This is a genomic window from Bacillus sp. 204(2023) (assembly GCF_037027505.1).
In the GTDB taxonomy this organism is placed as follows: Bacteria; Bacillota; Bacilli; order Bacillales; family Bacillaceae; genus Bacillus; species Bacillus subtilis.
The window spans coordinates 55,150-103,288 of sequence record NZ_JAXCHE010000011.1; the positions used below are offsets into that span (position 1 = coordinate 55,150).

General features: G+C 43.8%; 49 protein-coding genes (1 of these 49 cut by a window edge). 31 read left to right on the forward strand and 18 right to left on the reverse strand.

Annotated elements, in window-relative coordinates; all coding sequences use genetic code 11:
* A protein-coding gene (locus tag WA279_RS18685; RefSeq protein WP_336156293.1) for an SDR family oxidoreductase crosses the window boundary here: on the forward strand, positions 1-488 show its 3' portion. The gene continues 268 nt to the left of window position 1, outside the view; the window shows 488 of its 756 coding nt (coding positions 269-756); its start codon lies beyond the left edge, outside the window; its stop codon occupies positions 486-488.
* A 158-nt stretch (positions 489-646) separates the two neighbouring features.
* Here the strand turns inward: WA279_RS18685 and WA279_RS18690 are convergent, their stop codons facing one another.
* Positions 647-994, reverse strand: coding sequence for an Ig-like domain-containing protein (locus WA279_RS18690; RefSeq protein WP_003232839.1), 348 nt, complete (start codon positions 992-994; stop codon positions 647-649).
* 561 nt (positions 995-1,555) lie between these two features.
* Here WA279_RS18690 and manR point away from each other — a divergent pair.
* The 4 genes from manR to WA279_RS18710 all read left to right on the forward strand — a co-directional run bounded on the left by manR (position 1,556) and on the right by WA279_RS18710 (position 7,215).
* Positions 1,556-3,502: a mannose transport/utilization transcriptional regulator ManR gene (manR, locus tag WA279_RS18695; protein WP_336156296.1), complete on the forward strand. Its 1,947-nt coding sequence runs from the start codon at positions 1,556-1,558 to the stop codon at positions 3,500-3,502.
* Between the two features lie 147 nt (positions 3,503-3,649).
* On the forward strand, positions 3,650-5,602 hold the full coding sequence (gene manP, locus WA279_RS18700; protein WP_336156298.1) for a PTS mannose transporter subunit IIABC: 1,953 nt from the start codon (positions 3,650-3,652) through the stop codon (positions 5,600-5,602).
* Positions 5,603-5,616: 14 nt separating this feature from the next.
* Complete coding sequence (gene manA, locus WA279_RS18705; RefSeq protein WP_336156300.1) at positions 5,617-6,564, forward strand: mannose-6-phosphate isomerase, class I; 948 nt, start codon at positions 5,617-5,619, stop codon at positions 6,562-6,564.
* A 168-nt stretch (positions 6,565-6,732) separates the two neighbouring features.
* Positions 6,733-7,215: a YjdF family protein gene (locus tag WA279_RS18710; protein WP_251187135.1), complete on the forward strand. Its 483-nt coding sequence runs from the start codon at positions 6,733-6,735 to the stop codon at positions 7,213-7,215.
* Between the two features lie 45 nt (positions 7,216-7,260).
* On the opposite strand, the gene WA279_RS18715 is transcribed toward WA279_RS18710, so the two are convergent.
* A complete protein-coding gene (locus WA279_RS18715) occupies positions 7,261-7,767 on the reverse strand; it encodes a GNAT family N-acetyltransferase (RefSeq protein WP_160244022.1) in 507 nt (168 codons plus the stop codon).
* 219 nt (positions 7,768-7,986) lie between these two features.
* On the reverse strand, positions 7,987-8,382 hold the full coding sequence (locus tag WA279_RS18720; protein ID WP_009967031.1) for a hypothetical protein: 396 nt from the start codon (positions 8,380-8,382) through the stop codon (positions 7,987-7,989).
* Between the two features lie 228 nt (positions 8,383-8,610).
* Between WA279_RS18720 and ybaK the strand changes: the two genes are divergently transcribed.
* A complete protein-coding gene (gene ybaK / locus WA279_RS18725) occupies positions 8,611-9,090 on the forward strand; it encodes a Cys-tRNA(Pro) deacylase (RefSeq protein WP_336156302.1) in 480 nt (159 codons plus the stop codon).
* Positions 9,091-9,130: 40 nt separating this feature from the next.
* Here the strand turns inward: ybaK and WA279_RS18730 are convergent, their stop codons facing one another.
* From WA279_RS18730 to cotT, 4 genes are all read right to left on the reverse strand, one after another.
* Complete coding sequence (locus WA279_RS18730; protein WP_003232825.1) at positions 9,131-9,325, reverse strand: DUF4177 domain-containing protein; 195 nt, start codon at positions 9,323-9,325, stop codon at positions 9,131-9,133.
* Between the two features lie 165 nt (positions 9,326-9,490).
* Entirely contained in the window at positions 9,491-9,820 is a 330-nt protein-coding gene (locus WA279_RS18735) for a YjdJ family protein (protein ID WP_336156303.1), read from the reverse strand.
* 555 nt (positions 9,821-10,375) lie between these two features.
* Positions 10,376-11,377, reverse strand: coding sequence for a heme o synthase (gene cyoE, locus WA279_RS18740; protein ID WP_251187136.1), 1,002 nt, complete (start codon positions 11,375-11,377; stop codon positions 10,376-10,378).
* Positions 11,378-11,487: 110 nt separating this feature from the next.
* Positions 11,488-11,733, reverse strand: a complete 246-nt coding sequence (gene cotT / locus WA279_RS18745; RefSeq protein ID WP_125121312.1) for a spore coat protein CotT — start codon at positions 11,731-11,733, stop codon at positions 11,488-11,490.
* Between the two features lie 254 nt (positions 11,734-11,987).
* Here cotT and pdaC point away from each other — a divergent pair, with 254 nt between their 5' ends.
* Positions 11,988-13,391, forward strand: coding sequence for a peptidoglycan-N-acetylmuramic acid deacetylase PdaC (gene pdaC / locus WA279_RS18750; protein WP_336156308.1), 1,404 nt, complete (start codon positions 11,988-11,990; stop codon positions 13,389-13,391).
* A 38-nt stretch (positions 13,392-13,429) separates the two neighbouring features.
* Here pdaC and WA279_RS18755 read toward each other — a convergent pair whose 3' ends face one another.
* Positions 13,430-13,903, reverse strand: coding sequence for a YjfA family protein (locus WA279_RS18755; RefSeq protein ID WP_336156310.1), 474 nt, complete (start codon positions 13,901-13,903; stop codon positions 13,430-13,432).
* Between the two features lie 126 nt (positions 13,904-14,029).
* The gene (locus WA279_RS18760) at positions 14,030-14,197 is read right to left on the reverse strand and encodes a YjfB family protein (protein ID WP_014476499.1); all 168 of its coding nucleotides are present in this window, start codon (positions 14,195-14,197) and stop codon (positions 14,030-14,032) included.
* Between the two features lie 126 nt (positions 14,198-14,323).
* On the opposite strand from WA279_RS18760, the gene WA279_RS18765 reads away from it, so the two are divergent.
* Positions 14,324-15,223: a DUF2268 domain-containing protein gene (locus WA279_RS18765; RefSeq protein WP_336156312.1), complete on the forward strand. Its 900-nt coding sequence runs from the start codon at positions 14,324-14,326 to the stop codon at positions 15,221-15,223.
* Positions 15,224-15,231: 8 nt separating this feature from the next.
* Here WA279_RS18765 and WA279_RS18770 read toward each other — a convergent pair whose 3' ends face one another.
* Positions 15,232-15,630: a ribosomal maturation YjgA family protein gene (locus tag WA279_RS18770; protein WP_336156314.1), complete on the reverse strand. Its 399-nt coding sequence runs from the start codon at positions 15,628-15,630 to the stop codon at positions 15,232-15,234.
* A 100-nt stretch (positions 15,631-15,730) separates the two neighbouring features.
* Entirely contained in the window at positions 15,731-16,306 is a 576-nt protein-coding gene (locus tag WA279_RS18775) for a YjgB family protein (RefSeq protein WP_336156315.1), read from the reverse strand.
* Between the two features lie 145 nt (positions 16,307-16,451).
* Here WA279_RS18775 and fdhF point away from each other — a divergent pair, with 145 nt between their 5' ends.
* The 4 genes from fdhF to WA279_RS18795 all read left to right on the forward strand — a co-directional run bounded on the left by fdhF (position 16,452) and on the right by WA279_RS18795 (position 21,506).
* A complete protein-coding gene (fdhF, locus tag WA279_RS18780; protein ID WP_336156316.1) occupies positions 16,452-19,409 on the forward strand; it encodes a formate dehydrogenase subunit alpha in 2,958 nt (985 codons plus the stop codon).
* Positions 19,402-19,962, forward strand: coding sequence for a DUF1641 domain-containing protein (locus WA279_RS18785; protein WP_003232799.1), 561 nt, complete (start codon positions 19,402-19,404; stop codon positions 19,960-19,962). Before fdhF ends, WA279_RS18785 begins: the two co-directional genes overlap by 8 nt.
* Positions 19,963-20,159: 197 nt before the next feature.
* The gene (locus WA279_RS18790; RefSeq protein WP_003244850.1) at positions 20,160-20,801 is read left to right on the forward strand and encodes a DUF4352 domain-containing protein; all 642 of its coding nucleotides are present in this window, start codon (positions 20,160-20,162) and stop codon (positions 20,799-20,801) included.
* 78 nt (positions 20,802-20,879) lie between these two features.
* Positions 20,880-21,506: an NUDIX hydrolase gene (locus tag WA279_RS18795; RefSeq protein ID WP_336156317.1), complete on the forward strand. Its 627-nt coding sequence runs from the start codon at positions 20,880-20,882 to the stop codon at positions 21,504-21,506.
* 30 nt (positions 21,507-21,536) lie between these two features.
* Here WA279_RS18795 and WA279_RS18800 read toward each other — a convergent pair whose 3' ends face one another.
* Complete coding sequence (locus WA279_RS18800; protein ID WP_003232791.1) at positions 21,537-21,815, reverse strand: hypothetical protein; 279 nt, start codon at positions 21,813-21,815, stop codon at positions 21,537-21,539.
* Positions 21,816-22,203: 388 nt separating this feature from the next.
* Between WA279_RS18800 and yjiB the strand changes: the two genes are divergently transcribed.
* Together yjiB and WA279_RS18810 are read left to right on the forward strand one after the other, a co-directional pair.
* Positions 22,204-23,394: a monooxygenase YjiB gene (gene yjiB / locus WA279_RS18805; RefSeq protein WP_336156319.1), complete on the forward strand. Its 1,191-nt coding sequence runs from the start codon at positions 22,204-22,206 to the stop codon at positions 23,392-23,394.
* 22 nt (positions 23,395-23,416) lie between these two features.
* Positions 23,417-24,595 carry a glycosyltransferase gene (locus WA279_RS18810; protein WP_336156320.1) on the forward strand — a complete coding sequence of 393 codons (1,179 nt, stop codon included), beginning with the start codon at positions 23,417-23,419 and terminating at the stop codon, positions 24,593-24,595.
* A 40-nt stretch (positions 24,596-24,635) separates the two neighbouring features.
* On the opposite strand, the gene WA279_RS18815 is transcribed toward WA279_RS18810, so the two are convergent.
* Entirely contained in the window at positions 24,636-24,824 is a 189-nt protein-coding gene (locus WA279_RS18815; RefSeq protein WP_003232781.1) for a hypothetical protein, read from the reverse strand.
* A gap of 171 nt (positions 24,825-24,995) precedes the next feature.
* On the opposite strand from WA279_RS18815, the gene WA279_RS18820 reads away from it, so the two are divergent.
* The gene (locus WA279_RS18820; protein ID WP_047182466.1) at positions 24,996-25,811 is read left to right on the forward strand and encodes a uroporphyrinogen-III synthase; all 816 of its coding nucleotides are present in this window, start codon (positions 24,996-24,998) and stop codon (positions 25,809-25,811) included.
* A gap of 45 nt (positions 25,812-25,856) precedes the next feature.
* Here the strand turns inward: WA279_RS18820 and WA279_RS18825 are convergent, their stop codons facing one another.
* From WA279_RS18825 to WA279_RS18835, 3 genes are all read right to left on the reverse strand, one after another.
* Positions 25,857-26,609 carry an ABC transporter permease gene (locus WA279_RS18825; protein WP_003232776.1) on the reverse strand — a complete coding sequence of 251 codons (753 nt, stop codon included), beginning with the start codon at positions 26,607-26,609 and terminating at the stop codon, positions 25,857-25,859.
* A complete protein-coding gene (locus WA279_RS18830) occupies positions 26,609-27,361 on the reverse strand; it encodes an ABC transporter ATP-binding protein (RefSeq protein ID WP_041333936.1) in 753 nt (250 codons plus the stop codon). Before WA279_RS18830 ends, WA279_RS18825 begins: the two co-directional genes overlap by 1 nt.
* Positions 27,362-27,480: 119 nt before the next feature.
* Complete coding sequence (locus tag WA279_RS18835; RefSeq protein ID WP_251186973.1) at positions 27,481-28,455, reverse strand: DMT family transporter; 975 nt, start codon at positions 28,453-28,455, stop codon at positions 27,481-27,483.
* A 131-nt stretch (positions 28,456-28,586) separates the two neighbouring features.
* Here WA279_RS18835 and WA279_RS18840 point away from each other — a divergent pair, with 131 nt between their 5' ends.
* The 13 genes from WA279_RS18840 to WA279_RS18900 all read left to right on the forward strand — a co-directional run bounded on the left by WA279_RS18840 (position 28,587) and on the right by WA279_RS18900 (position 43,672).
* Positions 28,587-29,084, forward strand: coding sequence for a cupin domain-containing protein (locus WA279_RS18840; protein WP_327829612.1), 498 nt, complete (start codon positions 28,587-28,589; stop codon positions 29,082-29,084).
* Between the two features lie 388 nt (positions 29,085-29,472).
* Positions 29,473-29,895 carry a DUF1641 domain-containing protein gene (locus WA279_RS18845; protein ID WP_003220510.1) on the forward strand — a complete coding sequence of 141 codons (423 nt, stop codon included), beginning with the start codon at positions 29,473-29,475 and terminating at the stop codon, positions 29,893-29,895.
* A gap of 39 nt (positions 29,896-29,934) precedes the next feature.
* Positions 29,935-31,113: an NAD(P)/FAD-dependent oxidoreductase gene (locus WA279_RS18850; protein WP_003232765.1), complete on the forward strand. Its 1,179-nt coding sequence runs from the start codon at positions 29,935-29,937 to the stop codon at positions 31,111-31,113.
* 197 nt (positions 31,114-31,310) lie between these two features.
* On the forward strand, positions 31,311-32,732 hold the full coding sequence (gene uxaC / locus WA279_RS18855; protein WP_336156324.1) for a glucuronate isomerase: 1,422 nt from the start codon (positions 31,311-31,313) through the stop codon (positions 32,730-32,732).
* Positions 32,733-32,799: 67 nt separating this feature from the next.
* Complete coding sequence (locus WA279_RS18860) at positions 32,800-34,179, forward strand: MFS transporter (protein ID WP_103803754.1); 1,380 nt, start codon at positions 32,800-32,802, stop codon at positions 34,177-34,179.
* Between the two features lie 104 nt (positions 34,180-34,283).
* Positions 34,284-35,297, forward strand: a complete 1,014-nt coding sequence (gene allD / locus WA279_RS18865; protein ID WP_336156327.1) for an ureidoglycolate dehydrogenase — start codon at positions 34,284-34,286, stop codon at positions 35,295-35,297.
* Positions 35,298-35,302: 5 nt separating this feature from the next.
* A complete protein-coding gene (locus tag WA279_RS18870; RefSeq protein ID WP_336156328.1) occupies positions 35,303-36,322 on the forward strand; it encodes a zinc-binding alcohol dehydrogenase family protein in 1,020 nt (339 codons plus the stop codon).
* A gap of 24 nt (positions 36,323-36,346) precedes the next feature.
* Positions 36,347-37,426 (forward strand): mannonate dehydratase, encoded by a 1,080-nt coding sequence (uxuA, locus tag WA279_RS18875; RefSeq protein WP_336156330.1) that lies wholly within the window; start codon positions 36,347-36,349, stop codon positions 37,424-37,426.
* Positions 37,423-38,259 carry an SDR family oxidoreductase gene (locus tag WA279_RS18880; protein ID WP_336156332.1) on the forward strand — a complete coding sequence of 279 codons (837 nt, stop codon included), beginning with the start codon at positions 37,423-37,425 and terminating at the stop codon, positions 38,257-38,259. Before uxuA ends, WA279_RS18880 begins: the two co-directional genes overlap by 4 nt.
* A gap of 47 nt (positions 38,260-38,306) precedes the next feature.
* A complete protein-coding gene (locus WA279_RS18885) occupies positions 38,307-39,575 on the forward strand; it encodes an MFS transporter (protein ID WP_336156334.1) in 1,269 nt (422 codons plus the stop codon).
* Positions 39,576-39,662: 87 nt separating this feature from the next.
* On the forward strand, positions 39,663-40,664 hold the full coding sequence (locus WA279_RS18890) for a LacI family DNA-binding transcriptional regulator (RefSeq protein ID WP_021479486.1): 1,002 nt from the start codon (positions 39,663-39,665) through the stop codon (positions 40,662-40,664).
* A gap of 75 nt (positions 40,665-40,739) precedes the next feature.
* The gene (locus tag WA279_RS18895) at positions 40,740-42,182 is read left to right on the forward strand and encodes a tagaturonate reductase (protein WP_336156337.1); all 1,443 of its coding nucleotides are present in this window, start codon (positions 40,740-40,742) and stop codon (positions 42,180-42,182) included.
* On the forward strand, positions 42,179-43,672 hold the full coding sequence (locus tag WA279_RS18900; protein ID WP_336156339.1) for a UxaA family hydrolase: 1,494 nt from the start codon (positions 42,179-42,181) through the stop codon (positions 43,670-43,672). Before WA279_RS18895 ends, WA279_RS18900 begins: the two co-directional genes overlap by 4 nt.
* A 38-nt stretch (positions 43,673-43,710) precedes the next feature.
* On the opposite strand, the gene WA279_RS18905 is transcribed toward WA279_RS18900, so the two are convergent.
* Together WA279_RS18905 and WA279_RS18910 are read right to left on the reverse strand one after the other, a co-directional pair.
* Positions 43,711-44,475, reverse strand: coding sequence for a sulfite exporter TauE/SafE family protein (locus tag WA279_RS18905; RefSeq protein ID WP_014476525.1), 765 nt, complete (start codon positions 44,473-44,475; stop codon positions 43,711-43,713).
* 223 nt (positions 44,476-44,698) lie between these two features.
* A complete protein-coding gene (locus WA279_RS18910) occupies positions 44,699-45,163 on the reverse strand; it encodes a DinB family protein (RefSeq protein WP_015715724.1) in 465 nt (154 codons plus the stop codon).
* A gap of 148 nt (positions 45,164-45,311) precedes the next feature.
* Between WA279_RS18910 and yjoB the strand changes: the two genes are divergently transcribed.
* From yjoB to phrA, 3 genes are all read left to right on the forward strand, one after another.
* Positions 45,312-46,583: an ATPase YjoB gene (gene yjoB / locus WA279_RS18915; protein ID WP_336156340.1), complete on the forward strand. Its 1,272-nt coding sequence runs from the start codon at positions 45,312-45,314 to the stop codon at positions 46,581-46,583.
* A gap of 144 nt (positions 46,584-46,727) precedes the next feature.
* Positions 46,728-47,864, forward strand: coding sequence for a response regulator aspartate phosphatase RapA (gene rapA, locus WA279_RS18920; RefSeq protein WP_015252291.1), 1,137 nt, complete (start codon positions 46,728-46,730; stop codon positions 47,862-47,864).
* On the forward strand, positions 47,854-47,988 hold the full coding sequence (gene phrA, locus WA279_RS18925; protein WP_336156341.1) for a phosphatase RapA inhibitor PhrA: 135 nt from the start codon (positions 47,854-47,856) through the stop codon (positions 47,986-47,988). The genes rapA and phrA overlap by 11 nt, the downstream gene beginning before the upstream one ends.
* Positions 47,989-48,139 lie beyond the last annotated feature (151 nt).

Here is a 48,139-nt window from a genome sequence, read left to right on the forward strand (position 1 = left end):
TCCTTGTTAATAATGCAGCTCATTCCGCAAGTGATAATTATGTATCGTTAGATGCGAAATCACTTGATGATCATTATGCGGTTAATATGAGATCGAATTTTCTTCTTTGTGTTGAATTCGCCCGTCGGTTTAAAAAGTCTAATTTAATATCAGGAAGAATCATCAATATGACATCAGGGCAGGATTTAGGTCCTTTGCCTGGGGAGTTAGCGTATGCAGCTACTAAAGGAGCTATTTCTGCCTTTACTAGGTCGTTATCACAAGAACTTGCACCATTGGGCATCACTGTTAACGCTGTAAACCCAGGTCCAACAGATTCTACATGGATGACAGATGAAATAAGAAATTTTCTTTCACCTAAATTTCCAATGGGGCGTATTGGCACACCAGATGATGCAGCACGAATGATTGCTTTTCTTGCAAGTGATGAGGCTGAATGGATAACTGGACAAATTATTCATTCAGAAGGTGGATTTATTCGGGGCTAAGCTACTGAAACACAATATACACCAATGTATGATGTATTCCCAAAACTAAATCTAAACTTGAAGCGCAATTGAAATAAAATAAGGTCCCTTCTCTTTTTAAAGGGGGACCTTATTTTATTCATGCATGTTTTGCATCCAGAAATCTGGCGGATAAGAGATTAATAAACCGTTACATATACTTTTCCGAATACTGCGGTACCTTTAAACAAAGTAATCGTGGCTTTCCCTTTTGATTTAGCCGTCACTAAACCATTTTGATCGACTTCAGCAACTTTTTGGTTATCAGTCCAATAACGAGTAGCTGAATTATTTTTAACAGAATAGGTTTCTCCAACTTTTAGAGGTAAATTATAGTCTTGAATTTTGATAACATGTGTAGGTGAAATAGAAATGTTCTTTACTTCAGTAGGTGTGGAGTTTATTTCATGAGCTGAAGCTACCCCGCTGACCGACAGAGCTAACGCAGAAATCGATAAAGCAGAAACAACAGTTTTTTTGAAATTCATTTTGAAACACTCCTTTAAAGTTTTTTGTCTTGCACTATAACAATTCATTAAAAGTAATTATTTTCCTTGTAAATAAATGTTAATAATATGTGAACGATCAACTGATTTGAGCTAAGACTATTGTGTGCCCTGCACAGAGTTTGTATTTATGATAGAAAATTGCTGAGAGAGAATGGCCATCCTTAAAATGTTAATAGCACACATTTGATGGTTATTAGTTTGTTGAGCGTGTGGGAATTTTGTTACCTGCACTTTATCCCCGAAGATACCAAATCACTTTTCTTCATCATGTTCTTATTTTCGTACTCATACATTAGAAAATCCTCGTTCTAAATAGGTGAAGAATTGGAGTATTTTTATGAATTTCTGCTGAATAACGATAAAAAATACATTACATAGCAAACTCAAAGAATATAAAAATCGCATTTTTCCGGAAGCTTCGGTAAAAAACGAAACTTTTGTCTCTATGATTTTATTTTATAATGTAAACGGTTTCTTATATAGTATACTTATACTATCAATTTGCTCAAGTAGATACTGACAGGAAGGATAGAAAAACAGATGGAATACATAAATACAAGACAAAAAGAGATTTTGTATCTGTTGTTATCTGAACCTGATGACTATTTAGTTGTGCAAGATTTCGCAGATAGGGTACAGTGTTCTGAAAAAACAATCCGGAATGATTTGAAAGTGATCGAGGATTATCTCAATGAGCATTCTCATGCACAGCTTATTCGAAAACCAGGGTTGGGCGTTTATTTACATATAGAAGAACAAGAAAGGACCTGGCTAAGCCAACAATTACATACTGAACATTTTTCTTCTAGGCAGCGGAGCGATGAAGAAAGAATGCTGCACATTGCTTATGACTTATTAATGAATCCGAAGCCTGTTTCCGCAAAAGACATTGCCGCTCGGCATTTTGTCAATCGATCTTCCATTAAAAAGGATTTATACGCAGTAGAAGAGTGGCTGAAGCGTTTTGATCTCACACTGGTTTCTAGGCAGCGGCTTGGGTTAAAGGTTGAAGGGAACGAAAGAAATAAAAGAAAGGCATTGGCAAGAATATCTGATTTGATCCACAATACAGCGTTTACCAGCCAATTTATTAAAAGTAAGTTTTTACATTATGAAGTAGACTTTGTGACGAAAGAAATCAAATCACTACAAAAAAAGCATTCTCTTTATTTCACAGACGAAACGTTTGAAAGTTTGCTGCTGCATACATTGTTAATGGTCCGCCGCATCAAAATGAAGCAGCCGATTTCATTGTCCCCAAAAGAAATGGCGGCAGTAAAAAAGAAGAAAGAATATCAATGGACATTTGCTTGTTTACAGCGGCTTGAACCGGTTTTTGCAATTCGCTTCCCTGAAGAGGAAGCCGTGTACTTAACATTACATATATTGGGCGGTAAAGTTCGTTATCCATTGCAGACAGAAGAGAACCTTGAAAATGCTGTGCTTCCTCAGGTTGTAGGGCATTTAATCAATCGTGTTTCAGAGCTGAAAATGATGGATTTTCATAAGGATCAGGATTTGATCAATGGTTTGAACATTCATCTCAATACTGTGCTACAACGGCTGAGCTACGATCTTTCTGTAGCAAATCCTATGCTCAATGACATCAAAAAGATGTACCCTTATTTGTTCCACCTCATCATTGATGTTTTGGAAGACATCAATCATACTTTTGATCTTCAAATTCCTGAGGAAGAGGCAGCATATTTGACATTGCATTTTCAGGCAGCGATCGAACGGATGCAGTGTAGCAGCGAGACACATAAAAAGGCAATTATCGTCTGCCACATGGGGATTGGGATGTCACAATTGCTGCGGACAAAAATTGAACGGAAATGTCATCAAATCGCTGTAATGGCTTGTATTGCAAAGGCCGATTTAAAGGATTATATCAAAAAGCATGAGGATATTGATCTTGTCATATCCACCATTGCGCTGGAGAATATAACGGTTCCCCATATTGTTGTGTCTCCGCTTTTAGAGCCTGGCGAAGAGAAGAAATTAAGTGCGTTTATACGTCAGCTGGGCGAATCACACCGCCAAAAACAAAAAACGTTTCAGATGCTGAACAATACGACTCCTTTTTTGGTTTTTTTGCAGCAGGAGGCGGAGCATCGCTACAAGTTAATCGAACAGCTGGCGACAGCTTTGTTTGAGAAAGGCTATGTTGATAAGGACTATGCGGTTCATGCGGTGATGAGGGAAAAAATGTCGGCGACAAATATTGGATCAGGCATTGCCATTCCTCATGCAAACGCTAAATTTATTAAACAATCAGCAATCGCGATTGCCACATTAAAGGAGCCGCTTGAATGGGGAAATGAAAAAGTTTCGCTCGTTTTTATGCTGGCTGTCAAACACGAGGATCAAACCATGACAAAGCAGCTGTTTAGTGAGCTTTCATATCTTAGCGAGCAGCCGGCCTTCGTCCAGAAGCTGACGAAAGAAGCCAATGTCATGACATTTTTATCTCATTTGGATTATTAAAGCAGGGATTATTCCTTGCTTTTTTTTGTTATAGGGAAAAATGCCTTTATTACCGGAACCTATGGTAAAAAAAGCGATTTTAATGAGCTGATTTCGGTATACAGTTGAGACAAGATCTTATAATTCACACTTTAAAGGAGGTTTCCTATGAAACTGTTAGCGATTACATCTTGTCCGAATGGAATCGCCCATACGTATATGGCAGCGGAAAATCTGCAAAAAGCTGCTGACAGACTGGGCGTTAGCATCAAAGTTGAGACCCAGGGAGGGATTGGTGTCGAAAATAAGCTAACCGAAGAGGAAATTCGCGAAGCGGACGCAATCATTATTGCTGCAGACCGCTCGGTAAACAAAGACCGGTTTATAGGCAAAAAACTGCTGTCTGTGGGGGTACAGGACGGCATCCGCAAACCGGAGGAATTGATTCAAAAAGCTCTTAACGGAGATATACCAGTCTATCGTTCCGCTTTAAAATCGGAATCCGTCAATCATCAGGAGAAGAAACAAAATCCAATTTACCGTCATTTAATGAACGGCGTTTCATTTATGGTTCCTTTCATTGTTGTCGGCGGATTATTGATAGCGGTTGCATTAACGCTTGGAGGGGAGAAAACACCTAAAGGCTTAGTTATTCCGGATGATTCCTTCTGGAAAACGATTGAACAGATCGGCAGTGCTTCATTTTCATTTATGATTCCGATTTTAGCCGGCTATATCGCCTATAGCATCGCTGATAAACCGGGACTTGTGCCAGGGATGATCGGCGGTTATATTGCGGCGACTGGAAGTTTTTATGACAGCGCAAGCGGCGCCGGATTTCTCGGGGGGATTATTGCCGGGTTTTTGGCCGGATACGCGGCACTTTGGACCAAAAAATTAAAAGTTCCAAAAGCAATCCAGCCGATTATGCCGATTATTATTATTCCGGTGTTTGCATCACTGATTGTAGGTTTAGCGTTTGTGTTTTTGATCGGCGCGCCTGTAGCTCAAATTTTCGCCTCTTTAACAGTTTGGCTGGCGGGGATGAAAGGGTCTAGCTCGATCCTTCTGGCATTGATTTTAGGGGCGATGATCTCATTTGATATGGGCGGTCCCGTAAATAAGGTGGCGTTTCTGTTTGGATCGGCAATGATTGGAGAAGGAAATTATGAAATTATGGGACCAATTGCTGTCGCCATTTGTATCCCCCCGATTGGCCTTGGCATTGCGACGTTTTTAGGAAAAAGAAAATTCGAGGCATCTCAAAGAGAAATGGGGAAAGCGGCATTTACGATGGGTCTCTTCGGCATTACTGAAGGAGCGATTCCATTTGCGGCGCAGGACCCTCTGCGCGTTATTCCAAGTATTATGGCAGGCTCAATGACAGGTTCTGTGATAGCCATGATTGGCAATGTGGGAGACAGAGTGGCGCACGGCGGACCTATCGTTGCAGTGCTTGGCGCAGTTGATCATGTCTTGATGTTTTTTATTGCTGTGATTGCAGGATCTCTTGTCACTGCTCTGTTCGTCAATGTACTAAAAAAGGATATTACGGCGTCTCCTGTGCTCAGTGAAACTGCACCGCCCTCCGCGCCAAGTGAAGCTGCGGCAGCAAATGAAATAAAGCAGTCAATTCAAAGCCAAAAAGCTGAGATGTCGGAATTTAAAAAACTGACAGACATTATCAGCCCGGAATTAATTGAACCAAATTTATCGGGGGAAACGAGGGATGACATCATAGATGAATTGATTCAGAAATTGTCCCGAAGAGGTGCGCTACTTTCAGAGAGCGGGTTTAAACAAGCCATTTTGAATCGTGAACAACAGGGAACAACGGCGATTGGCATGAATATCGCGATTCCGCACGGAAAGTCTGAGGCGGTCAGGGAGCCGAGTGTTGCCTTTGGGATTAAACGATCAGGTGTTAATTGGAATAGCCTGGATGGATCAGAAGCTATATTAATCTTTATGATTGCTGTACCGAAAGAGAGCGGGGGAAACCAGCATCTCAAAATACTGCAGATGCTATCTCGAAAGCTAATGGATGACAATTATAGGGAGCGGCTGCTATCCGTGCAAACAACAGAAGAAGCATACAAGCTGCTAGAAGAAATCGAATAAAGCGGGGGATTTTCATGACGATTGAACCGTTATTTTTCAAGCCTGTTTTCAAAGAAAGAATTTGGGGCGGGACCGCTTTAGCTGATTTTGGCTATACCATTCCGTCACAACGAACAGGGGAGTGCTGGGCTTTTGCCGCGCATCAAAATGGTCAAAGCGTTGTTCAAAACGGAATGTATAAGGGGTTCACGCTCAGCGAATTATGGGAACATCATAGACATTTATTCGGACAGCTTGAAGGGGATCGTTTCCCTCTGCTTACAAAAATATTAGATGCTGACCAGGACTTATCTGTTCAAGTGCATCCGAATGATGAATATGCCAACATACATGAAAACGGTGAGCTTGGAAAAACAGAATGCTGGTACATTATTGATTGCCAAAAAGATGCCGAGATTATTTATGGCCACAATGCAACAACAAAGGAAGAACTAACTACCATGATAGAGCGTGGAGAATGGGATGAGCTCTTGCGCCGTGTAAAGGTAAAGCCGGGGGATTTTTTCTATGTGCCAAGCGGTACTGTTCATGCGATTGGAAAAGGAATTCTTGCTTTGGAGACGCAGCAGAATTCAGACACAACCTACAGATTATATGATTATGACCGAAAAGATGCAGAAGGCAAGCTACGCGAGCTTCATCTGAAAAAGAGCATCGAAGTGATAGAGGTCCCGTCTATTCCAGAACGGCATACAGTTCACCATGAACAAATTGAGGATTTGCTTACAACGACATTAGTTAAATGCGCTTACTTTTCGGTGGGGAAATGGAACTTATCAGGATCAGCAAGCTTAAAGCAGCAAAAACCATTCCTTCTTATCAGTGTGATTGAAGGGGTGGGCCGTATGATCTCTGGTGAGTATGTCTATCCTTTCAAAAAAGGAGATCATATGTTGCTGCCTTACGGTCTTGGAGAATTTAAACTCGAAGGATATGCAGAATGTATCGTCTCCCATCTGTAACATGCAGGGCTTGAGAAATAAATTTGCGAATGAAGACGCCTATTCTCCAGCAATGATCTAAATAAAATAAGAGTTTAATAGTTGGAGAAGAAATGTTACACTCTTTTCTGTATATGGTAAAGAATGAAAAAACACGATTCGGTTGGTAGTCCGGATGCATGATTGATCATGTCAGTAACCTTCCCCTCCTCGGGATGTCCATCATTCTTTCGTATCTTTTATGAGGAGGGAATCGTTATGAAATTAACGGTTTACTATGATGGTCAGTTTTGGGTAGGTGTTGTTGAAGTTGTGGACAATGGAAAGCTAAGAGCCTTTCGTCATCTTTTTGGCAAAGAGCCGAGGGATTCTGAAGTATTAGAGTTTGTTCATAACCAACTTTTGAATATGATGGCCCAAGCTGAGCAGGAAGGAGTGAGTTTACAAGGCAGACGTCAAAAAAAGATCAATCCAAAAAGATTGCAGCGCCAGGTTTCAAAAGAGTTGAAAAACGCCGGAGTAGCTTCTAAAGCTCAAGAGGCGATAAAGCTAGAGCTTGAAGCAAGAAAGCAAAAGAAAAAACAAATAATGAAAGAACAGCGAGAACATGTAAAAGAGCAAAGGTATATGCTCAAAAAGCAAAAAGCGAAAAAGAAGCACAGAGGTAAATAATCCAAACAAAAGCAGGCGCAGTGCCTGCTTTTGTAATTAAGGACTCTACTTTGTAACATATATCCAATGCTTATAATCCGCTGATTTATGATCCAATATAAACCCTAACTTCTCCAAGGTTTTTTGTGAGCCTAGATTATCATGTTCGCATCTTGCGGTGATCCGGTTTACTGTTTCTTGGCTTAATGCCCAGTTTATTAGTTTTTGGGCGGCTTCCACACAATAACCTTTGCGGCGATGACTTTTATTTGTTGCAAAACCGATTTCAATCATGCCATTTTCGTCTGGGTCACCTAAAAACCCGGTTCCCCCAACAATTTCATGACTGTCCTTCTTTACAATAATCCATGAATCAAATCCTTTTGTTCCATTGTTTTTGACTAAAATCTCGCGGAAATAAGGTATCGCTTCAAAAAAATCAGAATTTGGCCATTCACCATTTGTTTCATAACCTAAGTCTTTGATAGCCTGATGATCTTGTTTAGACGCTGCGTCAAGAAGGGGAATATCAATCGTTTTTAAACGTAATCGATTCGTTTCAAGGAGAACCATATATCTTAATCCTCTTTTCTTTTTACTGGGAATAATGATAACATATAACAATTTTCTCTGATACCTTGGCAGTAGAGAAAGATGAAGAAATTGGGGGGAATTGAAAGAGTGACAGGTGAGAGTTTGCCCAGCCCAAAAACGGGTAGGAAAATGCTGATGTTAATGTGTCCCTACCCGTTTTTCTGTTCCTGAATGCAGGATTTCTGATAACATGTTGTGCTACCTTTTCGCAATCAAATAAAGCGATATGGCTCTTTGGGTTTGCACAGGATTATGAATGATAATGACCCATTGGTTTCTTCGTCTTGGAAAGCTTGCTACCGCATACAATGGAGCAGTATCGCGCGGAGTGAACCCACCATTTATCACGTTGATATCTCTTCCTTCAAGATGACAAACTAAGTATTCACCTGGATTGATGACCTGTTGGTTCGTCCATGCGTAAGAATAAAAGCCGTCTCCAAGATCTTCGGTGGAAGATGGGGGGACAAAGCCATCTACAGTCAATGTGATTTCTCTTCTTCGCTGTCTTTCTGAAAAGTCTGGACTTCTTTGAGGGTTATGAGTATGTGAAAAGTAAGGAATTAACGCAGGGCCATAAAAGTAATGATACAAAGCAACCACTCCTTTATTTTCCATTCATACAAATTGTATGTGGGAGTTATTTGTTCATTCCTGTTTTGTTCCATGTAGGCTAATAATGGGCTATAGGCGCCCAAGAAAATCAATTTGTCCTTTCATTGATTCAATGCTAGTAACCTTGAAAATGCAGGTTAGGATGATAGAATTTACATATTACTGCAAGAAGTTAGACATACATCATTTTGATAGTGGGTGAAAACAATGGCGAAAAAAATGGCAAAAACAAATGCGGTTCGTCTGATAGAACAGCAGAACATCTCTTATGAGGTATTAGGGTATAAAACAGACGGCCAGCCGGTAGATGGCATCTCTGTTGCGGAAAAAATCGGTTATCATTTGAAATATGTATATAAAACGTTGGTGGCAGCAGCAGGAACAAATCATTATTATGTCTTTGTTGTACCCGTTGCAGAAGAGTTAGATGTAAAAAAGGCAGCAAAGGTGACAGGGGAAAAGAAAATAGAAATGATTGCAATGAAGGAGCTATTAGCGGTAACTGGCTATCTTCGCGGCGGCTGCTCGCCAATTGGCATGAAAAAATTGTTCCCGACCTATATTGATGCATCTGCAGAAACGCTAGATTTTATCATTGTCAGTGCAGGGAAAATCGGTATGCAGCTAAAGTTGGCGCCACAAGATTTAGCCAAATCATGTGATGCCGCATTTGCAGAAATTGTATAGATGCAGATATAGGGGAAACGAAAAAGCTTAGTCATATCGATTAAGCTTTTTCTGCATCTCTTTCAAATATGATTTCAAAATAAGCAGCTGCCCCATACCCATCTATACTGGGAGCGAAAATCTGAACGAATCTCCAGCCTCTTTTCGCATAATCATGGATGATTTGCTGGTAGTCTTCTTTAGGCCTTCTTCTCATTGTACTCAGCTCAACTCTTACGAATTCATATTCTTTCATCGTTTAATCCCTCCTATTAAGGTATACGTAAAATGGAGCAAGAAGTTCCAAAAACCTAGGTTAAGGGCCGAAAGTATATTTCCCTCACTAAAACAAATACATTTATGCCAGCTGCCTGCATGCATCTGGAAAGAGTTAAGGGGCTATAAAACGAATGTCACCGGGTCAGCAGTCCAAATGATTCTCTTGCTTATTGCATTTGACTGAGTATATAAGTAAAAAAAGAGCGGCCAGAACATATAAGAAGGAGATGATCATTAACGCACTCATAACAGGGTAGTGTTTAGCGGAATAGATGAAAAAATCAAGCTGTGAAATTTGTTTGGGGCTGCTGACGGCATCAATTCCATTTAGCAGTTTTGAGAGTTTAGCAGTATAGTTCCAATCAAATCGATCTGAAACAAGCTCGCTTCCTTGATACCAATTAACAGCAGCTAAAAACAGAAATACCATAATAGAAAATCCAAGCTGAACAACTAAAAATATTCCCTTCACTTTTGTATGACCTCCAAATCTATGAATATGGGAAAATCAAACAATATATTACCACCGTATGGGTTATTCTTGCAATTTCACTTTCATACAACTCAAACGCAAGTCTATTTTTTTGTTTGTTTTTGGCTTATAATACCTGATGATGGAAAAAGAGTGCGGGTTTATAGATTAGAGAAACAAATGTATTTCTTAGCATTTTTTATTTGTGGAGAGAGTATAGAAGCATTCGATTAGATCTGCTTTTTCACAGAAACGGTTTTCATCTGTTTGTCTGAGCTTTACAATTGGCTGGCAAAAAAACAATGCCTTTAAGTCATCTTATCGAGAAAGCGATGGTATTTTATGAACAAAGAAACCCTAAAAAACATACTCATGATTTTTTCAATATGCGCAACCCTCCGAGAAACCGATGGTATGCGCATAGCTGATAGCTGGATTTTGAGTGAGATTATACGATTTTTGATTTGCATGGCTGTGTTTTTTGCCGTGACATTTCTATTAGATGCTGTTTTTCCAAACAAAAAAGAGTCACATTAATGTGTGGCTCTTTTTGCATCATCTGATCAGAAACATCATAAATGAATCGATCATCATGATGAAGAACAGCAAGCAAAAATAAATAAGCGAGTAGACAAACATATCCTTTGCCCACTTCACGTCATCGTCTGTTTTGAATCCTTTGATGCTTTTTTTGATCCATATGCCTCCGAGAACCAAGGCGGCTAAGAAATAAAATGGGCTGATATGGCCGGTGCCGAGAGAGAAAGGAAATAATAGCGTGACCGGCACCAGGACGGCAATATATTGCATCATTTTTATTTTTGTTACATGATTGCCTTTGACTACTGGCAAGAGCGGAACGCCAGCGGCACGATATTCTTCTTTGCGTCTTATCCCAATCGCCCAAAAATGCGGCGGCTGCCACAGAAACATAATCGTGTACAACAGCACTGCTGTCATACTGAAGTCACCGGTTACGGCACAATACCCCATCAATGGCGGCGCAGCACCTGGAAAGCTCCCGACAAATGTGCTCCACGCAGATGTTCGTTTCACCCATACCGTATAGATGATCGCATAAAAAATAAAGGCGGCCAGTCCGAGAAAGGCCGTTAATGGATTGAGGGAATAAAGCATGGCAAGACCTGCGATCCCTAAAACAGAGCCATATGTTAAGATCATGGCTGGCGGCATTTTCCCTGTGACCGAGGCCCTGCTGCGAGTGCGTGCCATTTTTGCGTCCATATGCCGATCAAAATAGTTGTTATAGACAGTGCCGGAAGCCATCACAAACGCGGTTCCCAACATTGCTGTCACCATTGTTATCAAAAAAGCCATTCCGGTTAACGTTTTTTCTGCGCTTGCAAACGCGATCCAAAATCCGCCGAAGGCTGCTATTGAGTTTGATATGATAATGCCCGGCTTTGCAAGTTTGATAAAATCGTAAATGGTTACCCGGTTCGAAGCTTTTATGTATTTTGTTTCAGATATGGCTGCAGAATCTCTTGTATTCTCCAAAAATAGACGCCTCCCCCTAAAACTGCATGCTTTTGTTATCGTAACAAGAGGGGGACGGAATCACAATTATTTCCTATATTTGTCATGATATTGTCATTTTTAAAATAAAAAAATGGGGAGCTGGACTGCCCCCATTTTGATATGTGCGACTAGTAACCGTAACCTCCGCCATATCCTCCGCCATATCCTCCGCCATAACCGCCGCCGTAACCGTACCAAGGGTAGTAAGGCGGTCGCGGGCGCGGGTAGTAATAAGGCGGGCGCGGATAAAACGGGTAGAACGGATAATAATAAGGCGGATAAAATGGCCGTCTCGGACGCGGATAATAATAAGGCTGTCTTTCATCATAAGGGGTAATTTGTTCAAATGGCTGTTCATTCAAAGGGTAATCCAAGAGGAAAACCTCCCTAGCTTTTTTTATTCCTTTTACCATATTCTTGATGCTTAAGTTGGGTGTATGTCCATTCATGAAACTCAGTTTTTTTTTATGATGAAATTCCTTAAAAAGGATTGACATGAACTTCTAAATCTCATAGTATTACAAATGTGAAATAAATATTACTACAATGTTACAAAATCATTTCTAAATAGATACAGTTCCAACTGACGAAGAGTAAATCGAAATGGCTACGAAAGAAGGAGTTTTTGTTGTTAGCAAAAAGAATTAAATGGTTTCATGTATTAATAGCAGTTGTATGTGTGGTGGGCCTTATCGGCTTTTTCCATAATCATTCATTGAAAAAAGAAACGGTCATGAATAAAGTAAGAACTGATTCTCAGTATGGGAATGTTGAGATCGCAACGCTTGTGAATGACGGGAAAACGTTCAATTACGCAGTTAACTATCCCGTTTTCAAAAATGAAAAAATGGATTCGGAATTAAAAAGATTCGCAGAAAAAGAGGTTCGTCAATTTCAAAAGGAAACAAAAGACGTTGACCAAGAGCATACGACAAAACGCAACGAATTAAATGTTGATTATAAAATTGTCCATTATGCCAAACAGACAGTGGCGATTGTATTTAATGAATATAAATACATCGGCGGGGCACACGGGCAAACCGTGAAAAAAACGTTTAACTATGATTTTAGTAAACAAGCGTTTCTTTCCATTGATGATATTTTCAAAGAGGACGCTGACTACTTACATAAGCTTTCGTTAATCGCTTATCACGAGCTGAAAAAGAATAAGGACATTGCCGCGGATGATGCACTGTTAAAGGAAGGGACGGCTCCGAAAAAAGAAAATTTCAGCCGCTTTGCCATCAAGGAGGATTATATCGAACTTTACTTTGACACATATCAGGTTGCAGCAGGCTATCTTGGAGAGCAATCGATTGCCATTAAGAAAAGTCTTTTGAAAGACATTCTGAAAGAACAATATATTGATAAAGCAAAAAATAAAAATAAAATCAAAGAACAAAAGCCGAAGCATGAAGTGATTTCTTTACCCAAAGAGGAAACGGTTGATCCAAATCAAAAAGTCATTGCGCTTACTTTCGACGACGGCCCGAATCCTGCGACAACAAATCAGATTCTAGACTCCTTGAAGAAATATAAGGGTCATGCCACGTTTTTTGTTTTGGGGAGCAGGGTTCAATATTATCCGGAAACGCTAATAAGAATGCTGAAAGAAGGAAATGAGGTGGGGAACCATTCATGGAGCCATCCACTTCTCACAAGGCTTTCAGTGAAAGAAGCGTTAAAGCAGATCAATGACACGCAAGACATCATTGAAAAAATAAGCGGATACCGCCCGACGCTTGTAAGACCCCCATACGGCGGCATTAATGACGAACTGCGGAGTCAAATGAAAATGGATGTCGCATTATGGGATGTTGACCCGGAAGATTGGAAAGACCGTAACAAAAAAACAATCGTTGACCGTGTCATGAGTCAGGCGGGAGATGGAAGAACCATTTTAATTCACGATATTTACCGCACCTCTGCTGATGCGGCCGATGAAATTATGAAAAAGCTCACCGATCAAGGATATCAATTGGTGACGGTTTCTCAGCTTGAAGAGGTTAAAAAACAAAGAGAAGCAAATTAGTAGGAAAAGGCTGCCCGTATGGACAGCCTTTTTTCTATTTAATAAGAGCCTGTGGTGGCCCAAACATTTAAGTTTGGTCCTGAATATTTGCCGAAAGCGTAAGAAGTCCTTGGATCTAAATCATATACCATCGGTGTATAGCAAGACTTTTGGCCGGCCACCGCTTTTCCATTGCCGCCTGCAGAATCACAATTATATCTCTTTCCGTCCGTGTTTCGGATAATCTCCGCATTTGCTTCAAAGCCAGACGTCAATGTATTATTCATCGTGATTTTTGCCCAAGCCGTTTTGCATGTACTGCTGAATTTAAGCTCGACTACTCCGATGACTTGATTGCTGGCATTCACTAAGTTTGAGGATTTTTTTGTAGAGCCGGTGGACGCACAATCATTGTAATAAGGGCTTTTACCATCGTAGGCATGGGTTTCCGCATTGGCGGGTACACCTTTGGCGGCAAAAACAAATACTACTGCGAATAACACCAATGAAGCCTTCGTAAACAGTCTTTTCATATCCTTTTGACCTCCTTAATATGGCAAACAATAAATCATACGGAGGAACAATCAAAACATGCATGCTTTTTGTGAACAATAAAGGCGGCCGGGAGGATGGAGTTATTGGCCGCCTTTGGTGTGAGGTTAAGCTTTTACATCAATGGTTTGTCCGAGAGTCGGATGCTGAATCATCTTTAAGGTTTGATCGGCATTTTGCTGGGCGGTGTCCAGCATTTTTTTCGTTAAAGCGATATTAACATTCTGGGCAAGGGATGCTTGATGCATTGCAACTGATAAAGCAGGAATATCCATCGTTCCACCTCCTATGCCTTACCTATCGGCGGGTTTGTATGATTTTACAGTGAAAAATGGCTTAATTTTCGCTGTTGACCCTTACGCTGCGGCATATCGTATGTTTTTGACAAGGAGGGAATCAGGATGAATCTAGTAATGGAAAAGACCTTTGAGCAATACGAAAAGCTGTTTTCAATGGAAGAACAGAAAAGAGAAGATGTATTTCGGTATACGATGATGAGGCCGTTTGAAAAGATGTGGACCGCCATCCAAGTTCCGCTGAAAGCGAAGGAGGCAAACGGCTATGATGTGATCATGGCTGCGAAAATGCTGGGCTATTTGGATGTCCGTGATGCTGAAAGCGGGCAGAGAGCACTGCAAATACTGAAAGAATCACATGTTTCAGAGACAGCTGAATCAGCACTTCGGCAATGCATTCTTTTTGCTGAGCGCGAGCAGCTGCGGGTGAATGCAGAGGAGATCAAATTCGGCCTTTATATCGCTGATCCAAATAAACTTCAGCTGCAAAAAGGCTACTGCGGGTTTGGAGGGATACCGGGCTTTATTCATGTATGGATTGATCCGAACCGTTATAACCTGCCAAGGATTCCTTCAATTATTGCTCATGAGTTTCATCATAATGTGCGGTTTTCGTATATAGATTTTCATCATGGCTCTGTAAGTGTCGGGGATTATCTTGTGATTGAAGGATTGGCGGAATCATTCGCCAGAGAGCTGTTTGGTACGGAACGATTGGGCCCTTGGGTAACTCGTTTTGATCATGAGGATTTGCAATATTCCATTGATGTGATCAATGAGGTGCTGGATGTGAAAGGATTTTCGGAAGTCAGCCGTTATATGTTTGGTGATCCAATTGCTAAAGACCAAGGCTTTAAGCCTGCAGGTTTATCGGCTTTTGCAGGTTATGCGGTTGGATATCATGCCGTTCAGTCATTTATGAATCAACATCATATCACGATAAGCGAGGCCACACGTTTGGATGCGAAGACCATTCTTTCTCAATGCGGGCTGTTTTCTACATGAAAAAAGCGTCACATACAGCGGCGCTTTTTGATTCCCAAAACCAGCAGTTCTATGGTGGCACAGGCTGCAATTCCAATTGTATATGCTTCGATATCGCTCCATAAAAAACCGTACCCCAGTACAAGCCCGCCAAGAGAAGTATCCCTAATCTGGTCGATCCATTCGGCATGATAGAGCTGGCTGAATTCAATGACAAAACAGAAAGAAAGACTGATAATGCCCGTTTTCATTGTCTTCAGCTTCCGAAATAGAAATCCGCATCCCGTAAAGATCATGGCGGCCCACAGCGAGTCTCCCAGATAAGTATTGAGGGAATCAGGAAGAGCACTGGCGAATGCTCTGGATCCAAGCCCGAGCCCCATGATCAGTATGGTGAAAGCTGCATATATCCATCGATTTCGCTTCATTGCGAATTGATACCCCGTCTCTTCTTCATCTCCCTGTATTGTAAGAAATATATCTTTTATTTGTCCACTAAAAAAGCGGCTGAATAGCCGCGTAGGGTGTTTATTTTGCTTTTAGGTTTACATGGTCGGCTGTCTGATCCGTGCCTATTACAAAATGGAGTTCATAGCGGCCTGTATCATATACATAATCGATTTCATCGGTAAACGGAACGGTTAACACCCGATTTGCTGGTCCTAATTGCTTCTGCAGCACTTCCGGCGTAACTCCGCCTAAATTCAGCTGCCGTTCCACACCGGTTCCAAAGTAGCGGATTTCTGAAATTGTCATGTCTTTATGATAGGAAAATCCGTAGCCCGGCTGTCCCATATTCCAGTGATATAAATCAAATCGATTGTCTCCCCCGCCTGGTCTTTCCGGTTCCCCAAACGCAGCGTGGACATCCGCTTTTGTGCTTTTGTTAATGGTAAGGCCTTGCGCCTGCTGAGGCATTTCCCCTTTATAGGCGGTGTTGTAAAGGTTTTTGACAAGCTCGGCGGCTGATTGATTCGTGTTTTCTGAGAGTGTGTTTGTTTGAGCTGCGGCCTTTGCCGGTGCTGAAAAGGACGCAGCCCCAAAGCCGGTAAAACAGCTTGTTACTGCTGCTGCCGCGGTTATAGCAGACATTGTCTTTTTCATGTTGATCCCTCCTTATTGATCTACCATCCCGTTTCCCGGTGTTAGTGCAATAAAACATGTGAGTGCGCTTTGTATGTTTTATTGAGTTGTTGTAAGGGAACTGAAATAGGTAATTCGGTATATAAAGCAAGAAAGGGGAATGGAGATGGCTGGCAAGAAAAAAATCACAGTAAACGGCGTTGAAATGGAAGCGTCCGAGGAACAGACGGTGCTGCAGCTTTTGAATAACAGCTCGATTGAAGTGCCGCAAGTTTGCTATCATCCAAGCTTAGGACCGATTGAAACATGTGATACGTGCATCGTCAGCATCAATGGTGAGCTGAAGAGGTCGTGCTCCGCTGAATTAAAGGATGGGGATATCATTGATACGCTCTCACCTGACGTGAAAAAAGCGCAGGTCATCGGGATGGACAAGATTTTATATAATCATGAGCTTTATTGTACAGTTTGCGATTACAACAATGGGGGATGCGAAATACATAATACGGTGAAGGAAATGAAAATCAATCACCAAAGCATTCCGTTTGATCACAAGCCATACCATAAGGATGAATCCCATCCGTTTTATCGGTATGATCCAGATCAATGTATTTTGTGCGGACGCTGTGTTGAAGTATGCCAGGACGTTCAGGTAACTGAAACGCTGACCATTGACTGGGAGCGGAAACGCCCGCGCGTCATTTGGGATAACGACGTGCCGATCAATGAGTCGTCATGTGTGTCATGCGGCCATTGTTCAACGGTCTGTCCGTGCAACGCGATGATGGAAAAAGGAATGGAAGGGGAAGCCGGATATTTAACAGGCATCAATAACGAAACGCTGCGACCGATGATCGAGATCACGAAAGGCGTAGAGACAGGCTACGGCTCGATTCTCGCGATTTCTGATATGGAATCTGCTATGCGCGATGAACGAATCAAAAAAACGAAAACCGTCTGCACGTATTGCGGCGTCGGCTGCAGCTTTGATGTCTGGACAAGGGGCAGAGACATTCTGAAAGTAGAGCCACAGGAGGAAGCGCCAGCCAACGGCATTTCTACTTGTGTGAAAGGCAAGTTCGGCTGGGATTTCGTCAACAGCGAAGAACGCCTGACAAAGCCGCTGATCCGTGAAGGTGACCATTTCCGTGAAGCAGAGTGGGAGGAGGCGTTATCGCTGATCGCCAGCAAGTTCACTGAATTAAAAGAGGCGTTTGGCCCGGATTCTCTCGCTTTTATTACATCTTCTAAATGTACAAATGAAGAATCGTATCTTATGCAAAAGCTGGCCAGAGGGGTCATTGGCACAAATAATGTGGACAACTGCTCTCGCTATTGCCAATCTCCTGCGACTGCCGGCCTGTTCCGGACAGTCGGCTATGGCGGTGATTCAGGATCAATTACAGATATCGCGCAAGCGGACCTTGTTTTGATTATCGGTTCGAACACGTCTGAGTCGCATCCAGTCTTATCCACTCGCATTAAACGGGCTCATAAGCTGAGAGGGCAGAAAGTGATCGTCGCGGATATCAGAAAGCACGAAATGGCAGAGCGCTCAGATTTATTTGTCCAGCCGCGTGCCGGATCGGATATCGTCTGGCTGAATGCGATCGCCAAATATTTAATAGAAAACGGCAAGGCCGATGAACGATTTTTGAGAGAAAGAGTGAACGGACGGGATGAATATGTAAAAAGCCTCGCGCCGTACACACTTGAATATGCTGAGGAGAAAACCGGGATTGATCAAGAAACCCTTATCCAAATGGCAGAGATGATCGGGCAAGCTGACAGTGTGTGCGCATTGTGGGCGATGGGCGTGACACAGCACATTGGAGGAAGCGACACGAGCACGGCGATCTCTAACCTGCTGCTTGTGACAGGAAACTACGGAAAACCGGGAGCAGGTTCTTACCCATTGCGCGGTCATAATAACGTGCAGGGAGCAAGTGACTTCGGGAGTATGCCTGACAGAATGCCAGGCTATGAAAAAGTGACGGATGAACAAGTCCGCCAAAAATACGAGCGTGTGTGGGGTGTGCCGCTGCCGAAGGAGCCGGGTATGACCAACCACGAAATGATTGAAAAAATCCATTCCGGACAGTTGAAAGCGATGTATGTAAAAGGTGAAGAAATGGGCCTGGTGGATTCCAATATCAATCATGTACACGCCGCATATGAAAAGCTTGATTTCTTTGTGGTGCAGGACATTTTCCTTTCACGTACAGCGGAGTTTGCTGATGTGGTTCTTCCTGCGAGCCCAAGCCTTGAAAAAGAAGGAACGTTTACAAACACAGAACGCCGGATTCAGCGTTTGTATCAGGTATTTGAACCGCTGGGTGAATCAAAGCCGGATTGGCAGATTATTATGGAGGTTGCCAATAAGCTTGGCGCCGACTGGCACTATAAGCATCCTGCAGACATTATGGAGGAAGCAGCCAAGCTGTCGCCGATTTATGCCGGTGTCACCTATGAACGTCTTGAGGGCTATAATTCCCTGCAATGGCCTGTAAACGCTGATGGAAAGGATTCGCCTTTACTCTTTACAGAGCGCTTCCCTTTCCCGGACGGCAAGGCCATTCTCTACCCTGTCCAGTGGACAGAGCCTGAGGAATTCGGTGAGGAATATGATATCCATGTCAACAATGGGCGGCTCTTGGAGCACTTCCACGAAGGGAACCTGACTTACAAATCAAAAGGGATTTCGGAAAAAACACCGGAAGTGTTCTTAGAAATTTCTTCTGAGCTTGCGGCAGAACGAGGGATTCAGGACGGAACCCTCGTCAGACTCACATCGCCTTTCGGAAATGTCAAAGTGAAGTGCCTGATTACTGATCGAGTCAAAGGGAAGGAAGTATATCTGCCAATGAACGATTCAGGGGAAGCGGCGATCAACCTGTTAACAGGCAGCCATGCCGATAAGGATACCGATACGCCTGCTTACAAGGAAACATCGGCCAAAATGGAAATTTTGAAGCACGACGGAATCAGCCCGCTGCCTAAGATCAACCACCGCAACGGCAATCCGCAGCCGCAAATCGGTGTGCAGGTTCATAAGAAATGGGCGCGGAAGGATTATATTTTCCCTGGTGACGCTGTGAAAAGGGGGGTGGGCCATAATGGCTAAAGCGATTAAACGAATCCAAAAAATCGAGGTAACAGAAGAGGATCAGCGAAAGCGTGATTTGCGGGAAATTGAAGATGCTCTAATTGACCACAAAGAAGCGATTCTCGAAACCTTGCATATGCTGGGCCATATGAACGAGCGCGGTGTCCTGCCGTTGCTCCGCGGCCTTTTTGGCCAAGGGGATAAAGTTCTTGATATCCTGGTGAAAAAGGCAGATACAGAGGAAACAGCCAATACGCTGAAAAATCTGCTTCTTCTGTTTGGGACACTGGGCATGCTGGACGTGAAGCAGCTGGAGCCCCTCATTTTGAAAGTGAATGCGGGTGTGGCAAGCGCTGTAGAGCAGAAAAACAGTGAAGAAAAGACAGGTTATTTTGATATTATCCGCTCGCTAAAAGACCCAGAAATCAACAAATCAATTACACTACTCTTTTCCTTTTTAAAAGGAATGGGACAAGATACAAAGGAGCTGGAACGCACGACGCAGCCTCCGGAACACCAAAAACATCATCAGGAACCTCGAGAGAAAAGAGGAATGAACAAGCGAGATTGACCTCCCACCCGAGCGGCTTCAGCCAGCTCGGGTTTTTTTGATGAAAAGGTCTAATGGACTAGTAAAAAATATTCAAATACTAGGAAGAAGTAAGATTGTGATGAATGAGATAGAAATAATCGTTACTTTCTTACCTGTTAAGAAAAGGAAAAATCTGATTATAATAGAAATCGATTACTTTAGATGGGGGAACAATCATGAAAAAAGTCTTATTACTATTATTTGTCTTGACGATCGGGTTAGCGCTTTCAGCGTGCAGCCAATCGAGCGATGCGTCAGAGAAGGAAAAACCGAAAGAGAAAAAATCGCAAGAAGAGCTTGAAAAGGAACTTGATAAGGAATTGAAAAAAGGCGGTGAGCCGAAGACCAAAAAAGATGATCAAATACATAAAATAGGAGAAACATTTAAAGCAGGACATACGAATTTTACAGTGAATAAAGTTGATAGAGTGCAAAAAGGTGAATATATGAATGTTGGCGGAGCTGTAAATGAGGAGACAAAAACAATAAAAGATGATGAGGAACGGCTTATTATAGAAGTTACGATGGAAAATATAGGGGAAGATTCAATAAGCTACAATTTTATCGGGTTTGATTTAAGAGATAAGAATGATCAATCAGTGCGGCCTGTTTTTTCTATAGAAGAGAAGGGCAGAATCCTTATGGGAGGAACACTAGTATCGGGGAAAAAGGTTACAGGTGTACTCAGTTATGTCATCCCTAAAGGAGAACAGAAACATTACACACTGGTATATAATCCGTTTTTAGCTGATACAAATAGCAGTAATACAGAAGAGAGAGTAAAGGACGATATTGATTACTTGGTGAAGTTAGATTAGAAGCTAATTTACAGTTGCACGTTTTTCATCTGTGGAAAACGTGCATTTTTTATAGCGAAACTTGACTTGAAAGGATGAGTGATAAAAGTGCAAACCAAATGGCTGGAACGGGTACAGCGGATTCGGGCGATCGCACAGGCGGGGCTTGCTTTTTCCAAGGATGTGTACGACAGGGAGAGGTACGAAGAGCTAATGAAGCTCAGCGCGGAAATGATGGCGGATTACTCACAGACGGACATTGAAGTTATCACTGATTTATGGAAAAGGGAGAGCGGCTATCCGACACCGAAAGCGGATGTGCGCGGCGCAGTATTTCAAGAGAATCAGATTTTGCTTGTCCGGGAGAAGCATGATGAGCTGTGGTCGCTGCCGGGTGGATTTTGCGAGATTGGTTTATCGCCAGCTGAAAACGTCGTCAAGGAAATCAAAGAAGAGTCGGGGTACGATACGGAGCCGTCTCGATTGCTGGCCGTGCTAGACAGCCATAAACACTCTCATCCCCCTCAGCCTTATCACTATTATAAAATCTTCATCGCATGCAGCATGACGGGCGGGCAGGGGAAAACAGGGATCGAGACGAATCATGCCGCTTTTTTTCCGGAAGACAGCCTCCCGCCGCTTTCTCCTAAACGAAACACACCCTCACAGCTTAGCATGCTGTTTGACTTTTTGCGCCATCCGGACAAGAAAACGATATTTGACTAAAAAAGAAAGAGCCAATGGGCTCTTTCTTTTTTATAATGTAATGTGTTTTTCGTTGGCGAGTTTCAGAAGGGTCAAAATAGAATCGGCTTGTTTATGGCCGAGTTTTTGCTTTAATTTGTTTTCTTCAACTAATCGGCTGCCATAAATTTTGACAGAGGCTTTGTCGACGACAGTATGCCAGTTTTCCTGTTTTTTTCCCTCAACAAGCGGTTTTTCATGTCTCTCAGAAAAAGAGAACACAAAGAGTACGAATGCAAGTGAAAGTAGGATTCCGACAACTTGTTTTTTGTAATCAGTCTGTGCTGCCACGTTGTTCTCTCCTTCACCTTTTACCTTCTATTTAATCATAGAACCAAATTATTTTACATAATGGGAAAGTCATTTTTGGAGTTAGTGCATTTGGTTGAAAACAGAGACGTTTTTTGAGCGGAGCGGTGCAATTGAATCCATATTGGATTTGCGTGCTTATGCCTAAGGTCACGTTGTGAGCCAAAACAGCAGTGCAGAATAGAAAAAAATTGAAAGATTATGGTAAGATGAACGAAATTCGAGGGGGAATATATGATGCCTGCATCGAACATTGTGATCGCCTGCCTGCTGTTATCAATTTAATTATTTGTGGTAGTCCCTCTCTTTTTCGAAAGCGGGAGGTGAAGTGGAACATTAATTGCTGAATTTTTTCAAGGGAGTGACCATAATGAGTGTGTTAAACCGCCGGCAAGCCTTGCAGCGAGCGCTGCTCAATGGGAAAAACAAACAGGATGCGTATCATCCGTTTCCATGGTACGAATCGATGAGAAAGGATGCGCCTGTTTCCTTTGATGAAGAAAACCAAGTGTGGAGCGTTTTTCTTTATGATGATGTCAAAAAAGTTGTTGGGGATAAAGAGTTGTTTTCCAGTTACATGCCGCAGCAGACAAGCTCTATTGGAAATTCCATCATTAACATGGACCCGCCGAAGCATACAAAAATCCGTTCAGTCGTGAATAAAGCCTTTACTCCGCGCGTGATGAAGCAATGGGAACCGAGAATTCAAGAAATCACAGATGAACTGATTCAAAAATTTCAGGGGCGCAGTGAGTTTGACCTTGTGCACGATTTTTCATACCCGCTTCCGGTTATTGTGATATCTGAGCTGCTGGGAGTGCCTTCAGCGCATATGGATCAGTTTAAAGCATGGTCTGATCTTCTGGTCAGTACACCGAAGGATAAAAGTGAAGAAGCTGAAAAAGCCTTTTTGGAAGAACGAGATAAGTGTGAGGAAGAACTGGCTGCGTTTTTTGCCGGCATCATAGAAGAAAAGCGAAACAAACCGGCACAGGATATTATTTCTATTTTAGTGGAAGCGGAAGAAACCGGCAAGAAGCTGTCCGGTGAAGAGCTGATTCCGTTTTGCACGCTGCTGCTGGTGGCCGGAAATGAAACCACTACAAACCTGATTTCAAATGCGATATACAGCATATTAGAAACGCCAGGCGTTTACGAGGAACTGCGCAGCCATCCTGAACTGATGCCTCAGGCAGTGGAGGAAGCCCTGCGTTTCAGAGCGCCAGCCCCGGTTTTGAGGCGCATTGCCAAGCGGGATACGGAGATCGGGGAGCACCTGATTAAAGAAGGTGATATGGTTTTGGCGTTTGTGGCATCGGCAAATCGTGATGAAGCAAAGTTTGACAGACCGCACATGTTTGATATCCGCCGCCATCCCAACCCGCATATTGCGTTTGGCCATGGCATCCATTTTTGCCTTGGGGCTCCGCTTGCCCGTCTTGAAGCAAATATCGCGTTAACGTCTTTGATTTCTGCTTTTCCTCATATGGAGTGCGTCAGTATCACTCCGATTGAAAACAGTGTGATATACGGATTAAAGAGCTTCCGTGTGAAAATGTAATAGATAAGGAGACTGGAGATTCATGAAAAAGTACCATATTTCGATGATCAATATCCCGGCGTACGGACATGTCAATCCTACGCTTGCTTTAGTAGAGAAGCTTTGTGAGAAAGGGCATCGTGTCACGTACGCGACGACTGAGGAGTTTGCACCCGCTGTTCAGCAAGCCGGTGGCGAGGCATTGCTCTATCATACATCCTTGAATATTGATCCTAAGCAAATCAGGGAGATGATGGAAAAGAATGACGCGCCCCTCAGCCTTTTGAAAGAATCACTCAGCATTCTGCCACAGCTTGAGGAGTTATATAAGGATGATCAGCCTGATCTGATCATCTATGACTTTGTTGCGCTGGCTGGTAAATTATTTGCTGAAAAGCTTAATGTTCCGGTCATTAAGCTCTGTTCGTCATATGCCCAAAATGAATCCTTTCAGTTAGGAAATGAAGACATGCTGAAAAAAATAAGAGAAGCAGAAGCTGAATTTAAAGCCTACTTGGAGCAAGAGAAGTTGCCGGCTGTTTCATTTGAACAGTTAGCTGTGCCGGAAGCATTAAATATTGTCTTTATGCCGAAGTCTTTTCAGATTCAGCATGAGACGTTCGATGACCGTTTCTGTTTTGTCGGCCCCTCTCTCAGAGAACGGAAGGAAAAAGAAAGCCTGTTGATTGACAAGGATGATCGCCCGCTTATGCTGATTTCTTTGGGTACGGCGTTTAACGCATGGCCGGAATTTTACAAGATGTGCATCAAGGCATTTCGGGATTCTTCATGGCAAGTGATCATGTCGGTTGGGAAAACGATTGATCCAGAAAGCTTGGAGGATATTCCTGCTAACTTTACCATTCGCCAAAGTGTGCCACAGCTTGAGGTGTTAGAGAAAGCTGATTTGTTCATCTCTCATGGCGGGATGAACAGTACGATGGAAGCGATGAACGCAGGTGTGCCACTTGTCGTCATTCCGCAAATGTACGAGCAAGAGCTCACTGCAAATCGGGTTGATGAATTAGGCCTTGGCGTTTATTTGCCGAAAGAGGAAGTGACTGTTTCCAGCCTGCAGGAAGCGGTTCAGGCTGTATCCAGTGATCAAGAGCTGCTCAGCCGCGTCAAGAATATGCAAAAGGATGTAAAAGAAGCTGGCGGAGCGGAGCGTGCGGCAGCTGAGATTGAAGCGTTTATGAAAAAATCCGCTGTCCCGCAGTAAAAACATAAAAACCGAAATCAATTTGATTTCGGTTTTCTGTTTAAATATTTTTTTTCATCCCGCATCTCCGGCATTCTCTAAGAAATTTTCCGCCTTTTACAGAGCTTTTGAACAGTGTGTAATCACAGTTGTCGCAGCGCCCGCTGCGGGCGTCCGGATATTCATTGAATTCGTAAACAATCGATGTATCGTAGCCTTTTGTTTCATATTCTTCTTTTTTTGTTTCCATGTCGTCCCTCCGTTACAAGACGTGTCTGCTGTTTATCTTACAGCAAGCTTCCGGCGTATTCAATGGATTTTAGAGGTTGGGTTTATCTTGATTTCTCCCTTGGTTTGCGCCAAAATAGCTTTATTACGTTTGTATACATAAAAGAATGTGCAAAGAGGAGAGGAAACGGGTATGGGAAAAGGGTTACTTGGAAAACGTGTGGCAATCGGTGGCTCACGAAAAACGGAAGAAATCAGTACAATCATTGAAAAACAGGGCGGAATACCTGTCATCCGGCCTCTCCAAGGTACAGTTTACTTAGCAGAGAAGCAGGTGGAGCCGGATTTGCGGACGTTTGTGGAGGGAAAAAAAGCTGACTGGGTCATTTTCACGACAGGCATCGGGTTGGAGACTCTTGTCGATATGGCAGAGAAAATCGGACTGAAAGATGAGTTTCTGCAGGCCATTCGCCAAGCGAAAGCTGCATGCCGGGGATACAAAACGCTGTCTGCGTTAAAAAAGCTTGGAATCACACCGGAAGCTTCGGATGAAGACGGGACAACAAGAGGCTTAATCCGTTCTTTGGAGCCTCACGACTTTTCAGGAAAAACAGTCATGGTGCAGCTTCATGGCGAAAAAGCGCCGGCTCTCATGGCATTTCTTGAAGAAAAAGGCGCGTCTGTCCTGCCGATTCTGCCTTATCAGCACATCCCGCCGGAGGAGGAAACGGTGGAGCGGTTATGCCGAGAGCTGATGAACGGTGAGATCGATGCCGTTTGTTTTACAACGGCCATTCAGGTTCGTTCCCTGTTTGATTTTGCTAAGGGGCGAGGTTATATCAATGAAGTAAAGAAGGTATTCGAAGAACGCGCCATCGCAGCTGCTGTCGGAAAAGTGACTGCTGAAGCACTACGGGAAGAGGGCATTACGAGACTGCTTGCGCCAGAGATTGAGCGGATGGGTGCGATGATTGTTGAGCTGGCCAAGTATTATGAAGAAAAGGAATAACAAGTACAAAAAGCCGCTTTTCCCTCGGAAAGCGGCTTTTGTCTGTCATTCATTCTGCTTCAGCTGCTGATGAACGGTGAATAATGATGGGTATGTCAGCACGCTTAAGATTACACAAGTCAGTGCGGCTGAGGCCATCGTTGTAAACACGATTAAGAGTTGAAAGCGTACTGCCTGAATCGGGTCCGCGCCGGCTAGAATCTGGCCTGTCATCATGCCGGGAAGCTGGACAAGCCCCAGTGTTTTCTGGCTTTCGAGCGTCGGGATCATACTCATTTTCATCGCTGAAGTAAGAATGCGCTGTATAGATTGCTTCGGTGTGCCGCCAAGTGACAATATTAATTGAATTTCTTCTTTGCGAACGCCGACTTCTGAGTTAAGCCGGTTTAGAAACAAACTCGAGAGCACCATCGAATTTCCGATGACCATCCCGCTGATCGGAATGACATATCGTGCCGTAAGCGGAATGATATGAAGAGACAGCAGAATTCCCTGCGTCACAATTTCTACGATTGCTAACGCGGCAAACACTCTCCAAAACGAACCGATTGTATTTTTCTTTCGCTTGATGACATTTTGTGCCGCCACCGCGAGCATTAACAGCACCATCAGCAGGATAAAAACAGGGTGGTCTCCGCGAAAAATCAGCGACAAAACATAACCGATGATAAGCAGCTGCACCGCGGCCCGGATGGTGGCGATAATCATGTCTTTTTCTACACCTGCTTTAAAGGATTTTGATAAAAACAAGGCGATCAAAACAAAGATCATCGTTAAAGAGAGAGAAAGGTAATCCATTACCGAGTGCCTCCCTTCAAAAATTCTTTCGCTGCTTCATGCTGCGGAGCGGAGAAAAATGTTTCGGTTTCAGCGATTTCAAGCAGCCGGCCATCTGCCATAAACCAAATGGTATCGGCTATTCGTTTTGCCTGCTCCATATTATGAGTGACCCACATGACTGTCCATTTTTTCTCTTGATGCTGACGTTTGATCAGTTCTTCAATCTCAAGAGCAGAAACCGGGTCCAAGGCCGATGTGATTTCGTCCAACAATAGAATGGAGGAAGGATTTGAGAGCGTTCTGGCCAGTGACAGTCTTTGCCGCTGCCCGCCCGATAAGTCTCTGGCGCTTCTGTCTAACAACTCTGGCGGCAGCCCTGCAAGAGAAGCCAGCTTTTCAGGAGAGTACAGCTGGGATTGATGCAGCCTTTGTACAAGACTTAAATTGTCACGCACTGTCCCGTCGAGCACGGGAGCCGATTGAAACGCGAGGGCTGCCGTTCGCCTCAGCTCATTGACATTCCATTCTCTGACTTCCTTTCCGTATATGTTGACTTCGCCGCTGTCAGGCGTTCTCATTAAATTACACATAGAAAGGAGGGTGCTTTTGCCTGAGCCGGAAGGACCTAAAACGGCTACGATTGCGCCCTGTTGAATGTCTCCGGTGACATCCTGCAGCACATCATAGGTTTGTCCATCTTGTTTATAGCTTTTTCTGACTGATCTGAAGGAGATGGCTGGTATGTTTTGTGTTTGATCGTTTGCTTCCATTACAATAATCACCTTTCAATATAAGTAGGCTGACATTATATTTAACTATAACGTGAAACAGATTCCTTTTGGTAGCACAAATAAAGGAGAACAGGCTTTCACCCATTCTCCTGCAGATGCTACGCAGTCAGATTTGACTGTGCTTTCTTTTTCGGTTTTCTCGGCTGTGAAGCGAAGGTATGTAACATCATCCCCGCTATTATAATGAACAAACCGGCAAATGATAATAGAGATGGGAAAACGCCTGACAGCAGAACAATTTCACCAAGCAGCGCGAAAATCACTTCACCAGATTGAGTGGCTTCAACAGCTGCGAGTTTTTGCGGATTGTCTCTTACCATATCAGTGGCCCAGAAAAATAAAACCGTCGCAATGATGCCTGAGCTGATGGCGACGATAAAGGATTGAGCGGTTTGACTTGCTGTTGGAAGGCCATCTGACCACCAGCCGTAAGCTGCTAATATAATCCAGAATGGAAGGCTTGCCAATGTCATTCCAAGCACGCGCTGAAATGTATCAAGCCGGCCTCCGTATTCTTCGAGCATTCTCCTGTTTCCTAACGGATAGGCAAAAGCCGCAATGACAACCGGTAGCACACTGAAAAGCAGCATCCTCCCAGAAAGCGATTCTGCATGCTGAAGCTGAATCAGAGCCGCTCCAACCAGGATGATCATGGAAGTGCCAAGTGAAATCAGGGGAATCTTTTGGCGAACGAGCTGCGGACCGCCCGGCATATCTTGTTTGACATAAAACAAAGGAGATAAGAGCACCCCGGCTACAATTGTAATTTGCCAGGTTCCGGCTATGAGCCACCCCGGACCGTATGCAGCCGCAAATGTAATCGGCGCGTAAAAAAGCACGAAGCCGACGAAGCTCCATTTGATCCAATAAAACGGCTTTTTCCTCATCTCTAGTAAGAGAGGCGTGAATGTCCCTCTCATGATGACAATCAAACATAAAAACGGCACCATAAAAATAAAGCGCAGCGAAGAGCTCCAAAGCCAGCTGCCTCCTGATAACTCCATCGCTCTGTTTAATATAAAGGTAACGGCGAAAAAGAGTGAAGCCAATATTCCGATAACGATAGCTTTCATGATATCCCTCATTCTGGCATTATTTTTTTATACTATACTATTCGGTATCATGCAGATCAATGGAATCATGAGAAAAACATCATGTTTTGCGAACCGCTATGTGTGGAAGACAAAAAAGGGAGGTGAAATTGATGGGAAAAGAGACACAGACATACTTCTTTCCGGATGACGGCAGGATTCCGAATCACCCTGATTTTCCGCTCGTGGTGTATCAAAACGCGCTTAAGGACACCGGACTGGCAGAGCGGATCGTCATCCGGCATGGCTGGTCAAACAGCTGGTCAGGGAGTGTTTTTCCATACCATCATTATCACAGCAATACGCATGAAGTCCTGATTGCCCTTAGGGGAGAGGCTGTGATTCAGTTTGGGGGAGAAAAAGGGGCTGCCATCCCTTTCAAATCAGGCGACGCAGTCGTGATTCCAGCCGGAGTCGGACATAAAAAGCTCAGCTCAAGTCCCGATTTTACTGTCCTTGGCGCCTATCCCGGTGGCGTTCAGTATGATATGAAGACGGGGAAGCCCAATGAGCGGGAGGAAGCGCTCAAACAGATTAAGCAGGCGGCGTTGCCGGCGAATGATCCGATCACAGGAAAAAGAGAGCCTCTATTGGAAATATGGGTAAAGTGAAGGGGAGAAATTGCTGGATTGTCAATAACTAGTGCCGCAGAAACGATATGACATGAGCTCCATATAAATTAATTTCATAATCGAAGCAATTCACGTTCAAATTTTGTTCAAAAAGTGTTATCATATAGAAGGTAATCGAATTGGAGTTTTTTGTGTTTGCTATTTTCAGAGAGAGTAAAGGATTTTGACTTATTCAATTGTTTATTTTTAGATAAAAATAATACTGAATATGGCAAGATGAAAAACTGGGTAGTAAACATTTATTTTTGTAAATGATTGTGCACGAATTCACAATCCTTATTCTTATGCCTTAAAAGCGTGAGACAGGGAGAGGCACTACCCTTTCCAAAAAAATCAGCAAACTGCTTATAGTAAAGGAGAATTGGATATGCCAGAAACAATCGATCAAACAAATGCGTCTGTCAGCCAAAGCCAGCAAGATCTTATTGATCAGCTATTAAAGCCAGAAGTTCAAGAATCATTGACTGTTTTAGTTGACCAGCTTCCGAAGCTGACTGAGTTAGTGAATATTTTAACGAAGTCTTATGATTTCGCTCAGTCTGTAGCGACTGACGAAGTGTTAAAGAGCGACACAGTCGGTGCGATCACTGAAATTCTCGAGCCTGTAAAAGAAACAGCGAAAGAAGTAGCTGCGACTGCGATTGAAGCAAAAGACCGCGCGGAAGCAAGCAACGAAACAATTGGACTTTTCGGCCTTCTTCGCATGCTGAAAGATCCTCAAGCTCAAAAGCTGTTCCGTTTTGCTAACAGCTACCTTGAAGTCATGAACGAACGCGAAAACCAAAAATAATCTCAGATTCAAATTGATATAAAGGACGGAGGATATACGATGTCAAAACATATTGTCATTCTAGGCGCTGGTTATGGCGGAGTTCTTTCTGCTCTAACAGTTCGCAAACATTACACAAAAGAACAAGCACGCGTGACAGTGGTAAACAAATACCCTACTCACCAAATCATTACGGAATTACACCGCCTTGCTGCAGGCAACGTGTCTGAAAAAGCGGTTGCAATGCCATTAGAAAAACTTTTCAAAGGCAAAGACATTGATCTTAAAATTGCGGAAGTAAGCTCTTTCTCTGTTGATAAAAAAGAAGTTGCGCTTGCTGACGGTTCTACATTAACTTACGATGCGCTTGTTGTTGGTCTTGGTTCTGTAACGGCTTACTTCGGCATCCCAGGTCTTGAAGAAAACAGCATGGTATTGAAATCTGCTGCTGATGCGAACAAAGTCTTCCAGCATGTTGAAGATCGTGTGCGCGAGTACTCTAAAACGAAAAACGAAGCAGATGCAACAATCCTTATCGGCGGCGGCGGCTTAACAGGTGTTGAGCTTGTTGGTGAGCTTGCTGACATCATGCCGAACCTTGCGAAAAAATACGGCGTAGACCATAAAGAAATCAAATTGAAACTTGTTGAAGCAGGTCCGAAGATCCTTCCTGTTCTTCCGGATGATCTTATCGAGCGTGCGACTGCAAGCCTTGAAAAACGCGGCGTTGAGTTCTTAACAGGTCTTCCTGTTACAAATGTAGAAGGAAACGTAATCGATCTGAAAGACGGATCTAAAGTTGTTGCCAACACATTTGTTTGGACTGGCGGCGTACAAGGTAACCCATTAGTCGGTGAATCAGGTCTAGAAGTGAACCGCGGACGCGCGACTGTAAATGACTTCCTGCAATCTACATCTCATGAAGATGTATTCGTTGCTGGAGACAGCGCAGTTTACTTCGGTCCAGACGGCCGTCCATACCCGCCAACTGCACAAATCGCATGGCAAATGGGTGAGCTGATCGGTTACAACCTATTCGCTTACCTGGAAGGCAAAACGCTTGAAACATTCAAGCCAGTAAACTCTGGTACACTTGCAAGCCTTGGACGCAAAGACGCGGTTGCCATCATTGGTGCTAATTCTACACCGCTTAAAGGTCTTCCTGCTTCCTTGATGAAAGAAGCAAGTAACGTACGTTACTTAACACACATTAAAGGACTTTTCAGCCTGGCTTACTAATCCTTTTAATGAATCTGACATTGCCAAAAGCGTTCCTTACCGAGTGCTTTCTGGCAATGTCTTTTTTTATGTTTATGATAGCGTTAACATTTCATTTTCAAAAAAGAGATTGATTCCAGAGGAATATAAAGGTAAAATAAAAACAAATCAAAATGTTAACGTTAACATTTTGAAATAGAATGAAAGACGGTGAGGACATGGAACCCTTCATGGGCGAAAACTTTTTATTGAAAAATGAAACCGCTGTCAGCCTCTATCATAATTTTGCGAAAGACATGCCAATTATTGATTACCACTGCCACTTAAGTCCGAAAGAAATCTATGAAAATAAGACATTTCAAAACATCACGGAAGCCTGGCTGTATGGTGACCATTATAAATGGCGCATCATGAGAGCCAATGGAATTGAGGAGACATACATCACCGGAGATGCGCCTGATGAGGAGAAATTTATGGCTTGGGCGAAAACCGTGCCGATGGCGATCGGCAATCCGCTCTATAACTGGACTCACTTAGAATTGCAGCGTTTTTTTGGCATTTATGAGATTTTAAACGAGAAGTCTGGGCCGGCTATATGGAAACGGACAAATGAACTGCTCAAAGGGGAAGGCTTCGGGGCAAGGGATTTAATCGTGAAATCAAATGTAAAGGTTGTGTGCACCACGGATGACCCTGTCGATTCTCTTGAATACCATCTATTATTAAGAGAAGACAAAGACTTTCCTGTCAGCGTGCTGCCTGGATTTCGGCCGGATAAAGGACTTGAGATCAATCGTGAAGGCTTTCCTGAGTGGGTGCAGGCGCTTGAAGATGCCGCCGCCATATCCATTACAACCTATGATGCGTTTTTAAAGGCGTTGGAAAAACGAGTGCGATTCTTCCACTCAGCCGGCGGCAGAGTTTCTGATCACGCGATAGATTCAATGGTATTTGCCGAAACAACAAAAGAAGAAGCTGGACGGATTTTTTCTGACAGATTACAAGGAACAGAGGTTTCTTATGAAGATGAGAAGAAATTTAAGACATATACGCTTCAGTTTCTTTGCGGTTTGTATGCGGAGCTCGATTGGGCGATGCAGTTTCATATCAACGCTTTAAGAAACACGAATACAAAAATGATGAAAAGGCTCGGACCTGATACAGGGTATGATTCAATGAACGATGAAGAAATTGCTAAGCCTTTATACAAGCTGCTGAACTCAGTTGAGATGAAGAACCAGCTGCCGAAAACGATTTTATATTCACTGAATCCAAATGATAACTATGTCATCGCCAGCATGATCAACAGTTTTCAGGACGGTATTACCCCGGGAAAAATACAATTCGGCACAGCCTGGTGGTTTAACGATACTAAAGACGGGATGCTCGATCAAATGAAAGCGTTATCAAATATTGGCCTTTTCAGCCGTTTTATCGGCATGCTCACCGATTCCAGAAGCTTTCTTTCGTATACGCGCCACGAATATTTCAGGCGGATCGTCTGCAATTTGATTGGAGAATGGGTGGAAAACGGCGAAGTGCCGCGCGATATGGAGCTTATGGGAAGTATCGTTCAGGGGATTTGCTATGACAATGCGAAACACTACTTTCAATTTCAAGAAGAGAAAGCAAACGTGTAACAAAGTGTCCGCTCAGTATCGCTGAGCGGATCACTATCCGAAAATTCTTAAGACACAGAGGTGGAACATGCGAACTGAACTGGCAAATAAGGTTGTGTCGGTCGAAACGGAAAAAAGGCTTTCATTGAAAGAGAAAATGTCCTATGGCTTTGGTGATTTTGGCAACGGTTTTATGTTTGATCTCGGCCAGATTTATTTATTGAAGTATTTCACTGATGTAGCGGGAATCCCCGCTGCGATGGCCGGCGGCATTTTTTTAGTCAGTAAGCTGTTTGCAGCGATCACAGATCCAATTGTCGGCTCATCAATCGATTATCGCAAAAACATCGGCAAACGGGGGAAATTCAGGCCTTATCTATTAATCGGCAGCATCGTGCTTGCGGTGCTTACTGTTCTTATTTTTCTGTCTCCCAATGTATCAACGACCGGAAAACTGATATATGCATATGCATCCTATATGATTTGGGGCATCGGCTATTCGTTTGTGAATATTCCGTACGGCTCATTAGGGGCAGCGATGACTCAAAATTCTGAGGACCGGACCTCCATTTCAACGTTCCGCCAAATCGGATCACTTGGCGCCTTGTTTATCACAAGTGTGGCCGTGATGCCGCTGCTCGTCAAGTTTGATAATCCGAAGGTCGGCTACCCGGTGGTCATGGGCTTGTTCGCCGCGCTCGGTGTGATTTGGTTTTATATTTGCTATCGCAACTGCAAAGAGCGCATTGTCATATCGGAAGCACCAAAAGAAAAATTAACACTCTCATCTGTCGTCAAAACATTTATTACAAATAAACCGCTGTTAACCCTTGTCCTGATGACGATTTTTTCAATTTCCGCATACAACATTAAATCCGCCATGCTCGTCTATTTCGCACAATATAACTTGGGCAATGTTGAATTAATGGCTTATATGAACTTCATCATTATTGGTTCTTCCTTTTTGGGCGTCGTATTCCTTCCAAAGCTCGTCAAGATGTTTGGAAAGAAACGAACGGCAATGATCGGCTTCGGCATCAGTGTGGCCGCGGATCTGATCAACTTTATGCTCCCATCTAACGTATATGTGTTTACAATTCTCGCCAGTATCGCCTTTATCGGAATCAGTATCCCAAATGGCATCACGTGGGCTCTTGTCTCCGATATTATCGACTATGGCGAATGGAAATCCGGTGAACGGAAGGAAGCAACGACTTATTCACTTTTCAATTTCTCAAGAAAGCTTGCTCAATCTTTGTCTGGCTTTCTCTCGGGGATCGGTTTGGGGATTATCGGCTATGTCCCGAATGCAGTCCAGACAGCACAGGCGCTGATTGGCATCAAAGCGCTGCTGCTTCTGTATCCGGCCATTGCTTTGGCATTAGCGATGATCATTATCGGCTTTCTTTATAAACTCACAGACCAGCAGCATGCTCAGATCGTTCAGGATCTTCAGCAAAAGATCTGACAATATAATATATAGAATATTTAAAATAATTTGTAAATAAAATGTGTTTGTAGGGGGTTCGCTAGGAGAGTGCCCAAAAAACTGAAAAGGAAGGAGGCACTTGCTTGAAAACGATAACAATTGTAGCTGAAGAAGCAAAGGAACTCGTTCGGCAAAAGCTGGCCGGTGCCGGTTTGAATGAACGAGATGCTGAAAAAGTAGCAGATGTTCTCGTGCACGCTGATTTGCGCAATGTACATTCGCATGGCGTGCTGCGCACAGAACACTATGTGAACAGGCTTTTAGCGGGAGGGATCAATCCTGGGGCACAGCCTGTTTTTAAAGAAACGGGACCTGTGACCGGGGTGCTTGACGGAGACGATGGTTTCGGTCATGTGAATTGCGACATGGCGATGGATCATGCAATTGACATGGCGAAGAAAAAAGGAGTCGGCATGGTCACGGCCGTAAACAGCAGCCATTGCGGAGCGCTAAGCTATTTTGTGCAAAAAGCGGCTGACGAAAAGCTAATCGGAATAGCAATGACGCATACAGACAGTATCGTCGTCCCGTTTGGGGGGAGGACTCCTTTTTTAGGGACAAATCCGATTGCTTACGGTGTTCCGGCTAAGCATAAAAAACCGTTTATCCTAGATATGGCGACATCCAAAGTGGCTTTTGGGAAGATTCTGCAGGCCCGTGAAGAGGGCAAAGAAATTCCTGAAGGATGGGGAGTCGATGAAAACGGAGAAGCAGTAACTGATCCTGACAAGGTCGTCTCACTTTCAACATTCGGCGGCCCGAAAGGCTATGGACTATCGATTGTAGTGGATGTGTTTTCCGGATTGCTGGCGGGCGCGGCTTTTGGCCCTCATATTGCCAAAATGTACAGCGGCCTTGATCAAAAAAGAAAGCTGGGGCATTACGTTTGCGCGATCAATCCAGCCTTTTTTACTGACTGGGATACGTTTTTAGAGCAGATGGATGACATGATTGATGAACTGCAGCAATCACCGCCGGCTGTTGGATTCGAAAGAGTGTATGTGCCCGGCGAGATCGAGCAGCTGCATGAAGAAAGAAATAAGATCCACGGAATATCAATTGCCCGGAGCGTGTATGAATTCTTAAAAAGCAGGTGAGTAAAATGAAAGCGGTTCAAGTGCGAAAAGCGTATGATCTGGTGACAGCGGAGGTGAAGAAGCCAGTTCTTTCAAAGGATGATGAAGTGCTCGTGAAAGTCAAGCGAGTCGGCATTTGCGGTTCAGACATGCACATTTATCATGGAACGAATCCGCTCGCTACCCTCCCGAGAGTCATCGGACACGAGGTAACGGGACAAGTGGAGGCAGTTGGTGCGAATGTACAGAGCCTAAAACCCGGTGATCATGTGGTGATTGAGCCGATTTCTTATTGCGGATCGTGCTATGCCTGCCGCAAAGGGCGGCCGAATGTTTGCGCCAAGCTTTCTGTATTTGGCGTACATGAGGACGGAGGCATGCGGGAATATATTGTGCTTCCGGAAAGGCAGCTTCACACGGTCTCAAAGGACTTGCCTTGGGAGGAAGCAGTCATGGCCGAGCCTTATACGATAGGCGCCCAGGCAGTGTGGAGAGGCCAAGTGGAAAAAGGTGATACCGTCCTGATCCAGGGAGCGGGGCCCATCGGGATCTGTGTGTTAAAGATGGCAAAGCTGGCGGGCGCTGCTGTCATGATGACTGACTTGAACAACGAGCGGCTGGCATTTGCGAAAGAAAACGGCGCCGATGCTGTTGTAAATGTCCAAGCAGAACATGTTGCCGAGCGGGTCCTTGAATGGACTGGGAATGAAGGAGCAAACGTGGTCATTGATGCTGTTTGCCTGCCGGAGACTTTTGCACTTTCAATTGAGGCTGTGTCACCGGCGGGACATGTGGTTGTGCTTGGATTTGATGAAAGAGCGGCTCAGATTTCTCAGCTGCCAATTACAAAAAAAGAAGTCACGATAACCGGATCGCGATTGCAGACCAATCAGTTTCCAAAAGTGATAGGGCTTTTGAATGGAGGCCGGTTAGTGCATAACGGGCTGGTGACCCATACATTTTCAGTTGATGACGTTCATCACGCATTTCAGTTTATTAAGGAGCATCCAGATCAGGTGCGGAAAGCCGTCATCACGTTTGATTAAATGACTGAATCCGGAGGTGCGAGCATGAATATGACATTCCGATGGTATGGACGAGGCAACGATACAGTCACACTTGAACACGTGAAGCAAATTCCCGGAGTCAAAGGCATCGTTTGGGCTCTCCATCAAAAGCCTGTCGGCGACGTGTGGGAAAAAGAAGAAATCAGAGCCGAGACCGAATATATTCAATCCTATGGTTTTCATGCTGAAGTTGTAGAAAGCGTGAATGTTCACGAAGCAATTAAACTTGGGAACGAAGAACGCAGCCGGTATATTGAAAACTACAAGCAAACGATCCGCAACCTTGCCGGATTTGGCGTGAAAGTGATCTGCTATAATTTTATGCCGGTTTTTGACTGGACACGCACGGACATGTTCCGGCCGCTAGAAGATGGATCGACCGCTCTGTTTTTTGAAAAGGCCAAGGTGGAAAGCCTTGATCCTCAAGAGCTGATTCGGACGGTGGAGGAAGCATCTGACATGACACTGCCGGGGTGGGAGCCCGAAAAATTGGCTCGGATCAAAGAGCTTTTTGCTGCCTACAGAACGGTCGATGAAGAAAAGCTATGGGACAATTTATCATTCTTTTTGCAGGAAATTCTTCCTGTTGCTGAGGCCTATGGTGTTCAAATGGCCATTCATCCGGATGACCCGCCGTGGCCGATTCTCGGACTGCCGCGCATTATCACAGGAGAGGCAAGCTATAAGAAACTGCGGGCGATATCAGATTCACCGTCTAATTGTATCACCCTTTGTACAGGTTCAATGGGAGCCAATCCCGCTAACGACATGGTGGAGATCGCTAAAACGTATGCCGGCATCGCTCCATTTTCACATATTCGCAATGTCAAAATTTGTGAGAATGGTGATTTTATTGAAACATCTCATTTAACAAAGGATGGTTCGATCAACATTCAAGGCGTGATGGAAGAACTGCATAAGCAGGATTACGAAGGATATGTCAGACCGGATCATGGGCGCCATCTTTGGGGCGAGCAATGCCGCCCGGGATATGGCTTATACGATCGGGCACTTGGCATCATGTATTTGAACGGGCTGTGGGACGCCTATGAAGCAATGGCAAAAAAAGAGGTGGACGTATGATCCCGCTGCATGAGAACCTGGCTGGTAAAACGGCTGTCATCACTGGCGGCAGCGGCGTGCTTTGCTCTGCAATGGCCCGGGAGCTTGCCCGTCATGGCATGAAGGTGGCGATTTTGAATCGGACGGCTGAAAAAGGCCAAGCGGTCGTGAAGGAGATAACGGCGGCTGGCGGCACAGCGTGCGCTGTTGCTGTGGATGTGCTGGACAGGATGTCACTGGAGCGGGCAAAGGAGGACATCCTTGGCCAATTTGGCGCTGTTGATCTGTTAATTAACGGGGCTGGCGGCAATCATCCTGACGCGATAACCGATGTGGAGACATATGAAGAAGCGGGAGAAGGCCAATCCTTTTTTGATATGGATGAGAGGGGCTTTCTAACTGTATTCTCCACCAACTTCACCGGTGCGTTTCTGGCCTCGCAAGTGTTTGGAAAAGAACTGCTGAAGGCACATTCACCCGCGATTATCAATCTTTCTTCGATGAGTGCTTATTCACCTATGACGAAGGTTCCGGCATACAGTGCCGCGAAAGCATCGATCAATAATTTTACGATGTGGATGGCTGTTCATTTTGCCGAAACCGGGCTGCGGGTCAATGCGATTGCCCCAGGCTTCTTTCTGACAAAACAAAATCATGATCTGCTGATCAACCAAGACGGAACGTTCACCAGCCGATCTCACAAAATTATTGCGGGAACACCGATGAAGCGCTTCGGAAAACCCGAGGATTTGCTCGGTACGCTTCTTTGGCTGGCGGATGAAGCCTATTCCGGTTTTGTCACTGGGATCACCGTTCCTGTCGATGGAGGATTTATGGCTTATTCAGGTGTGTAACGAAAGCGATGCAACAGAAACTGAACCAACATAGGGGTGAGGTTGAGATGTTTTCAAAAGATAAGCTTCCCGTTATCCTTTTTTTGTTCCTGGCAGGAGTGATTAATTACCTGGATCGCTCGGCGCTTTCCATTGCAGCTCCTTTTATTCAGGATGATCTCACATTGTCTGCCACGCAAATGGGCTTGATTTTCAGCAGTTTTTCGATTGGTTATGCGATTTTTAATTTTCTTGGGGGCGTGGCATCCGACCGCTATGGGGCAAAGCTGACCTTGTTTGTCGCGATGGTTGTTTGGTCGCTGTTTAGCGGAGCAGTCGCCCTCGCTTTTGGCTTTGTCAGCCTGCTGATTATACGCATTCTCTTCGGAATGGGAGAAGGCCCGCTTTCGGCGACCATCAACAAGATGGTGAACAACTGGTTCCCGCCGACCCAGCGGGCGTCTGTTATCGGTGTAACCAACAGCGGCACGCCGCTCGGGGGAGCCATTTCCGGCCCGATAGTCGGCATGATCGCAGTGGCGTTCAGCTGGAAGGTATCCTTCGTTCTCATTATGATTATTGGATTGATATGGGCAGTGCTCTGGTTTAAGTTTGTCAAAGAAAAGCCGCAAGAGACGATCAAGGAAGCACCGGCAATAAAAGCAGAAACGTCTCCCGGAGAAAAAATTCCGCTCACCTTTTACCTGAAGCAACAAACGGTCCTGTTCACGGCGTTCGCTTTTTTCGCTTACAACTACATCCTCTTCTTCTTTTTGACGTGGTTTCCGAGCTATCTTGTCGACGAGCGGGGATTAAGTGTTGAATTGATGAGTGTCATCACGGTCATACCGTGGATTTTAGGATTTATCGGGCTGGCTGCAGGGGGATTTGTTTCTGACTATGTGTACAAAAAAACGGCCCGAAAAGGTGTGCTGTTCTCGCGCAAGGTTGTGCTTGTCACGTGTTTGTTTTCATCAGCTGTCCTGATTGGTTTTGCCGGGCTTGTGGCAACGACTGCGGGGGCTGTCACTCTTGTCGCTCTGTCAGTGTTCTTTCTTTATTTGACCGGTGCTATCTATTGGGCTGTCATTCAAGATGTGGTTGATCAAAACAATGTCGGTTCTGTTGGCGGCTTCATGCATTTCCTCGCCAACACGGCAGGAATTATCGGCCCGGCTCTAACCGGATTTATTGTTGACCAAACAGGCACGTTTTCTGGAGCATTTTTGCTTGCCGGAGGGCTGGCTGTCTTCGCTTCACTTGCTGTTGTTCGTTTTGTCCGTCCAATCATTGGCAAGCCAGCAGGAACAGAAGCTGAGAATCCTGTGTCTTATTAATCTGGAAATATAGTGGGAGAGGCGGTATGTTTGATGATACAATATACAGTAAATAATCGCAGCCGGTATGATAAGGAAGGGAATTAGATGGTAACCATAAAAGATATCGCAAAACTCGCAAACGTATCCCACACTACTGTTTCCAGAGCACTCAACAACAGTCCTTACATCAAAGAACATACGAAGAAAAAGATATTAGAGCTAGCAGAGCAGCTCAACTATACACCAAATGTAAATGCGAAAAGTCTGGCGATGCAAAAGTCGCATACGATCGGGCTGTTCTTTACAAGCATTACAAACGGAACCTCACACAGCTTCTTTGCAGACACAATCAAAGGCGTCAATCAAGCTATAAGTGAGGATTACAATCTGTATGTGCGCGGCATTGATGATCTGAAAAACTATGACTCCGTTACACCGATGAGATATGACGGCATCATTTTAATGAGCCAAAGTGACATTGATAATTCTTTCATTTACCATATTCGCGAAAAAAACATTCCGCTTGTCGTGCTGAATCGTGATATTGATGATCGCACCATCACGAATATTTTGTCCAATGACAAGGAAGGCTCTCAAGAAGCTGTAGAATACTTCATTCAGTCCGGCCATCAAGACATCGCCATCATCGAGGGGATCGAAGGCTTTAAATCCTCCCAGCAGCGAAAGGAAGGCTACTTATCTGCACTGATTCAACATCATATTCCGATCAAGCATGAATACAGTGTCAAAGGACAGTACGATATGGAAAGCGGCTTTCAAGCGATGGAGAGGCTGCTGGCACTGCCGAATCCTCCAACCGCTGTTTTTTGTTCGAATGATGACATGGCAATCGGAGCGATGAATGCGATATTCGCAAAGGGCCTGCGCGTTCCTGATGATATTTCGGTGATCGGGTTTGATGATATTGGGTTTTCACAGTACATCACGCCAAGACTTACAACAGTAAAGCGCCCAGTGGAGAAAATCAGCGTGCTCGGTGCGCAAAAACTCTTGTCTCTGATCAGCGAGCCCGAAACAAAAGCAGAAAAAATCTTGGAAAACACAGAATTCATGGTGCGTGATTCAGTCAGACGATTGACGACGTGATGCCCCGTTTTTCAGCGGGCATTCTTTTATAAAGAAAAATGTTAACGTGTGCATAAAAAGAGGGAGGCAATAAGGATGCAGAAACTGAATAAAAATGTGTACGATCACTATACTCGGTATCCAGAAAAAATTCTCCAATTCGGAGAAGGAAACTTTCTTCGGGGATTTGTTGATTGGCAGATTGATCAATTGAATCAACACGCTAATTTTAATGGGAGCGTGGCAGTTGTCCAGCCAAGAGGCTCAGAAAAAATCAAACGATTAAATCAGCAAGATGGATTATATACGCTTTTTTTACAAGGTATGAAAGACGGAGAAGCGGTAAACGAGCATATGATTATCAACTCAATCAGCCGGGGAATTGACCTGTTTTCTGATTATGAAGCATACAAAGAATTGGCATCAAGCGAAGGGCTTCGGTTTATCATCTCCAACACCACCGAGGCTGGGATCGTATGTGATGAAAAAGATCGTTTAGAGGATAGGCCGCAAAAAACATTCCCTGGGAAATTAACTGCATTTCTTTACTTCCGCTATCAGGCTTTTAAAGGAGATCAGACAAAAGGGTGTGTCCTAATCCCATGTGAACTGATCGAGAACAACGGTGAAAAGCTGAAGGAAACGGTTCTTCATTATGCACATCTGTGGAAGCTTGAGGAAGGATTTATACAGTGGATTCATGAGGCCAATACGTTTTGTAATAGTTTAGTAGATCGGATTGTCCCGGGTTTTCCCGTCGACAGCATTGATGAGATCACGGCAGAGCTTGGCTATCAGGATGATTTGATAGTTGTGGGAGAGCAATATTATTTATGGGTTATCGAGGGGCCTGATTGGATTGGAAAAGAACTTCCCTTTGCGGCTGCAGGGCTGCATACAAAGATCGTCAGCGACCTCACCCCATACCGGACTAAAAAAGTAAGAATTTTAAATGGCGCTCATACAGCAATGACGCCAGTGGCTTTATTATACGGCTTAAAAACTGTTAGGGATGCTGTCGAGCATCCGGTAGTGGGGCAATTTATAAGAGAGCTGATTGACGACGAAATTCTTCCTGTTTTAAAAATGGAAGGTCTTTCTCAGTATGCTGACGATGTGCTGAACCGTTTTAAAAACCCGTATATTAAGCATTACCTGGAAAGCATTGCATTGAACTCCGTTTCCAAATTCAAAACGAGAAACCTGCCGACTCTTAAGGAATATGCTGAACAAAAGGGACAGCTTCCTGAACGCTTGGTGTTTTCTTTCAGCGCTCTTCTGTATTTTTATCATGATAACGAGACATTGCAGGATGATCCGGCAGTGCTTCAATTTTTCAAAGAGGTTTGGTGTCAGGAGGATGGCGACATGCTTCGGATTGCATCAAGAGTGTTAGGCGAACAGCGGCTGTGGGGGGCAGATCTCAATGAGATACCGAGGCTGACTGATAGAGTCGTTGTTTACTTGAATCTTATTCATGAGCTGGGCATGCAGCGGGCTCTTGAGCAATACTGCATACAAGGGGGAGAGGTACGTTGAAGTCGTTTATAAAGATTCATAAGCAAGATAATGTCCTTCTTGCTCTGCGGGATATCCAAAAGGGAGAGAGGCTGAATGCGGACGGCGTGTCGATTGAAGTAAAGGATGATATAAAAAGAGGCCACAAGATTGCATTGCAGCCTATTAAAGAAAATGACGGCATCATCAAGTACGGCTTTCCAATCGGTCATGCATCACAAGATATCTCGATCGGAGAGCATATTCATGTCCATAATACGAAAACAAACCTGTCTGATATCCAATCATACAGCTATACACCGAGATTTGATGAAAATCCGTATTCTAATGAGAACCGGACGTTTAAAGGTTTTAGAAGAGAAAACGGAGATGCGGGTGTACGGAATGAATTGTGGATTGTCCCAACTGTCGGCTGTGTCAATGGAATAGCAGAAAAAATGCTGCAGCGTTTTGTCAGAGAAACAGGGGATATTGCTCCATTTGATAACGTACTGGTGTTAAAGCATCAATACGGATGCTCGCAGCTTGGCGACGATCATGAAAATACGAAGCAAATCCTGCTGAATGCCATTCGCCATCCAAATGCCGGCGGCGTCTTGGTGTTAGGGCTTGGCTGTGAAAACAATGAGCTGGCAAGAATGAAGGAAGCACTGCAAGATGTGAACTTGAAGCGGGTGAAGTTTCTGGAATCCCAGTCGGTGACCGACGAAATGAAGGCAGGCGTTGCTTTGCTGAAGGAAATTCATGAAGCGGCCAAAGGAGATAAGAGAGAAGACATTCCGCTGTCTGAACTGAAGATCGGGCTGAAATGCGGAGGTTCGGACGGTTTTTCCGGCATAACCGCAAACCCGCTGCTAGGCCGTTTTTCAGATTATCTCATTGCACAGGGAGGGAGCACGGTGCTGACGGAAGTACCGGAAATGTTCGGCGCAGAAACCATCCTGATGCAGCGGGCTGCCAATGAAGAAGTGTTTCATAAGATAGTCCAATTAATCAATGATTTTAAACAATATTTTATCAAACATGATCAGCCGGTGTACGAAAATCCTTCACCGGGCAACAAAGCGGGTGGCATTTCTACACTTGAGGATAAATCGCTGGGCTGTACGCAAAAAGCGGGGATTTCTCCTGTCACGGATGTCTTGAAATACGGGGAAGTGCTCAAGACAAGAGGGCTGACGCTTTTGAGCGCGCCAGGCAATGATTTGATCGCCTCCTCCGCATTGGCGGCGGCCGGCTGCCAAATTGTCCTCTTTACAACGGGGAGAGGCACGCCGTTTGGCACCTTTGTCCCGACGGTGAAAGTAGCGACAAACACCGAGCTGTATGAAGCGAAGCCGCATTGGATTGATTTTAACGCAGGCCTTTTAGCAGAGGATGATGTTCATGAGGAATATGTGCTGCGTGAGTTTATCCACTATATGGTTGAGGTGGCAAGCGGCCAGCTTGTGAACCATGAAAAAAATGATTTCAGAGAACTCGCCATTTTTAAATCGGGTGTGACGCTATAATAAGAAAAGGCTATCCTTCAAGCGGATAGCCTTCTTCATTAAATCAATTTTAAACCGCTGACTAAAATAATGGACGCCATAATAAATTGCAGCGGACGCGGGGAGAATCGAGGCGAAAGATGGCTTCCGATCAGCACGCCGGGAATTGAACCAATGAGCAGATTAGCTGCCAGCATGTAATCCACGCTTCCGAAGCTAGCGTTCAAAATGCCTGCTGCCGTAACAAGAAGAAATGCATGCGCGATATCTGTTCCGACAATCTGTGACGCTTTCATGTTAAATAAGTAAATCATGGCGATTGCAAATAATGAGCCGGAACCGATTGATGTTAATCCGACGATAAACCCAAACACAACACCAATAAGAATTGTCAGCGCCCTCTTATTTTCAAGCGGCATCAGCTGCCAGCGGTTGGGACGAAGTTTTCTATCCAAAAACAAACGAACGATGATTGAAATGGCAACCAGCGTTAACACATATCCTAGAGCGTGCTTAATAATTTCTTCCTGATGCTGGTGAAAGGCGGGGAACAAATGCAAGATGCCAATGGCTAGCGAAGCACTCGGAATACTGCCGATGGCTAAGTATTTTACCAATTTAAAGTTAATCGTTTTCTGCCGCCAATGGGAGGCAACGCCAAACAGCTTTGTGATCGAGTTATATACAAGATCTGTACCGACCGCGATGGAAGGATTAATTCCAAGCACAATTAAAAGCGGAGTTAATAAGGCCGCTCCACCCACTCCCGTCAATCCGACTAAGGCTCCGACAAACAAACCCATCAATATGATGCTTACACTCATGATAAAGGCCTCCTGAAAACCCGACTATTTTTATCAGATTATATATGATTAGGACGCGTTAATCAATTAAATTTTTTGAATTTTTGCACGTTAGCTGCTTGAAATTTTGGTATGCTCAATATCTCTATTCATTTGCCCTATAATGAGTGTCTGGACGAAATCGAGAAGTACTAAAGGCGCAAAAAAAGATACCTCTTAACAGGTATCTTTTTTCTTGTTTACGCTACATGCGCTGCTGATAGAAAGGAAGCTCAGTGTGGCCCATTTCCCGCACATACACGAACAGGTTGCCTTTATGGTGAATTTCATGCTCCATTGCAAGCTGAAGCAGCGCGCGGCCTGTGACTTTTCTGCCGAAAGCGGATGTCAGATCAATTTCTCTGTCCAGCTGCTCTTCAGTCAGCTGTTCAAGGATAGCGACCGTTTTTTCTGTATATGTTTTTGCCAGAACATTGAGATCTGTTTCTGTTTCTTCCTGCTTGTTTTGAAATGGTGAGGCATTGCCTTCCTTAATGACATTTGCGAACAAGTGGAAAGACGTAAGAATGTGTTTGACCAGCTCTTCTGCTGACATTGATGTTTCTGCCGGTTTGTAGCTGTAATGGTCTTTGCTGATTTTTTCGGCAAGCTCATTGGTCACGTTTCGATGGGATAAAAAATGGCTGACAATTTGATTGGATTGGCTCATTATGATCTCCTCCATATGTAAAAATAAATGGTGCAATGAAATCCTATATCAACGGATATGAATTCACAAGTAATATGCTGTGGGATGAAACAAAATGCTATGTCAATCGTATATATAACGTTCACAAAACATGAAATGGAGTATAAACATGACTAACATACCTTTCATTTATCAGTACGAAGAAAAAGAGAATGAAAGAGCTGCGGCGGGCTACGGCACTTTCGGTTACCTTATCACACGGATTGAAGAAACGCTTTATGATCAATACGGTGTATTCTATGAGCTCTATGCCAGTGATGATCCAAATACGGAATACTGGGAGCTTCTTGTAGAAGATGTCCGCAGCGGTTCATTGGAGCCTGAGCATGTGGCATATATATTTGAAAAGCTTGAAAAGAAAACCTTTGCTTACGATGAAGATGAGAAAGAACCGGATTATACCGTCCATAAGTCTATAAGAAACAGTGTATACGCGTATCCTGAAAAGGGAGTTGCTTTTGCCAGAATTCCATACTTTCAAGATGGGAGCATTATGAGTTTTGATTGTCTGTTTGCGGTTAACGATGAAAAGATGCGTGCATTTCTGGAGGGAGTCAGACCGCGTCTTTGGGAAAAAAGCAAGCGGAAAGTGACCGTGTTTACGGATGGAGATGGAGGGACTTCAAGAGAGCAGGAAGCCATTGTCAGAGAGGTTCAGCGGAGTCAAGTCATCATGAATCCGCTATTGAAAAAAGAGATATACAGATCAATTGATCAGTTTTTTCATAGTGATAAATCGTTTTATCAAACATATGACATCCCTTACAAGCGCGGCATTCTGTTATATGGACCTCCTGGAAACGGAAAGACGACGTTAGTGAAGTCGATCGCAGGCAGTATCGATGCACCTGTTGCTTATTGGCAAATTACTGAATTTACGTCGAGCGAGACAATAGAAGAAGTCTTTCAGGCAGCGAGACGCCTCGCTCCTGCAGTTCTGGTCATCGAGGATATAGATTCGATGCCGGAAGATGTGCGGTCCTTTTTTCTCAATACGCTGGACGGCGCGACATCAAAAGAGGGGCTATTTCTCATCGGTACGACAAACTATCCCGAAGAGATCGATCCAGGTTTGATGAATCGTGCAGGGCGATTTGACCGTGCCTATGAAATCGGGCTTCCGGATGAAGAGCTGCGGCTGGAATATATGAAAATGAGAGGCTTTGGCATCTTTTTGAGTGAAGGAGAAATAAAAAACGCCGCAAAACTTACAGAAGGCTTTTCCTTTGCACAGCTGGGAGAATTATATGTATCTTCAGCCCTTCAATGGCACCAAGAAGGGAATCACCATATTGAAATCATGGTGAAAGACATGACAGGAGAGCAAAGAAAAAGCCAGCGGGGAAGCTGGATGGAAAGAAACAAAGTCGGTTTTCACTAAAAGAAAGCACGGGTGTTAGAAAACCCCGTGCTTTTTTGTTGCGGTTAGCCGAAATTCGACAATTGCGGTTATTTTGCGTTCTTCTTTTTCTTGTAAATATGATAAAATATGACATATCTCGGGTAATTCAAAAGGGGGGATTAATTGAGGATGAAGCAGACGATTCCGTCCTCATATGTCGGGCTTAAAATTAATGAATGGTATACTCATATCCGGCAGTTCCACGTCGCTGAAGCCGAACGGGTCAAGCTCGAAGTAGAAAGAGAAATTGAGGATATGGAAGAAGACCAAGATTTGCTGCTGTATTACTCTTTAATGGAGTTCAGGCATCGTGTCATGCTGGATTACATTAAGCCTTTTGGAGAAGACACGTCGCAGCTGGAGTTTTCAGAATTATTAGAAGACATTGAAGGGAATCAGTACAAGCTGACAGGGCTTCTCGAATATTACTTTAATTTTTTTCGAGGAATGTATGAATTTAAGCAGAAGATGTTTGTCAGTGCCATGATGTACTATAAACGGGCAGAAAAGAATCTTGCTCTCGTCTCGGATGATATTGAGAAAGCCGAGTTTGCTTTTAAAATGGCCGAGATTTTTTACAATTTAAAACAAACCTATGTTTCGATGAGCTACGCCGTTCAGGCATTAGAAACATACCAAATGTATGAAACGTACACCGTCCGCAGAATCCAATGTGAATTCGTTATTGCAGGTAATTATGATGATATGCAGTATCCAGAAAGAGCATTGCCCCACTTAGAACTGGCTTTAGATCTTGCAAAGAAAGAAGGCAATCCCCGCCTGATCAGTTCCGCCCTATATAATCTCGGAAACTGCTATGAGAAAATGGGTGAACTGCAAAAGGCAGCCGAATACTTTGAGAAATCTGTTTCTATTTGCAAGTCGGAAAAGTTCGATAATCTTCCGCATTCTATCTACTCTTTAACACAAGTTCTGTATAAACAAAAAAATGACGCCGAAGCGCAAAAAAAGTATCGTGAAGGATTGGAAATCGCACGTCAATACAGTGATGAATTATTTGTGGAGCTTTTTCAATTTTTACATGCGTTATACGGAAAAAACATTGACACAGAATCAGTCTCACACACCTTTCAATTTCTTGAAGAACATATGCTGTATCCTTATATTGAAGAGCTGGCGCATGATGCTGCCCAATTCTATATAGAAAACGGACAGCCCGAAAAAGCACTTTCATTTTATGAGAAAATGGTGCACGCACAAAAACAAATCCAGAGAGGAGATTGTTTATATGAAATCTAAATGGATGTCAGGTTTGTTGCTCGTTGCGGTCGGGTTCAGCTTTACTCAGGTGATGGTTCATGCAGGTGAAACTGCAAACACAGAAGAGAAAACATTTCATATTGCGGCACGCAATCAAACATGATGCATAAAAAAGACCCTTAGGGGTCTTCAGGCTGTCGAGAAAATCTCGACAGCCTTTATTTTTCCCTTAAAATATCAATTCCCCTGTAATAAAATAAAAGAAAGACTGAAAAGGACGGTGTCTTTCTCATGTTCCACACAAGAAACTCTTC

Coding starts and splice junctions, on each gene's coding strand:
- WA279_RS18690 (WP_003232839.1), bottom strand. CDS start 994: ATGAATTTCAAAAAAACTGTTGTTTCTGCTTTATCGATTTCTGCGTTA.
- manR (WP_336156296.1), top strand. CDS start 1,556: ATGGAATACATAAATACAAGACAAAAAGAGATTTTGTATCTGTTGTTA.
- manP (WP_336156298.1), top strand. CDS start 3,650: ATGAAACTGTTAGCGATTACATCTTGTCCGAATGGAATCGCCCATACG.
- manA (WP_336156300.1), top strand. CDS start 5,617: ATGACGATTGAACCGTTATTTTTCAAGCCTGTTTTCAAAGAAAGAATT.
- WA279_RS18710 (WP_251187135.1), top strand. CDS start 6,733: ATGTCAGTAACCTTCCCCTCCTCGGGATGTCCATCATTCTTTCGTATC.
- WA279_RS18715 (WP_160244022.1), bottom strand. CDS start 7,767: ATGGTTCTCCTTGAAACGAATCGATTACGTTTAAAAACGATTGATATT.
- ybaK (WP_336156302.1), top strand. CDS start 8,611: ATGGCGAAAAAAATGGCAAAAACAAATGCGGTTCGTCTGATAGAACAG.
- WA279_RS18730 (WP_003232825.1), bottom strand. CDS start 9,325: ATGAAAGAATATGAATTCGTAAGAGTTGAGCTGAGTACAATGAGAAGA.
- WA279_RS18755 (WP_336156310.1), bottom strand. CDS start 13,903: ATGAAAAGACTGTTTACGAAGGCTTCATTGGTGTTATTCGCAGTAGTA.
- WA279_RS18760 (WP_014476499.1), bottom strand. CDS start 14,197: ATGGATATTCCTGCTTTATCAGTTGCAATGCATCAAGCATCCCTTGCC.
- WA279_RS18765 (WP_336156312.1), top strand. CDS start 14,324: ATGAATCTAGTAATGGAAAAGACCTTTGAGCAATACGAAAAGCTGTTT.
- WA279_RS18770 (WP_336156314.1), bottom strand. CDS start 15,630: ATGAAGCGAAATCGATGGATATATGCAGCTTTCACCATACTGATCATG.
- WA279_RS18775 (WP_336156315.1), bottom strand. CDS start 16,306: ATGAAAAAGACAATGTCTGCTATAACCGCGGCAGCAGCAGTAACAAGC.
- fdhF (WP_336156316.1), top strand. CDS start 16,452: ATGGCTGGCAAGAAAAAAATCACAGTAAACGGCGTTGAAATGGAAGCG.
- WA279_RS18785 (WP_003232799.1), top strand. CDS start 19,402: ATGGCTAAAGCGATTAAACGAATCCAAAAAATCGAGGTAACAGAAGAG.
- WA279_RS18790 (WP_003244850.1), top strand. CDS start 20,160: ATGAAAAAAGTCTTATTACTATTATTTGTCTTGACGATCGGGTTAGCG.
- yjiB (WP_336156319.1), top strand. CDS start 22,204: ATGAGTGTGTTAAACCGCCGGCAAGCCTTGCAGCGAGCGCTGCTCAAT.
- WA279_RS18810 (WP_336156320.1), top strand. CDS start 23,417: ATGAAAAAGTACCATATTTCGATGATCAATATCCCGGCGTACGGACAT.
- WA279_RS18815 (WP_003232781.1), bottom strand. CDS start 24,824: ATGGAAACAAAAAAAGAAGAATATGAAACAAAAGGCTACGATACATCG.
- WA279_RS18820 (WP_047182466.1), top strand. CDS start 24,996: ATGGGAAAAGGGTTACTTGGAAAACGTGTGGCAATCGGTGGCTCACGA.
- WA279_RS18825 (WP_003232776.1), bottom strand. CDS start 26,609: ATGGATTACCTTTCTCTCTCTTTAACGATGATCTTTGTTTTGATCGCC.
- WA279_RS18830 (WP_041333936.1), bottom strand. CDS start 27,361: ATGGAAGCAAACGATCAAACACAAAACATACCAGCCATCTCCTTCAGA.
- WA279_RS18835 (WP_251186973.1), bottom strand. CDS start 28,455: ATGAAAGCTATCGTTATCGGAATATTGGCTTCACTCTTTTTCGCCGTT.
- WA279_RS18840 (WP_327829612.1), top strand. CDS start 28,587: ATGGGAAAAGAGACACAGACATACTTCTTTCCGGATGACGGCAGGATT.
- WA279_RS18845 (WP_003220510.1), top strand. CDS start 29,473: ATGCCAGAAACAATCGATCAAACAAATGCGTCTGTCAGCCAAAGCCAG.
- WA279_RS18850 (WP_003232765.1), top strand. CDS start 29,935: ATGTCAAAACATATTGTCATTCTAGGCGCTGGTTATGGCGGAGTTCTT.
- uxaC (WP_336156324.1), top strand. CDS start 31,311: ATGGAACCCTTCATGGGCGAAAACTTTTTATTGAAAAATGAAACCGCT.
- WA279_RS18860 (WP_103803754.1), top strand. CDS start 32,800: ATGCGAACTGAACTGGCAAATAAGGTTGTGTCGGTCGAAACGGAAAAA.
- WA279_RS18870 (WP_336156328.1), top strand. CDS start 35,303: ATGAAAGCGGTTCAAGTGCGAAAAGCGTATGATCTGGTGACAGCGGAG.
- uxuA (WP_336156330.1), top strand. CDS start 36,347: ATGAATATGACATTCCGATGGTATGGACGAGGCAACGATACAGTCACA.
- WA279_RS18880 (WP_336156332.1), top strand. CDS start 37,423: ATGATCCCGCTGCATGAGAACCTGGCTGGTAAAACGGCTGTCATCACT.
- WA279_RS18885 (WP_336156334.1), top strand. CDS start 38,307: ATGTTTTCAAAAGATAAGCTTCCCGTTATCCTTTTTTTGTTCCTGGCA.
- WA279_RS18890 (WP_021479486.1), top strand. CDS start 39,663: ATGGTAACCATAAAAGATATCGCAAAACTCGCAAACGTATCCCACACT.
- WA279_RS18895 (WP_336156337.1), top strand. CDS start 40,740: ATGCAGAAACTGAATAAAAATGTGTACGATCACTATACTCGGTATCCA.
- WA279_RS18905 (WP_014476525.1), bottom strand. CDS start 44,475: ATGAGTGTAAGCATCATATTGATGGGTTTGTTTGTCGGAGCCTTAGTC.
- WA279_RS18910 (WP_015715724.1), bottom strand. CDS start 45,163: ATGAGCCAATCCAATCAAATTGTCAGCCATTTTTTATCCCATCGAAAC.
- yjoB (WP_336156340.1), top strand. CDS start 45,312: ATGACTAACATACCTTTCATTTATCAGTACGAAGAAAAAGAGAATGAA.
- phrA (WP_336156341.1), top strand. CDS start 47,854: ATGAAATCTAAATGGATGTCAGGTTTGTTGCTCGTTGCGGTCGGGTTC.